The sequence below is a fragment of the Nocardia sp. NPDC060255 genome, assembly GCF_042727395.1.
Lineage (GTDB): Bacteria > Actinomycetota > Actinomycetes > Mycobacteriales > Mycobacteriaceae > Nocardia.
Map to the genome: position 1 here is coordinate 1 of NZ_JBHXAU010000046.1, position 42,517 is coordinate 42,517.

A 42,517-nucleotide genomic window follows, 5' to 3' on the forward strand; every position below is an offset into this window, starting at 1 on the left:
TAGGATCCAGTGTTTCGCTCATCATCGATCCTTCCCGCCAAGCAACGCTCGGCGTGTCAGACCAAGATCAAATCCACCGTTTCCCGGACACTCCCTCGCTGGTGTCGAGTTGGCCGGCCGCTGCGACGGGTGGTTAGGGTGCGGGGGTGGATGGGCAGCTGATCGATACGGTGGCTTGGGTGCGGATCGAGAGTGGGCGGATTCTGTGTGCGCGGCCGCGGGGCAAGGAGGTGTTCTACATTCCTGGCGGGAAGCGTGAGGGTGTGGAGACCGATCTGCAGACCTTGGTCCGGGAGATCGAGGAGGAGCTCACGGTCGCGTTGCTGCCCGAGACGGTCGCTCACGTCGGTACCTACGAGGCGGTGCACACACCTGAGCTGGTGGTGCGGATGAGCTGCTATACCGCCGACTATCGCGGCACGCTAGCCGCGAGCAGCGAGATCGAGGAGATGGCGTGGTTCAGCTACGCCGATCGGGCGCTGGTGCCGCCGGTGGATCAGCTGTTGTTCGACGATCTGGTGGATGCGGGCCGATTGCGTTGAGCCGCAGGCACAACGCGCTACGGTCGGCGGTATGAGTTTGGTCCAGGGGTGGCTGCGTTCGGCGGCCTATGCCCTGTGGGCGCTGCCGCTGGCGGTCGGCCCGGTCCCGCCGCGTCTGCGGGTGCCTCGGCGGTTGCTCGGCGAATCCGTCACTCCGCGTAAATATTCGGCAGTGCGTGCGGTGTGGCATTCGCTGCTCAGTGGCGCGCTCGCGGTGGTGACCTGGTTCTTCGCGTTCCTGGCGGTGCTCGGTGCGGTGCGTGGCGCGCTGTATCCGCTGCTCACGAGCGGGTACGAGAACGCCTGGGGTGGCCCCAGTTTGGCCGGTGCCTGGTCGGTGCACCTGCTGATCGGTGCCGCCCTGGTGCCGGTGTGGCTGCTGCTGCTCGCCGGACTGGGCACGCTACAGGTACGACTCACCCGCGCCGTGCTCGGCCGCGCAGCACCACGCTGGCCGGTTCCGGTGACCGTACTGGCGTGCGCGGCGGGAGTGTCGTTGTTCCTCGCCTGGCTCGATCAAGCGTGAGTTCAGCAGTGCGGAAGCTGTTGCACGCCGGACTGGACGCGCTACAGGTACGACTCGCCCGCGCCGTGCTCAGGCGCGCGGCACCGCGCTGGCTCGTTGCGGCGACGATGCTGGTGTCCGCGGCGGGTGCGCTGTTGTTCCCCGCCTGGCTCGATCAGGTGTGAGTTCAGCAGAGCGGGAATGTCGAGCCCACCAACTGTCCCTTCAGGAAACACACGAGGAAGTACACGAATTCGCGGGCGTAGGTGGCGGCTCCGGAGTCCACGGTCGAGGCCACCGGGGTGGCCTCGGGTTCGGCGACCGCGGGTGCGGCAACCGATAACGCCAGCGCACTCGAAACGAGCACGGCGGCAAGGGTTCGCTCGATACGCATAACCCGACTCCCTTCGAACGGTGAAACAACCGACAGCCCCGAGGTGGCGGGGCTGTCGGTTGTTCAGGTGGTGACGGCCGGACGCTGCACGCGTTCGATGAGGTGTTCCACCAGTGTCGTCAGCACCGTCTTACACGAGTTGCGGTCGCGGGCGTCACACAGCAGCACCGGTGTGTTGGGATCGAGGTCGAGCGCGTCGCGCACCTCGTCGATCGTGTAGACCGGTGCGCCGTCGAAGCAGTTGACTCCGACGATGAACGGCAGTCGCCGCCGTTCGAAGAAGTCGACGGCGGCAAAGGAATTGCCGAGTCGTCGGGTGTCGGCCAGCACGACCGCGCCGAGGGCGCCGCGCGCCAGTTCGTCCCAGAGGAACCAGAAGCGGTCCTGCCCGGGTGTACCGAACAGGTACAGCACCAGGTCCTTGTCGATGGTGAGCCTGCCGAAGTCCAAGGCGACCGTGGTCGTTGTCTTCTGCTCCACGCCGGACAGATCGTCGACGCCGGTGCTGACCTCGGTGATCAGTTCCTCGGTGCGCAGGGGCGCGACCTCGCTGATCGCCGACACCATGGTCGTTTTGCCGACACCGAACCCGCCGGCGACGAGGATCTTGACCGAGGCGGCCAGGTGCGGCGTGCCGCTGGGGTCAAAGTTTTCGGATTCCATCCAGTACCGCTCGCAATATGTTGAGGTCTTCGGGCCCGGCTTCCGTCGGGACGGGAGCACGAAATATGAGTTGCCCGTCGCCGATTAGGTCGCCGACGAGGATCTTCGTCACCGCGAGCGGTAAACGCAACTGTGCCGACACTTCGGCCACCGATTGCGAAACACGGCACAGCCGAAGGATATCGGCGTATTCGGGTTCCATCCGGCGCGAGGTGCCCGCCGATTCGTCGGCGACCACCGAGGTGAGCATGTCCAGTTCGGGACCGCCGCCCGCGGTGCGCCCGCGCGTCACCGCGTACGGGCGGACCAGCGGGCCTGCCGCTTCGTCGAACCAGGGCTCACGCGGGTGGGTCATGGCAGGTTCGATTCACCCTGTCCCACGAGGTCGCGCCGTGGCGTGGTGGACAGGTAGTTGCCGACGCGTTGGACGGTGAGGTTCATCTCGTAGGCCACCATGCCCAGGTTCGCGGACTCGATGGCTTGCAGTGCGAGGCAAGCGTTGTCGCCCGCGGAGGTGACGAACAGCACTGCCCGATCGAGTTCGATGACGGCTTGGCGGACGCCGCCGCCGTCGAATCGGTTGCCCGCGCTGCGGGCGAGTCCGTAGAGCGCCGAGGACATCGCGCCGAAGTGTTCGGCGTCTTCACGGGTCATCGCGCTGGAGCGGCCGAGTAAGAGTCCGTCGGTGGACAGCACCACCGCGTGGCGCACCCCGGCCAGCCGGTCGACGAGATCGTCGAGTAGCCAATTGAGATCACCTGTGGGAGAAGAGGACACCCCTAACCTTCCTGTTCGTCCGGGATGCCGGCGGAGCGTCGGCCCTGCCTGGTCCCGTTCTCGATGGCGGACATCAGATCGCGTGCTTGTTCGGCCGAGCGGGCGGGCGCCGCGGGTGCGGACTGCTCGGGTGCGGGTTCGGCCAGTTGTGGTGCCAGGTTGGTTTGCCTGCTGCGGCGCGGCAGGGCGGGGCGGCCGTCACCGTCGGGTTGTGGCGCGGGCGGGATGTGGGGTCGCGGGCTGTAGGGCGCGGGGGATTCGAGGGCCAGGGTGGCGACCGCGCCGGTGACCGGTTGCGCGGATTCGGCGGGTTCGCTGGTCATCGATGCCGCCAGGCGCCTGCGCCGGCCGGGGTCGGTGAGTTCCGAAGGTGTTGGCGCGGGTATGGATTCGGCGACGATCAGGGCCGAGGGGATGAGCACGATCGCTTTGATGCCGCCGTAGTCGGATTCGGAGAGCCGCACCGTGACCCCGTGGCGCACGGCGAGCTGGGCGACCACGAACAACCCGAGCCGCGAGTCGGCGGAGAGGGCGGCGACACCGAAATCCGGTGGGGTGCGCAACATCTCGTTCAAACGGGCGAGTTCCGAGTCGGACATGCCCATGCCCTGGTCGCTGATCTCGGCGACCACGCCCTTGCCGACCACGTTGCCGCTGACCTCGACTCGCGATTGCGGCGGGGAGAACGCGGTGGCGTTGTCGACGAGTTCGGCGAGCAGGTGGATGAGGTCGGCGACGACGGTGCCGACGACGTGCACCTGCGGCAGTCGCGACACCCGCACCCTCGCATAGTCCAGGGTTTCGCCGACCGAGCTGCGCACCAGATCCATCAACGGAACGGGGTTGCGCCACTGACGTCCCGGCTGGCCGCCGCCGAGGATGGTGAGATTCTCGGCGTTGCGGCGTTCGCGGGTGGCCAGGTGATCGAGCCGGAACAGGGTGTCCAGGAGGACCGGATCTTCTTGGCGCTGTTCGGCTTCGTCGAGGATCTCGAGCTGGCGGTGCACCACGATCTGGCTGCGGTGCGCGATATTGAGGAACACGGCCTTCACGCCTTCGCGGGTGCGGGCCTCGGCGACTGCGGCACCGATGGCCGCGGCGTGCGCGTGCTGGAAAGCCTTGGCCACCTGGCCGATTTCGTCGTGACCGAAGTCCAGGACCGGGGCTTCGGCGGCCGGGTCGATGGTTTCGCCCTCGTTGAGCCTGCGCATGGTCTCGGGTAGTCGTTCGTCGGCCAGGGCGAAGGTCTGTTTGCGTAGTCGCTTGAGCCGCCGGATGATTCGGTTGGCGAGTACGAGGGCGATCAGGAACGCGGCGATGGAGACCAGCAGCACGCCGCCGCCGGCGTAGAGGGAGTTGGCGGCGGAGGTGTTGGCCTTGTCCTCGGCCAGTTCCTGCGAGTGGCGGTTCTGCGAGATCCACACATCGATCAGCGAGCGGTTGACCTCGGCGGCCGCGTTCTGCCAGTCGGTGGTCGAGAGCGGCAGCACCGGTTGCGACTGCTTCGACGACGAACTACTGCTCGCGGAGTTCGACGAGCTGGTGCCGGCGGTGGCCTGCTGGGCGAAATAGCGTTGGGCGAGCGCGGTTTCCATCTGCGAGAGCTGCTGCCAGGCGTTGCTGCCGGTGATCTGCTGGAGCCGGTCGTGCTGTGCGCCGGAAGGGAATTCGGCGGACAGGTTGCCGATCTCGTTGTGGTAGAAGCCGACCTGGCGCAGGAACTCCTCGATCGGGATCGGCGTGGGCCCGTTGGTGGTGGCGAGCATGACGCCCAGGGCGTTGCTGCGCGACATCGCTTCGGCGGCATTGAGGAAACGCATGCCGTCGGCGATGGCGACGCCGATCTCGGTGTCGGGGGCGGACTGTTCGGCGATGTCGGTGCCGACGGAGATGACGTCGAGGATCCGGTTGTAGAACATGTACGCATCGGACGGTTGCAGCTGGGCGGCGTCGGTGGCCATCCGCACCTGGGTCATCTGACTGAGCAGGGTGTTGAAGCCCGCGACGTCGTCACCGATTTTGGAGTCGTCGACCTTGCGCAGGCCGGTGGAGGCCTCGATGAGTCCGCGCATGGCGCCGTCGAGGCGGATGCGCGCGGCGGCCAGCGCCGGGGGCACGGTCTCGTCACCGGCGAGCTGGGCCAGGGTCAGGCGGCGTTCCTGCTGGACCGCCTCCATCAGTTCTCTGGTGTGCGGGATGGCGTTCTGGTTCTGGACCGCCCATTCCTTGGCCGTGGTCCCCTCGGCTACCAGATACCCCGCTGCGCCCACGCCGACTACAAGCAGAGTCAAGCTCGGAATGAGCGCGATTGCCAGAATCCGCGTACGAACCCCGAGCCTCGCTCTGAACATCGGCACAACCTAAACCACAAAACGGACCGCTCGGCCGTTGTGTCCCGGTGAGTGGGACTGGAATTGACTTTGCCGCCGTGACGGCGCTGAGGCCGTTCGGAGGGGCGACAATTCCGGCCGAATATGCGACAAACGCGGCCGAGGAGACGGGTGGCGGCTTCTGGCAAGGCCCGGTCCGGCGTAGATTGTGTGTATCTCGCGGTTACATGAGATCGCATCGACACACACGATCGACACACACGTAGGAGGCAACGATGCCCGCGCCCGAAGCCGCAGTCTTCGACCGTCTGAGCGCGCTGGCCGCGATCGACCGCCCCGAGGATCGCCCGCGCAAGACGATCGCAGAGACGTTCACCGGCACCGCGCTGGGCAGTGTGCCCGTGGGCACCGTCGAGGATGTGGCGGCGGCGTTCGAGAAGGCCCGCGCCGCGCAGGCTCGCTGGGCCGCGCGCCCGGCCGCCGATCGGGCCGCGGTGCTGGAACGGTATCGGGCGTTGATCGTGGAGAACCGCGAGTTCCTGATGGATGTGGTGCAGGCCGAGACCGGCAAGGCACGCTGGGCGGCCCAGGAAGAGATCATGGGGCTGATCTTCGCGGCCCGCTATTTCGCCAAGCACGGCCCGAATCTGCTTGCCCCGCACAGTGTTCCGGGCGCGTTCCCGGTGCTCAACCGGACCTCGGTGCGCACCCAGCCCAAGGGTGTCGTCGGGGTGGTCGCGCCGTGGAACTATCCGATGCTGCTCTCGATCGGTGACTCGATTCCGGCGTTGATCGCCGGTAATGCCGTGGTGGTCAAGCCGGACAGTCAGACGCCGTTCTCCTCGCTGGCCAACGCCGAATTGCTCTACCGCGCAGGGCTGCCGCGCGATCTCCTCGCGGTCGTGCCGGGCCCGGGCACCGTCGTCGGCACCGCGATCGTCGACCAGTGCGACTACCTGATGTTCACCGGTTCCTCCGCGACCGGGCGCACCCTGGCCGAACAGTGCGGGCGGCGGCTGATCGGGTTCTCCGCCGAACTCGGCGGCAAGAATCCGATGATCGTGGCCAAGGGCGCGAATCTGGACAAGGTCGCCAAGGCCGCGGTGCGCGCCTGCTTCTCCAATGCCGGGCAGCTGTGCATCTCGATCGAACGGCTCTATGTCGAGCGGTCGATCGCCGAGGAGTTCACCAGCAAGTTCGTCGCCGCCGTCAAGGCCGCGAAACTCGGTGCCACCTACGACTATTCGGCCGATATCGGTTCGCTGATCTCCGAGGCGCAGCTCGAAACGGTGACCAAGCATGTCGCCGACGCCACCTCCAAGGGCGCCAAGGTCCTCGCCGGTGGCAAGGCGCGCCCGGATCTGGGTCCGCTGTTCTTCGAGCCGACGGTGCTCGCCGACGTGACCGACGAGATGGAATGCGGGCGCAACGAAACCTTCGGCCCGCTGGTCTCGATCTACCCGGTCGACACCGTCGACGAGGCGATCCGGTTGGCCAACGACACCGAGTACGGGCTCAACGCCAGCGTGTGGGCCGCGAGCAAGTCCGAGGGCGAGCGCATCGCCGCGCAACTGCACGCGGGCACGGTGTGTGTCGATGAGGGTTACGCTCCCGCGTGGGGTAGCACGGCCGCGCCGATGGGCGGCATGGGCATTTCCGGGGTCGGGCGCCGGCACGGTCCGGACGGGTTGCTGAAGTTCACCGAACCGCAGACCGTGGTGGTCACCCGGTTCCTGAATCTGGATGCGCCGCCGATGGTTTCGCAGGACAAGTGGCAGCGGTTCCTGATGACGGTCACCCGCACGCTGCGTTTCCTGCCCGGTAGGTGATACCGGTGTCCGTCAGGCGGTCGTGCACCACCTGACGGACACCGCCGCCGGTTTCCCCGACGAGCGCCGGGGTCCTCCGATCCGCACATGGCCGCGGCGGATACGAAGCGACGCCCGTGCCGCGCGATCGTCCGGTTCGACGGCGCGGGCTCGGAGATTCCGAAGGTCTAGGTCATCCGATCGGCACCGGTGCGGGGCGGTGGGAGGGTGGCCACCTCCTCGTCGGTGAGCAGCCGCGATCGGATGAGGAAGCGCACATCGTCGGACGCCTCCAGGGAAAAGCTGCTGCCTCGCCCGTTCACGACATCCACGGTGATGTGGGTGTGCTTCCAGACCTCGTATTGCTCGGCGCTCATCCAGAATTCGGTGTGCCACGGCAGGTAACCGAGCAGCACATCGGCGCCACCGACCCGGAACTCGCGCACCGGGAAACACATCGGGGAACTGCCCTCGCAGACCCCGCCGGACTGATGGAACAGCACCGCGCCGTGGCATTCGATCAACTGCCGCAACACCGTCCGGGCCCGCTCGGTGATGGCGACCCGGTGGGTTCGAGATTGCTGCATCAGAACAACCCCTGTTTCGTCGGTGAATAACTGACCAGCAGGTTCTTGGTCTGCTGATAGTGATCCAGCATCATCTTGTGGCTCTCCCGGCCGATGCCGGATTTCTTGTAGCCGCCGAACGCGGCGTGCGCGGGATAGGTGTGATAGCAGTTGGTCCACACCCGGCCCGCTTTGATGCGGCGACCCAACCGGTAGGCGGTGCTGCCGTCCCTGGTCCATACGCCGGCGCCGAGACCGTAGAGGGTGTCGTTGGCGATGCGCACCGCTTCCTCGACGGTGTCGAACCGGGTCACCGAGACCACCGGTCCGAAGATCTCCTCCTGGAACACCCGCATGGTGTTGCTGCCCTCGAAGATGGTGGGCTGGATGTAGTAGCCGCCGGGTAGTCCGTCGACCTTGCGGGCCTCCCCGCCGGTCAGGACCCGGGCACCCTCCTGTCTGCCGATATCGAAGTAGGACAGGATCTTCTCGTATTGGTCGTTGCTGGATTGAGCGCCGATCATGGTGGTCTCGTCGAGCGGGTCGCCGCCGATGATGGCCTCGGTGCGGGCCACACAGCGGGCCAGGAACTCGTCGTAGATCGAGGAGTGGATCAGCGCGCGGGACGGGCAGGTGTAGACCTCGCCCTGGTTGAGCGCGAACAGCACGAAACCCTCGATCGCCTTGTCCAGGAACGCGTCATCGGCGGCCATGACATCGGGCAGGAAGACGTTGGGGCTCTTGCCGCCGAGCCCGAGGCTGATCGGGACGATGTTCTCGCTGGCGTACTGCATGATCAGCCGTCCGGTGGTGGTCTCCCCGGTGAACGCCAGCTTCGCCACCCGTGGACTGCACGCCAAGGGTTTTCCGGCCTCGCCACCGAATCCGTTGACCACGTTGAGCACTCCGGGCGGCAGCAGGTCCGCGATCAACTCGACGACCAGCAGGATCGAGACCGGTGTCTGCTCAGCGGGTTTGAGCACGATGCAGTTGCCGGCGGCCAGCGCGGGCGCGATCTTCCACGCCGCCATGAGGATCGGGAAGTTCCACGGGACGATCTGGCCGACCACGCCGAGCGGTTCGTGGAAGTGGTAAGCGACAGTGTCGCCGTCGATTTCGGCGACACTGCCCTCCTGGGCGCGGATGGCGGCGGCGAAATAACGGAAGTGGTCCACGGCCAAAGGCAGGTCGGCGGCGAGGGTTTCGCGGATCGGTTTGCCGTTGTCCCAGGTTTCGGCGACGGCCAAGGGTTCGAGGTTGGCCTCGATGCGGTCGGCGATCTGGTTGAGGATCGCGGCGCGCTGGGCGGGGGAGGTGGCGGCCCAGCGTTCGGCGGCGGCGTGCGCGGCCTCCAGGGCCAGGTCGATGTCGGCGGCGCTGGAACGGGCTACCGTGCAGAAGGTTTCGCCGTCCACCGGGGAGGCGTTGTCGAAGTAGCGGCCTTCGATGGGTGCGGCCCAGTCGCCGTCGATGAAGTTGTCGTACCGGGTGGCGTAGCTGACTATGCCGGAGTCGGACCCCGGTCTGGCGTAGATCATGGCTTCGCTCCTCACAGATTTACTCTGAGAGGGCCACTATGGACGGTGAAGGTTGGTGTGAGGTTGGTGAACCGAGGACACCGCGCGGGCACCGCACGACGGAGCCGAGCGCTGGCGAGGAGCGGTCGTGCGGTTCAACCTTCGGACCTGCGGATCCTATGCGCGCAGAGCGGTGTGCAAACGGGCGGCGACCACGGCGCGGCGGACATCGTCGAGGGGCAGCAGGCGCAGGGCGTGTTCGTGGACCTCGATGTCGCCGGGTGCGCGTTCACCGAAGGCGACGGCGTGTTCGGCTCGGTCACTGGCCAGCACCGCATTGCGTACGCCGACATCGAGATACGAGCGCCACTGCACCACGCCGGGGGTGTCCGAGCCGGGCAGCAGCGGGCCGCGGTAGAGCCAGACCGCCGAGGTGGTGTCACCCGCCGCGACGGCGGCCAGCAGGTCCACCGCATCGCAGGAGACCGGGCCGGTCAGCAGGTAGCGGCGGTTGGTGATCTCACCGCCGGTAGCGCGACGCAGGTGCGAGACATCGGCTTTGAGGGTGCTGGTGGACACGGCACGGTCACCGTAGACGGCGGCGTGGAGTTGTTCAGGGGTGAAGCCGTCGGGTTCCAGGGCCAGCAGGGCGAGGATCTCGAGTTGACGTGGCGGCAGCGGGACCGGGCGGCCGTCACGCAACAGCCGTGCGGTGCCCAGACATTCGAGTCGCACGCCCGGGGTCGGTGCGGGGGCGGCGGCGCGCAGCATGGTCTCGACCGCGGTGACGAGTGCGCGCACGGAGGTCATGACGGCGGGGTGAGAGCGGTCCCAGGAGCTGGACAGGTCGAGCACACCGACCTGCCTGCCGTCGGGGGCGTGGATCGGTGCGGAGTAGCAGACCCAGCCGTGCAGGGCGGCGACCAGGTGTTCGGCGGAGAACACCGAGCAGGGGCGGTCGTCGTGCAGGGCCAGCGATAATCCGTTGGTGCCCATGTGGGTTTCGTCCCAGCAGCCGCCCGGGGCGAAGTTCACGTTCTCGGCTTGCCTACGCAGGGTGCGGTCGCCGCACGACCACAGGATGGTGCCCGCGTCGTCGGTGACCACGGCGAGGTAGCCTGCGTCCTCGGTGATGCCGCGCAGGTCGGTGGACAGTTCGGTGATCGGGGTGCGCAGCGGCGATTGCGACCAGGTGTCGCTGATGTCGTCGAGGCCGGGTGCTTCGGTGACGGCCGGGTCGACGGTGTGCAGCGACCGCTGCCAGGATTGCGCGACGTCGGTGCGCAGCAACGTCGTTCGGGCCGGTGGTGTCGCGGTATTCGGAGCTGTAGCCCAGCGCTCCCATTCCTTCGCCAGCTCGGCTCGCTGCTGGGTCAGGGTGCGGAACTGTGCCACTTCGGGGAACCCCATCGTCGTGTGAGCTCACATTCGCTCTCTCATTCTGGCGTACGCACGACAGGCGCGCGAGAGTTTGGCAGCAAACCGAACGGTCCCCATGTGATAGATCCGTGTCGGCTCGGCGTGGCGGGGTGCGTGTTCGGTATGGATCCGCGCGGTCCGTTGTGGACCCGAGTGCGGCACAGCGTAGTGCGCGCATATTGCTGCCCCGGGGTGCGGCACCGCCGAGTGCGCTTTCCGTGGTGCCGCATCTTTGGCGCGTCATTGGCGAGCGGCCCGTCCCTGTTTCGCAGGTTCCACCACGGCGGCGCGAAGGCTCGCAAACTGCCGCGCGATCAACTATCGACCAGCCGCGTTCGTATCGTTGGCGGCGAAGGTCAACGGTTCCCGCCGGTGTATAGCAGTGTGGCGCGGTCGAACACAGCCCTGCTGCCACGTGCGCCCTTGCAGTCGCTGCGTTCTCGCATCTGCCTGTCCACTGGCAACCAAGATCGATGGACGCGATCTCGCCACTGCGGCCCTGGTTGCTGGTTCGACGGTGTGCAGACTGTTCATCGCGCCTCGTTATGGGCTAGCGCGAGACGTATCGGCCACTCACGGCGGCGGCCTACCCTCCGCGGCCTGTGCCGCCGTTATGCTGCTGGGATGGCTACCGGTTCGCGGCGGGCTCGGGTCGGCGATGTGCATGCATTGGCGTTGGGGATGCCGCATGTGACGCGGGTCGACGGGCCTGCCGGTAATCCGGTGTATCAGGTGGGCGGGAAGTCGTTCGTATTCTTTAGGAATGCGCGGCCGGATGCGTTCGACGCCGACACCGGTGAGCGCTACAGCGATGTGATCGTGTTGTGGGTGCCGTCGGAGTCGGATAAGCAGGCGTTGGTGCAGGATCCGGATTCGCCGTTCTTCACGACCGAGCATTTCGACGGTCATCCGTCGGTGTTGGTGCGGGGCAGCCGGATCGGGGAACTCACCCTCGCGGAGTTGTCCGAGGTAGTGCAGGACGCGTGGTTGTCCCGTGCCTCCCGCAAGCGGGCCGCCGACTGGTTGGCGGCGCAGTCGGCCGAGTGACTGACATGCGGCAGATGTGGTGGACGCGTGGCCGGCCGGGTCCGCTGCGGAAACGGACGGCGTGCTCGGTGCCGGGCGTCCTCCATGCGAGATGCGCGGTCGCCGCGGCAATGTGGGGCGGGCCCGCGCTGGGCGAGTTGGTCCGAGGCGGTTCGGGATGCGCGGGTGGCCAGGTTCGCTGCGGCAACCGACGGGGTTGCAGCGCACCTGCCGAGTGAGATGTGCGGTTGCTGCGGCGATGGGGGACGGTCGCGCACCTGCCGTCGGCGACTTGCGAATCAGATTGGCGCGCAGTCGGTCGAATGATGGTGCGGTGACACGTCGCGGATGCGCGTCGCACGTCTGCGGACGACCCACACGCGTATGCGGTGACACGTCGCGGGTATGTCGGACGGTTCACGCGTTCGGCGGAACGAATTGCTGGCAGTCGACGCAATGTTGCATCGACTGCCAGTCGGGGTCACTTGTTGATGAAAATGCCTGCGACGTCGGCGTTCTTGATCGGGGTCTCGGCGTTGCGCTGGCCGCCGCACAGCACGTCGACCGACACCATGGTGGCGTCGACGACGGTGCCTGCGGGTTCGTGGTCGTCGTTGGTCTGCTGCTTGACGAACTTGGTGATCGTCATGCGCTTGTCGTCCTGGTTCTGCTTGACGTACTCGCTGCAGGGGGTGTCACCGCCGCGGTTGAGGGCGCGCTGGACGTCGGTGCACCCGGCGAGCATCAGGGCGACCGCCGCGATCCCGAGGCCGGTCCGTCCGGTCCGTGACAGCGTGGCGTTCATGTGCTCCTCCTGAATGCTTCGTCGCGCGGCGATCCGCGTCGATCGCCGTCCAGCCTAGAGCCCCCCGCGCCCCTGGCGCTCGGCCCGTGTCCGGCGGGTCGCCCTCCACCCGCTCGTCGCCAACAGCCGCACCTTTTATCGGGATCTGCACCGACTCTAGGCGCCCGTACCGAGTGCGGATCCCGAGAGAGAGTGCCGATCCTCCTGAGCGGGGATGCGTCGTGGTGTACATGCGCGTGCCTCGGTGATCGTGGGCGCGCCGCGATCGAGGGCGGCCGACCATGATCAAGGGGAACTGGTGCTGTTGGCCTCGCGCGATGCCAGCACCAATTCCCGGTGATCGTGCGTCCAGTTCTCAGGAACGGAAGGTGCACAGGGGGATGTCGAGTTCGGCGGGGGTGAGGGAGCCGTGGTGGCCGATCATCATCGATTGGACGGGTTCGGCGGCGCTGCGGATGATGCCGTGGGCGTTGCGGGCGGCGACGACGAGGTCGCCGATGCGGTCGGCGATGTGCGGGGCGACGGTGGGGCCGAACCAGCCGCGGGCGATCACCTCGGCGCGAGGCAGCACCGCGAAGTCGGCGCCGAGGATTTCGCGCCAGGCCGCGGTGACGTCGTCGGTGGCGCCGGGTTCGGTATAGACATGGCGCGCACGGGGTTCCCCGCCGAGTTGGCCGACGCCCTCGCGCAGCTGCGGGTGGTGGTCGAAGTCGATCCGTTCGTCGAGTTCGACCATGCCGTGGTCGGCAGTGACGAGCAGCACGGCACCGGGCGGCAACCGTTCGGCGATCTCGGCGGCGAGGCGGTCGACGTGGGCCAGCTCCAGGAGCCAGGCGTCCGAGGACGGTCCGCGTGCGTGTCCGGTGGTGTCGAGGTCGGCGTGGTAGGCGTAGACCAGCGAGCGGTTGCCGGTGCGCAGGGCGCGGCCGATGCCGTCGATGAGGTCGCCGACGGAGAAGCTGTCGCGGAAGTCGCAGCCGCGCAGCGACGCGCGGGTGAGCCCGGAACCGTTCTGGTAGCTCGGCGCGACCTGGGTGACGGTGATGCCGTGGGCCGCGGCGCGCTCGAATACCGTTGCGGTGGGCTGGAATTGCTCGGGAACCACCTCGTTACGCAGATCGACGGAGCGCCCTTCGCCGTGCGCGCTCCAGCGCAGGGTGTTGATGAGGCGGTCCTGTCCGGGGACCCGCAGCAAATAACCGACGATGCCGTGCTCACCGGGCGGGACGCCGACGCCGAGGGAGCTGAGGCTGGTGGCGGTGGTGCTGGGAAATCCGGCGGTCAGCGTCGCCGAGGTCAGGCCTGATAGGAACGGTGCCGCACCGGGATTCGCGGCCAGTGCGTGCGCGCCGAGTCCGTCGACGAGCAGCACACAGACCCGGTCAGCGGTAATCCCGAGTCCGAGCCGATCGGTCTCGCCGGGCACACCGAATCCGGCGAGCACGGAGGGAAATACCTCAGCCAGGGAACCCGTACCGTAGCGGGGCGCGTCGAACACGAGGCTCAGACTCTCAAGATCGGTGCGACACAGGCAACCTCATAAGCTCGACCGGGTGGCAGCGACGCGGCTGGACCCCTCGCCCGGACGATCGACCACCCGGCGACGCAGGGGCCATGACCTCCGCAGGGGAAGCATGTCCAACTCCACGATGCCATGAGTCGACGGGCGCACCGATCGAACTCTTCGACCTGCCCACCCATCCCGGACAGCGTCACGAAGGATCTCGACTGGCGGACGACCGTGAGCTCCGCACGCGCGCAGGTCGACGGGGCCTGACTATGGCGTGCCTCGTTCGGCCGGCACTGAGGCCCCGGTTCAGGCCTGGCCGGTCTCGAAGCGGGCGACTTTGCCGTCGCGCACGGTGAACCGCCAGCTGGTGCGCATCGAACCCCAGCGGGAATTGGTGTAGTCGGCGACGAGTTCGGTGCCGCCGTCGTCGATGGTCTCGACGTTCATGTGCCCGTTGCTGCCGAAGACCTCCGAGTCGGTCCACTGGGCGACATTGCGTTCCACGCCGTCGTCGGACATGGTCGCGTCGTCGGTGAGCGCGGCGAAGAGCCGGTCCTGGTCGTTGGCGTTGAGGGCGTCGACGAATTCCTGCACCACGGGATCTAGCTCAGTCATCTGGTTACCTCTCTCGGATCAGGTGGCGGAGCATCAGCAGTAGTTCAGCAAATCTCTGGCGTCCACTGTAGGGCAGAACGCGGGCCCGCGCCGGGATGGCTGTGCTGTTGCCGCGCGCCGCCTGCTGGTAAACAGGGACTCGTGACCGCGCAGCGTGCATTCCGGTTCGGTGTCAACATGGTGACTCCGGACTCCAGGAGCGACTGGACCCAAAAGTGCCGCAGGGCTGAGGAACTGGGTTTCGACGTGATCGGAGTGGCCGATCACCTGGGCTGCCCGGCACCGTTTCCATCGATGATCCTGGCCGCGGCGGCGACCGAACGGGTGCGGTTGACCACCTTCGTGCTCAACGCGCCGTTCTACAATCCGGTGCTGCTGGCCCGCGATATCGCCGGTGCCGATCAGCTCACCGACGGGCGGGTGGAGATCGGTCTGGGTTCGGGCTACGTGCAGGCCGAATTCGAGGCCGCGGGAATCCCTTTCGAGAGTGGCGCGAAGCGGGTCGCGCATCTGGAACACACGGTCTCCACGTTGCGTACCCTGTTCTCCGATCCGGAGTATCAGCCGCGCCCGGTCCAGCCGTCGGGGCCGCCGCTGTTGATCGCGGGCTGGGGTAACCGCTCGTTGCGCTTGGCCGCCGAACACGCCGACATCATCGCGTTCCCCGGCGCGTCGGCGACCGAGAACGGTGGCCCGCTGCATCTGGCCGGGCTCGGCGAAACCAGCGAAAAGGTCGCCTATGTCCGCGACCTCCTGGGCAGCCGCGCCGACCGCGTCGAGTTCAACATCCTCATCCAGCGGGTGGTACCACCGGAAGAACGCACCGCGGTACTCGAATTATTCGGCCCCGCACTGCCCGACGATGTAGCCGACACCCCAGAGGACCTGCCGACCCTGCTGATCGGCACACCCGAGGAGATCGCCGACCGAGTGCGCGCCCACCGCGACCGCTACGGTTTCAGCTACATCACCGTCCTGGAGCACAGCATGGAGCAATTCGCGCCGGTGATCGAACTGCTGCGCTGAGCTCTACCGATCTTCTCAGCCAACTCGGGGGTGGGTGGTGCGCAATACAAGGGCGGGGAGACGGCGTCACCTTGCCTGCGTACGCTTTTGGGCCGGTAACCGCCATTCCAGGCCGAACACCGAGGAGTTCTGCGGACCCGAAGCCGCCGGAATGCGACTATTCCGCCGCGCGAACGGCATGTTCGCCTCACTCGCCGTCCGCAACTATCGCTACTACTTCGCTGGACAAGTGGTCTCCAATACCGGGACCTGGATGCAGCGCATCGCTCAGGATTGGTTGGTACTCAGCCTCACCGGCAGTTCCTTCGCCGTCGGGGTCACCATCGCCGTGCAGTTCTTGCCGGTCCTGCTGTTCGGCCTCTACGGCGGGGTGATCGCGGACCGTTTGAGTAAGCGACGGTTACTAATGCTCACCCAGAGCTCGATGGGTGCCCTTGCCGCCGCGCTTGCGATCCTGACACTCACCGGGTCGGTGCAGGTTTGGCATGTCTACCTGCTGGCTATGCTGCTCGGGCTGGTCACGGTGGTGGACAGTCCCACTCGGCAGACGTTCGTCGCGGAGATGGTGGGCCAAGAACAGTTGCGCAATGCGGTCAGCCTCAACGCGGTGAACTTCGAGACCGCGTCGATGACCGGTCCGGCGGTGGCCGGTGCGGTCATCGCGGCGGTCGGTACTGGGTGGGCGTTCGCGATCAACGCCGCCTCTTTCGCGGCGGTGGTCGGCGGGTTGCTGTTGATGCGGCCCGCACAGCTGCGGCCGGTGCCGCGGTTGTCGCGCGACAAGGGACAGTTGCGCGAGGGTTTGCGCTATGTCGCCGCTCGTCCGGAGCTGATCGGGCCGCTCGTGCTGGTGGGGTTCGTCTGCACCTTCGGATACAACTTCCCGACCGTGCTGTCGGGTTTCGCATATCAGGTCTTCCATATCGGCGCCGGGCGCTACGGGCTACTCAATACGGCGCTGGCGGTGGGGGCGTTGGTGGGGGCGTTGCTGGCCTCGCGGCGGCCGCGAGTGCGGATGCGTCTGCTGGTCGGTACCGCCTTCGGCTTCGGTGTGCTCGAGGCCGTGACGGCGTTCGCGCCGCAGTACTGGCTGTTCGCGGCGATGCTGACAGTGGTGGGTCTGCTCGGGCTCACCTTCCTCACGTCGAGCAATGCCACGATTCAGTTGGCTACCGAACCGACGATGCGGGGACGGGTGATGTCGCTGCACATGATCGTCTTCATCGGCGGAACTCCGATCGGCGCACCGATCATCGGCTGGGTCACCGAAGAGTGGGGCCCGCGAATCGGGCTGCTGACCTGCGGCGTCGTATCCGCGTGCGCAGCGGTCGTGGTCGGCTGGATCATGGTTCGCGCCCGCCGTTTACGGATGCGCGTGTCTCGCCGCGGCGTGTCTTTCGTGCCAGGTGAGAATCCGGCGGCGTCCGCTGCGACGGTCGATTACCCAACTCGGATCACACACCCGAGGTCGAAGGGGTAGCGCCCGAGGTTGAATAGGTGTGCAAGCGAGCGGTTTCGGTGATGGTTTCAGGTGCTGACGGTGAGCTGGTAGCCGAGCAGGGTGGGGTGGGGTGGATAGTCGAGGGGTTTGGTGCGGCCGTCCGCGTGCCAACCCTGTCGTTCGTAGAATCGGCGGGCGCGGTTGTTGTCCTTCAGGACCCACAACTGCCACTGGTCCGTGTTCGTCTCGGCGTCGATCGCGTTGTCGTGCAGCAACTGTGCGATGCCGGTGCCCCAGTGTGGCGGGCTGACATACAGCGACCGGAGGTGTCCTGGATTTGCCGCCACGACACCGATGATCCGTCCGGCGCTCTCAGCGGTGATGATTCGCGCGTCGGTGCGGGCCTGGTCCCACTCGGCGACCACTGCCTCGAACGGATACGGATACCGGTCCGGCGGGAAGATGTGGGAAAAGGCGGCCAGCTCTGCGTCACGCTGAATTCGGGCGAGCGCCGTCGCGTCGGGTGGGCCCGCTGCTCTGAGAACGACACTCTCTATTGGCCGACTCATCGGGACTACCAGGCCTCCGTTCGTAGGTGGTTCTCGCAGAGCGATCGCGTTCGATGTCGTCTGCGGGAGGTCGAGCGTGTTCGGTGGTGTCGGCGCGGTAATCTGCCGAGCTCGATGTAAACCGTTTCGCCGCAACATAACTCACGCATATGGGTGTGCTGTGCTCGCCGGACCCTCGGGAATCGTCAGGGCAGTGGGTCGATGATCACGCGGGGGTCGAGTTGGCGGAGTTTTTTGGGGCGGGCGGTCAGGCAGGGCCAGTCGCGGGCGATGGCTTCGTGGGTGGCGTGGCCGGCGGGGAGTAGGGCTTCGGCGTTGGCGGTGCCTGCGAGGGCGAGGCCGAGGCGGTCGGCGGCGGCGCGGTCGAAGGGCGGGACGATGGTGTGGGGCAACTCCAATAGTGCGGCGAGAATGTCGAGGCGGTCGGTGGCGATGTGGGCGCGGGCGACGCCGAGGACGGTGGCGGGCACGACGATGGTGTTGCCCGCGTTGACGGTGGCCCAGACCACGGCTTGGGCGTAGTTGGCCTGGTTGGCGAACCCGATGACGGCGGCGGTGTCGAACACGACACCGCCCAGTGCCGCGGTGATCACGCGGCGCCGGCGTGTGGGCCGCCTGCCTCTTCCTCTGATAACGGCGGTAGGCCCTGCACGGCGCGCGCCCGGTTGATCAGGTCCAGCGGTGGGCGGCCGCCGAGGACTTGCTCGAGTTTGGCCAGTGACTGCGCGCGGTTGATCCGCGCCTGCACGGCCTCGGAGACGAACGCCGACACCGATTCGATGTGGCCGCCCGCGCGCCAGGTCTCGAGCATGGCCAGAAGTTCTTCGGGCAGCGTGACGGTGACTTTCCGTGTTTTCTGCTCCCGAGACGACGGCATACCCACGACTGTATCGCGGCGGGGTTTCGCTTGCGAGGGGGTCACTCGGCGGGCTTGTGCCAGAGCAGGGTGTAGCGCAGGAGTGGGCGGCGGCGTAGGTGCGCGCCGGGCAGGATCTCCGCGGCAGCGGTGCGGATCTCGGGGAAGGTGGTCTCGGGATCGCGCAATCGCATGTCGGGGCCGCCGAGCTTGGGCCGGTGCAGGGTGTCGATCGCGATGATCGCCGGGAGCAGCGCCAGGTACGGGTAGTCGGTGCGGGGGTCGAACTTCCACAGGCCGACGACGGCGAGGGTGCCGCCGGGCGCGACGAGTCGGCGTAGCGCGGTGAGGCCGTCGCGCAGCGGGACGTGGTGCAGGGTCGCGACGCTGGTGACGAGGTCGAAAGTTCCTGGGAGGTCGAGGAAGTCGCCGTGTTCGAAGGTGACATTCGGTGTGGGCGTTGCCGTGTCGAGGATGGCGGGGTCGAGGTCGACGCCGCGCACGGTCAAGCCTCGTCGACCGAACTTGGTGGCGAGAAGGCCGTCGCCGCAACCGATGTCGAGGACGGTGCGGGCAGTGCCGGGGATCTGAGCGAGCAGCCAGGGGTGGTACTGGGTGTTGTGGTTCCAGTAGGGATCGTCGCGCACGCCACGAGAGTACGGACGGGTGCGGAACCAGAGCTCGAAGACCGACGAATATCTGTGATCCGCATCACATTTCACCGCACAAAATGTCGGTGGTCGATGGCATGGTGTCGGTATGCCTTTCGCCGAATCCACCGTTTCCGCCGACGTCATCCGAGTCCTCGGTGCCAGTGAGCACAACCTGCGCGACGTCTCGCTGGAGATTCCCAAGAACAAGATCACGGTGTTCACCGGGGTGTCCGGTTCGGGTAAGTCCTCGATCGTGTTCGACACGATCGCGGTGGAGTCGCAGCGTCAGCTGTATGCGACGTTTCCGGCGTTCATCCTGAACTTCCTGCCGCGCTACGAGCGTCCGCATGCCGAGGCGATGGAGAATCTGACCGCGCCGGTGATCATCGATCAGCAGCCGGTGGGTGGCGGGCCGCGCTCGACGGTCGGCACGATGACCGACATCTTCTCGATGGTGCGGGCGATGTTCGCCCGATTCGGTGCGCCCTCGGCCGGTTTCGTCTACAACTACTCGTTCAATGTGCCCCAGGGCATGTGCCCGGACTGCGACGGGCTCGGCATCACGGTGCGCGCCGATCCGGACCGGCTGCTCGATCGGACCAAGTCGCTCAACGAGGGCGCGATCCTGTTGCCCGGCTACGGTGTCGGCGGCGGCGAATGGCAGATGTACGGCAATTCGGGGCGCTTCGATCCGGACAAGAAGCTGAGCGAGTACACGGCCGAGGAGTTCGCGGATCTGCTGTACGGCACCGGCGGCAAGGTGGAGTTGACCTTCGCCAAGGGCACCTGGAAGGCCAGCTACGAGGGCATCGCCGCCAAGTTCACCCGCACCCGGCTGCAGCGCGACACCTCCACGTTGAGCGAGAAGACCCGCGAGCAGATGCGTCAGTTCCTGACCGAGGGGATCTGCCCGACCTGTCATGGCGCCCGGCTCAATGCGGCGGCGCTGGCCACGAAGATCAACGACCGCACGATCGCCGACTGGGCCGGGTTGCAGATCACCGATCTGATGGTGGTGCTCGAGGAGATCACCGATCCGGCCGCGACGGGATTGGCGGGCGCGATCCGCACCTCGCTGCAGCGGGTGGCCGATATCGGGCTGGGATATTTGAGCCTGGATCGTCCCACATCGACGCTGTCCGGTGGTGAGGGACAGCGGTTGAAGATGATCAAGCATTTGTCGAGCACGTTGATCGGGATGACCTACATTTTCGACGAACCGAGCGTCGGGTTGCATCCGCGCGATGTGGGCCGGTTGAACGATCTGCTGAAGGCGTTGCGGGACAAGGGGAATACGGTGCTGGTGGTCGAGCACGATCCCGATGTCATCCAGATCGCCGACCACATCGTCGATGTCGGCCCGCGCGCCGGACTGCACGGCGGGCAGGTGGTGTTCGAGGGCAGCTTCGCCGAGCTGCGGGCCGCCGACACCCCGACCGGCGCCGGGCTGCGTCGTCCGTTCACGGTGAAAGACACCTTCCGCGCGGGCACGGGCGAGTTGCTGATCGAGCATGCCGGCGTGCACAACCTCAAGGACGTGACCGTCGCGATTCCCACCGGCGTCCTCACCTCGATCACCGGGGTCGCCGGGTCGGGCAAGAGCAGCCTGATCCGGGATGTGTTCGTGGTCGAACATCCCGAGGCGATCTTCGTCGACCAGTCCGCCATCGCCGCCTCCTCGCGGTCCACTCCGGCGACCTATCTCGGTCTGATGGATCCGATCCGCAAACTGTTCGCCAAAGCCACTGGCGAGTCGCCGGGTCTGTTCAGCTTCAACTCCGCCGGTGCGTGCAAGCAGTGCGAGGGGCGCGGGGTGATCATCACCGAGATCGCCTACATGGACCCGGTCACCACGCACTGCGACGCCTGCGACGGCCGCCGCTTCTCCGACGACGTGCTCGCACTCACCTTGCGCGACAAGTCGATCGCCGACGTGCTGGAGCTGACCGCCGAGGAGGCGCTGGTGTTCTTCCCGGAGAAAGCACTGAATGCCAAGTTGCGCACCATGAACGAGGTCGGCCTGAACTACCTGAGCCTCGGCCAAGCCATGAGCACCCTGTCCGGCGGTGAACGTCAACGCATCAAACTAGCCACCCAACTCGGCAACACCGGCTCGGTCTACGTCCTCGACGAACCGACCACCGGCCTGCACATGTCCGACGTCGACACCCTGCTCGCCCTGCTCGACGGCCTGGTCGAACGCGGCAACACCGTCATCGTCATCGAACACAACCTCGACGTGGTCGCCCACTCCGACTGGGTCATCGACCTGGGCCCCGACGGCGGCAAAGCAGGCGGCGAAATCGTCTTCACCGGCACCCCCGCCGCCCTGCTCACAGACCCGATCTCACTGACGGGCGAGTACCTGCGTAAGTACAAGGCGGCGTAGCACGATGTTTCGAGTGGCCGCCGCCTCGATAGACGAGTACTTCGAATTCGACCCTGCCCGCGAAGCGGATCTACGCCGAATCGACGAGTCGATCCGCGCGGCGGCCCCGACCTTGTCACGATGGTTCGTCGCCGGCACCGAGGCCGGAAAGCCCGGAATGGCAATGACCCTGATCGGTTATGGCAGCTTCGAATACGCAGTACAACGCTCACCCGCCACCGTGACGTGGCCGATCGCCGGCCTCGCACTCCAGAAGAACTATCTGAGCCTGTATATCTCGGCCGAGCACAACGGCAGGCCCTTTGCTCTGGGTTACGCCGACCGCCTCGGCAAGGTCGATATCAGCTCCACAGGCGCTGTGCGCTTCACCCGGGCAACCGATCTGAACCCAGCCGGTCTGACCACGCTGCTCACCGACCTGGAACACGGAGTGACCACAGCGACCGTCCGCGTGCGCTACGGCCGCAACACCACAACCGTTGCGGTACAAGGCCACCCGTTGCCGCGCTGATCGATTCCGCACTCTCTCTCGGGATCCGCACTGACTCTAGGGCCCTATTTCAAGTGCGTGTCCCGAGAGAGAGTGCGGATTCTGTAGTGGGCGTGGCGGAACGCTTGTCATATCCGGCTGCCCGCAGCCAAATTCGGGTGTCCGCCGCGTCGTGTGGGCCCTGTCGGCGAGCCCCGCGCACTGGAGCGACCGCACCACCGGCTCGCGCGCACGCATTCTCCCGCCGCGCACGAAATCGCCAGCGAATTCGTGCGCGGCCAGACAACAAGTGCGCATGCGCGTCACGCGAGCTGCCCCGCGGAGCCCTCGCGCGCCGATCCAGCCGTCCTCGCCAGAATCCGCACTGTCTCTCGGGATCGGCACTGGCTCTAGGGCCCTATTCGAGTGCGCCTCCCGAGAGAGAGTGCGGATTCTGCTGTGTCGGTGGGCGGTGATCGGGTGGGGAGTGGGTACTTCGGCTGGAGGCTAGGGGTTGCCTCTTGGGTAACTTGGAGTACGCTCAGAAATGAGTCCACTCATTAATTGGAGGTGCCGCGAGGATGACCACAGCAGATGCGGTGCAGGGTGGGCGGCGGATGCGTAACAAGCAGGACAAGCTGTCGCGCATCTTCGAGGCCGCGGCGGCGTTGTTCGCCGAGCGTGGGTTCGGCAGCGTGACCACGCAGGAGATTTCCGAGCGTGCGGATGTGGCGGCCGGGACGTTGTTCCGGTATGCGGCGTCCAAGGGTGAGCTGCTGTTGATGGTGTACAACGCGGAGTTCCGGGCGGCCCTCGAACAGGGCGAGCGGGCGGCGCGATCCGAAACCGATCCGGCGCGAGCGGTCCTGGCGATGACGCGCCCGATTCTCGAAGCCGCCGACCGGCGCGTGGAGAACACGGTGGCGTATCAGCGGGAGTTGTTGTTCGGTGCACCCACCGAGCAGTACCGCGCCGAAGGGCTCGCCGAGGTCGCGCGCCTGGAGACGATGATCGCCGAGCGGCTCACCGCGGCGGTGCCCGGCAGCGGCAAAGAGCTGTTCGCCCGGGCATTGCTGGCGGGCCGCAGTGTGTTCGCTGTGCTGCATCTGATCCTGGCCCGGCCATCGACCGGCGCGCATCCGGGTCGCGACGCGACCGGCGATCTGCGCGACCAGATAGCCCAGATCGTGGCGGGGTTTTTCGCCTCGATCGAGTGAGTGGACCGTCGAGGGGCGAACCTCGCCTCCGGCAGGAAGGAGAACATCATGAGCATCCGTAAGGTGACCGTCCTCGGCACCGGGGTCCTCGGTTCGCAGATCGCATTCCAGACTGCGTTCAGCGGCTTCGAGGTCACGGCCTACGACATCAACGACGACGCACTGAAAGCGGCACACGATCGATTCACCAAACTGGTCTCGATCTACCAGGACGAGGTCGACGGCGCGGGTGACGGCAAAGCCGAAAAGGCCGCCGACACCATCGCATTGACCACCGATCTCGCTGAAGCGGTCAAGGACGCCGACCTCGTCATCGAGGCGGTGCCCGAGGTCTTGAAGATCAAGCAGGACACCTATCAGAAGCTGAGCGAACTGGCCCCGCAGCGCACGATCTTCGCCACCAATTCCTCCACCCTGCTGCCCAGCGATCTCAAGGATTCCACCGGCCGCCCGGACCGTTTCCTCGCACTGCATTTCGCCAACGACGTGTGGCGCTACAACACCGCCGAGGTGATGGGCACCAAGGACACCGACCCCGAGGTGTTCCACGCGGTCGCCGAATTCGCCGCCGCGATCGGCATGGTCCCGATCGAATTGCACAAGGAGAAGGCCGGTTACGTGGTCAACTCGCTGCTGGTGCCGCTGCTGAACGCAGCGATGGGGCTCAGTGCCGGCGGTTATGCCGATCCGGAGGCGGTCGACAAGACCTGGCGGACCGCGACCGGCGCCCCGTTCGGCCCGTTCCAGATGATCGACGTCATCGGCCTCAACACCCCCTACAACATCCTGGTCAACAGCGACGAGAACGGTAAGAAGCTCGCCGCGTGGCTCAAGGACAACTACATCGACCAGGGCAAGCTCGGCGTGTCCAGCGGTGAAGGTTTCTACAAGTACTCGTAATCGCCGGTGCGGCAAGGCATTCCGAACCAGTACCAGGAGAGGAGTCACATGTATTACAGCAGCGGCAACTATGAGGCGTTCGCCCGGCCACGCAAGCCCGACGGTGTCGAGGACAAGACGGCGTGGTTCGTCGGGGCGGGTCTGGCCTCGCTCTCGGGTGCGGCGTTCCTGATCCGCGACGGTCAGATGTCCGGGGACAAGATCACCGTGTTCGAGCGGTTGAAGCTGCCCGGTGGCGCGCTCGACGGCATCAAGGAACCGAAGAAGGGTTTCGTGATCCGGGGCGGGCGCGAGATGGAGAACCATTTCGAATGCCTGTGGGATCTGTTCCGGTCGGTGCCTTCGATGGAGATCGACGGGGCCAGTGTGCTGGACGAGTTCTATTGGCTGAACAAGGACGACCCGAACTCCTCGTTGCAGCGCGCGACCGAGAAACGCGGTCAGGACGCGCACACCGACGGTTTGTTCACGCTGAGCAACAAGGCGCAGAAGGACATGATCAAGGTCTTCCTCGCGACACCGGAGGAGATGGAGAACAAGCGGATCGACGAGGTCTTCGGCGAGGACTTCTTGCAGAGCAACTTCTGGATGTACTGGCGGACGATGTTCGCGTTCGAGGAGTGGCACAGTGCGCTGGAGATGAAGTTGTATCTGCACCGCTTCATTCATCACATCGGCGGGCTGCCGGATTTCTCGGCGTTGAAGTTCACCAAGTACAACCAGTACGAGTCGCTGGTGCTGCCGTTGTATCGGTGGCTGCTCGATCAGGGCGTGAGTTTCCGGTTCGATACCGAGATCACCGATATCGACTTCGACCTGATCGGCGACCGTAAGCAGGCCACGAAGCTGCACTGGGTGGCCGATGGCAGCGAGGGCAGTGTCGATCTGGGTGCGCATGATCTGGTTTTCACCACGATCGGCTCGCTCACCGAGAATTCCGACGACGGCGATCACCACACGCCGGCGAAGTTGCTCGACGGTCCGGCGCCGGCGTGGGACCTGTGGCGGCGGATCGCGGCGAAGGACCCGTCGTTCGGGCATCCGGACGTGTTCGGTGGGCATATCGAGCAGACCAAATGGGAGTCGGCGACGGTCACCACGCTGGACGAGCGGATCCCGGGCTATATCCAGAAGATCTGTAAGCGTGATCCGTTCAGCGGCAAGGTGGTGACCGGCGGCATCGTCACCGTGCGGGACTCGAGCTGGTTGATGAGCTGGACGGTGAATCGGCAGCCGCATTTCAAGCAGCAGCCCGAGGATCAGATCGTGGTGTGGGTGTATTCGCTGTTCGTGGATGTGCCCGGCGACTATGTCAAGAAGCCGATGAGTGCCTGCACCGGCGAGGAGATCACCCAGGAATGGCTGTACCACATGGGTGTGCCGGAGGACGAAATCGCTGAGCTGGCCGCGAATTCGGCCAAATGTGTGCCGGTGATGATGCCGTACGTGACGGCGTTCTTCATGCCACGCCAAGCCGGTGACCGTCCGGATGTGGTGCCGGCCGGGTCGGTGAACTTCGCGTTCATCGGACAGTTCGCCGAAAGCACCCGCGACTGCATCTTCACCACCGAATACTCGGTCCGCACCGCGATGGAGGCGACCTATCAGCTGCTCGGCATCGAACGCGGCGTCCCGGAGGTCTTCAATTCGACCTATGACGTGCGCAAGCTGCTGGCGGCGACGAGCCGACTACGCGACGGCGACGAGGTGCGTATTCCAGGGCCGAATCTGGTGCGCAACAAGTTGATGAGCAAGCTGGAGTCGACCGAGATCGGTGTCATGCTCGAGGAGTACGGGTTGGTGGGAGACAAGAAGTAGCACTGTCGAGCAGGCTCGGTCCCGTTGGGGCCGAGCCTGTTTCGTTGTGGAGCGAGCGGCCGCACGCGTTAGGGTCAACACGTTGTGCCACGCATCGCAGGAGGAATTCAGGCATGAATATTGTCCCGCCGTCGACCGCCACGGAGTGGCACGGATTCCTGCGGAGCTACAGCTCCGAGTTTCCGGACTCAGCGTTCATGCGCGACATGACCGAGGATGGCCGCGCGGACCAATTCCTCAGTGCGGCCCAGCGCAGCGCCGGGTGGCTCGGCTACGAACCGGCGAGTGAGGACGAGATCCTGGCCGCCGAGCAGCGGCTCGGCGTACGACTCCCGCCGACCTACCGGAACTTCCTGCTGACCAGTAACGGCTGGAATACGATCTCCTACGCCGTCGACCTGCTCACCGCGGACGAGATCGGCTGGTTTCCCGCCCTGGAACCCGAACTGATGGCGGCGTGGTCCGGGACGAGCTTCGACAAGCTCTTCCCCCTGCTCGAGCGGTGCCTGCTGGTGTCGAACGACGACGGCGGCAGCGGTCAGTATCTGCTGTTGCACGCCGCCGACGTCGCGGCCGACGGAGAATGGACCGCCTACGAGTGGTGGCCAGGCGACGGAGACGATCCCGAGCGGTACGACAACTTCGCCGTACTGATCGCAAGCCTGTGGAAAAGTGCCGTCGAGCCCGACCAGTAGGTCAGCGTCCGCGGAACTGGACGGGTTGCTGGTCACCGATGTCTCGCCGACGATGTAGCGGTTGCAATGGCTCTCGATCGGACCTGTGGAAGCGTCCGCGGCGCCGGTTTTGGCGACGATGGGCCTTCGGATGACCCAGCCACGCGCTGGAGCGGCGTGATCCGCAGCAGCGTCATCCGATCAGAGCAGTCAGGGCACCGACGCGGCAGACCACTTGCCGACGATCGGCGATGCCTGCCTGTCCTTCAGCGACCCGCCCGTCCGCAACTCAGGTCTGGTCGGTGAATTGCTGGGTGCCGGTGACGCGCAGCAGGTCCAGGGCCGAGGCCGCGGGGGTGTCGGGGGCGGCGGAGTAGAAGACGACGGTTTGGTCGGCGTCGGGGACGAGCAGGGTGTCGCATTCCAGGACGAGGGTGCCGAGTTCGGGATGGGTGATGGTTTTGGTGGCGCTGCGCCATTGGGCGGAGGGGCGTTCGTGCCAGAGTTGTTCGAAATCGGTGCTGTGCGAACGGAGTTCGGCGATGAGTCGATCCAGGTCGGGGTCGGTGGGGTAGCGGGCTTTGGCGCTGCGCAGCGTGCCGACACCGTAGGAGGCGACCATCCGGAACTCCTCGGGAGTGAACCGGACCCGGGCTTCGGCACCGAGGAAGCATTGGCGGATCATGTTGCGCTGGTGCGGTGGCACGGCGGAGAAGTCGCCGAGTAGCGCGGCGGCCATCGGATTCCAGGCCAGCACATCACCTTTCGCGGACATCACCAGTGTCGGCAGGTCCACCATCCGGTCCAGCAGCCGCAACACGCTGGGGCGCACGACCTGCGCGATCCGTCCGGCCTGTGGGGGTGCGGATCCGGCGAGTTGGAACAGCAGGTCGCGGTCGTCGTCGTTCAACCGCAGCGCCCGCGACAGTGCGGCGAGCACGGACGTCGAGGGCCGCGGACCACGCCCCTGTTCCAGCCGCACCACATAGTCGACGCTGAGACCGGCCAGCTGAGCGACTTCCTCGCGCCGCAGCCCGGGCACCTGACGGCGCGGGCCCGCGGGCAGTCCGACGTCGCGCGGCTGTATTCGTGTGCGCGCCTGACGCAGCAGCGCCGCGAGTTCGGAACGGTCCATCCTTCGATCATCCCGCACCCGGACCGGTCCGGGGTGGTACCGCCGATCCCAGGACAAGGCAGTCCTGCCCAGGGGCGGCGTGCGCGCCGAAGCTGACATCATGACGACAACGACAACGGCTCTGGTGACCGGAGCCAACAAGGGACTGGGCTACGAGACGGTCCGCAGGCTCGGCGAGCTCGGCTGGCAGATCTTCCTCGGCGCCCGCGACGCCGAGCGTGGCAAGCGGGCGGCGGTCGAACTGGCCGAACAGGGAGTGAACGTCGAATTCGTGCACCTCGATGTCACCTCGACCGAGTCGATCGCGGCGGCCGTCGAGACGGTGAGCGCGCGGATCACGGCATTGGATGTGCTGATCAACAACGCGGGTATCCCCGGCGCGTTCATCCCGCCGAAAGAAACGCAGGCCGCGGACTTCCGTGCCGTGTTCGAGACCAACGTGTTCGCACCGGTCCAGGTGACCCACGCGTTCTTGCCGCTGCTGCGCGCCGCGACCCAGCCGCGCATCGTGATGGTGTCGAGCGGAATGGGCTCACTGACCATCACCTCCGATCCGGACCGGCTCGAATCCAGCCTGCTGAATCTGCCCTACACCTCGTCCAAGTCGGCCCTGAACATGATCACCTCGCAGTACGCACGCGAACTGCCGGGCATCCAGGTCAACGCCGCCGACCCCGGTTACACCGCAACCGATTTCAACTCCCACGCCGGATACCAAACCCTCACCGAAGGCACCGACGCCATCGTCCACCTGGCCACCCTCGGCCCCGACGGACCCACTGGCGGCTACTTCGACCGGCAGGGCCCGCTCCCGTGGTGAGCTGAGCACAGAACAGTGTCAGTCCACTCGGGGCACGACGCCGCGTCCGCGCTCGATGGGGCAACAACCGGGCAGGCGTGCCGCTGACGGGGTGACGCCGGCAGCGTCTCGACGACCAGCTCGTTCGACAGGCCTGCCGGACCGTCGTTCATCCCGGCTCGTCGTCATGGCCCAAACATGATGCGAGACAAGCCGTTGCACCTTCCGGGTGTTGCGCCGAATCACATGGTTCGTTTCATGATCAACGGGACCTGCTGGGCGGCGTTGTGCGAGAACGGCCGCCGTCGTGTCCCGTGGGTCAGCGGGCGCCGCCGTTGACGTAGAGGGTTTGGCCGCTGACGTAGGAGGATTCGTCGCTGGCGAGGAAGGCGATGACGGCGGCGACTTCCTCGGGTTGGCCGACGCGGCCCAGCGGGGTGCGTTCGGCGACGGACTGTTGCAGTTGTTCGGGGGCCAGGCCGACGCGTTCGGCGGTGGCGTCGGTCATCGCGGTCGCGATGTAGCCGGGGGCGACGGCGTTGACGGTGATGTTGTATTGGCCGAGTTCGATGGCGAGGGTGGCGGTGAAGCCCTGGATGCCTGCCTTGGCGGCGGCGTAGTTGGCCTGGCCGCGGTTGCCGAGGGCCGAGCGGCTCGACAGCGAGACGATCTTTCCGTAGCGCTGGGCGACCATGTACTTCTGCGCGGCCTGCGAGCAGTGGAAGACGCCGGTCAGGTTGACCGACAGCACGGCGTTCCAGTCGTCCTCGGAGAGCCGGAAGAACAGGTCGTCGCGGGTGATGCCGGCGTTGTTCACCAGGATCTGCGGGTCACCGAGGTCGGTGGCGATCTGGTCGAAGACCGACTGCACCGAGTCGCGGTCGGTGACATCGCAGACGTAGCCGCTGGCCTTGCCGCCCGCCCGGCTGATCTGTTCGAGGGTGGCCTCGGGAGTGTTGCGGTCGAGCACGGCGACGCTGGCCCCCTCGATCGCGAGCCGCAGCGCGGTGGCCGCGCCGATGCCCTGCGCCGCACCCGTCACCACGGCGACCTTGTCGGTGAAACGGTCCATGGATTCGTTCTCCTCTCCGAACGCGCTGCGGGCGCGGCCGACTCGTCTGCAGGCTAGCGACCGGGAAACTAGCGGTGCAAGTTTCCGGCGTTGTCACTGAAAGTAGTTCGACCGAGGGCAGATTCGGGGCAAAAATGGGATCGCGTCAGGTATCGATGGCCTGCCGATTCCGGGGTTGCTGCGCGCCAGGCCGGTCCGACGACCTCAGCCCGCGTCGGCGACCGGTCCGAGCTCGTCGGCGAGCCACTGCGGGAATTCGGTGAGGTCGTTGAGGATGACGTCCGCGCCCGCGGCCCGCAGTTCCTCGGCGCCACACGGTCCGGTGGTGACGCCGACCGCGAGCACACCCGCGGTCTGCGCGCCATGCATGTCACCGACATGATCGCCGACGTAAATGCTCGCCCGCTCCTCCTGCAAAACGGTGGCTTTGCCCGCCGACCACAGGTCACCGGCGAGATGGTCTATCCGCCAACCGAGTTCGTCGATGTGCAACTGGGCGAGCGGGCGGTGTTTGCCGGTGACGACGAGCACCCGCCCACCCCGTTCCCCGACCGCGGCCAGCGCCGCCTCCGCGCCCGGCATCGCGGGAATGCTCGACACGATGCTCGGATACAGCTCGCGATACCGGGTGACCAGCGCCGGAACGAGCTCCTCCGGAGCGCCCGCTTCGACGAGCAAAGTCGCCAGCGGCGGGCCCAGCCGATCGGCGAAATCTGCGCCACGCAGCGGCACATCGAACTCCGCGCCGAGCAGGTCGATGGCTCGACTGACACCAGGTCGCGAGTCGATCAGGGTCATATCCAGGTCGAAGCCCACCGTCCACGTCACCGCTCGACCCTATCGGCCGGGTCGATCGTGGCCGCGATCCCCTCTGAGTGGGGATTTGGTGGGACCACGTCGGCTACGGTTCAGCGCCCCGAGAATTCGGCGATGCGATCGGATCGCCTCCAAGATCACGGTTCAGCGTGGCACACGCAGGCCGTGTGTCTCCATGACGCGCCGCTCGGTCCGTAATTCCAGAGCGCGCCTGTCTATTTCGTCTTCTGGCAGACGACGAATGGGCACCGAGATCGCCACCACCGCCGCAGCGCACATCGACTGGGTATGCAACGAGACCGTCGGCTACCGCGACCAAGATCATGAGGAACCAGTGTCGGCATCGCGCGAGAGGCCAACTACACCAGTTCCCCATGATCTTGGTCGCACCGCTCGGCCCGCCGGAGACACGAGGATCAACACCCTCCACACTCGGTATCGGTGCCCAGATGCGATGCGGATCAAGAGAACGAGCGGCTGTTGCCACCACGGCGGCCGACTTCGCCGAATCCGGCGCCGCGGAGCCTGGAGGGGCGTAAATGGCTGGCGGGCAGCAGACTTCATCGTGAGCGAAGATCGCGAGGGTCACCTAGGGTCGGGGAAGGATCGCAGCGACCGGAGGGGCAGTCATGGGGCATGTCGAGCACAGTGCGACGTGTGCGGCGCCGGTGGACTTCGCGTTCACCTACGTCGCCGATTACCGGAACGTACCGAAATGGATGTTCGGGATCCGGCATTTCACGCCGGTGGGGGAGCAGACCTCCGGAGTCGGCGCGGTATTCGACACCGCCCTGCACCTCGGGCCGACCACCCTGCACCTGCGCGCGGACACCACCGAATGGGTCGACGGCGCCCGCGTGACGATGCGTGCGATCAAAGGCATCGAAGGCACGGTCCGCTGGGACTTCGCATCGCTCGGCGAGCAAGTCACGAAGGTCAGCGCCACCGCCGACTACCGAGTGCCCGGCGGCCTGGCCGGGCGGGCACTCGACCGCGTGATCCAGGCCTTCATCGGCCCGGCGATCCGGCACACCGAAAAGCACCTGCGCGAGAAGATCGAGACGAGTTATCAGGAGTCGCTGCGCAAGGACAGCTGAGGTCCGCACTGCTGTCTCCGCTAGCACGGATCTATCCGCGCGACCGTACTCCTTGTCCCGCTGCGCGGCGGTGTTCGCCTGCGGCGGGTCCGGCGTCGAAACCGATGGCACCAAATTTGCTCTGACGAGACCTACCGAAAGCAGGATCCGCCAGCGACGCAACGGCGAACGCACCGCTACTCGCTGACACTGGCCGTTCGCGTTTCTTGCGCGCAGGTCGGCGGCTTGGGCGACCTGAGGTAGCGATGCCGAGCCCGCCGGTCGGTGCCGGACTCGGAGAGCTGCGTCTTCCGGCCTCGCCCGCGCGTGCCGGAATGGGTTTGCGCAGGCGAACTGATTCACGTGGAACCGCTGGTGCAGCGGATGAATTATGAAGTGCGTCAACGTGGTTCGCGCCAGATTCAGGCATTGGATGCAGGTCTGCATCGACCGCAAGACATAGTCGAATGCGGCGTCGACGGCGGGTTTGCCCGACAGGTGCGACCGAGTCGGGTCGGTGATCAACACGAACGGCGACGCGTGCAATGTAGCGTCGCATGCCATTAGCAACTCGTATGTGGAGTGGAGATAACCCCGTCGATCTCGGTGCGCATGGTCGGCACCGAGATCGACCTTGCCTCGGCGGCCCGCCAGTCGTACCCGTCCGTGCCTGGAACGGAGCCACGGCCCACGTGGACGGCCTCCGCCGACCTGGGCAACGAATTCGACAGGACTTACGTGTCGTCCTCGCGACCAAGCATCGCAGCAGAGGGGCGGCTCGGCGATCATCGTCTCCGGCCGCGCGAGCTCGGCGAGCCCTTCGACGCGGCACTGCTCGGGTGCTTCGCGCTGTCCCGCTCGGTGCCGTAGCTCCTCCGTCGTATGGCAGTGACAGCATGGACGCATGCTCATCGTTGTCGGCGGACTTCCCGGGACTGGCAAGACCACAGTGGCGCGGTTGCTGGCCGCACGAATCCGTGCCGTGCATCTGCGGGTCGACACCATTGAGCAGGCCGTTGTCCGGTCCGGCTTGACGCGGCATCCGGTCGGACCCGTCGGTTATGTCGTCGGGTATGCCCTCGCGCGGGAACAGCTTCAGCAGGGGCACTGCGTGGTTGCCGAGTCGGTGAACCCTCTGGCCATCACTCGCGACAGCTGGTTGGGCGCCGCGCGGGATGCGGGTGCTCGCGCGGTCGAGGTGGAGGTGATTTGCTCGGATCCAGTTGAGCATCGAGAGCGTATTGTTTCGCGGTCGGTCGACATCGCCGATCTGCCGCTGCCGGGGTGGCAGGAAGTGCTCGATTACGACTACCAGCCGTGGAACCGAGACCACATTGTCCTCGACACCGCCGGTGAAAACCCCGACCAGTCCCTCCGCCGACTGCTCCGTAGCCCCGAGTTCAGTTCACTGGGATCCGAGTCCGGATAAGGTCGCAGCGCGGGGTTAGCGCATAGTCGACCGTCCACAGCGTCACACCCATCACCAGGCCAGGTGCCGTCGAGTTCGTGAACAACCGTCGCCGGAAACGGCGGACAAAATCAGTGCCGGAACGAGCGTCCTCACACGGTCTCATCACGTTTGCGTAAGCCCCCTGCCGGACCGAGGATTGTCGTGAGGACAGCGGTGATCGGTGACCGTAAAGTTCGGCGCATGGCGTTCCAACTCGAGCTGCGGCCGACTCCACCGCTGCAGTTGACGCCGGAATGCCTGGTGCACACCGGAATCGCGCGACTGTTCGTGACCGGCATGCTTGTCCAGGGCTCCGGCGCTCCGCCCGAACAGTTCGGGTTCTTCCTTCCCACCGCAACACCGCTACCCGCCGCCGCGGCCGAGCCGCAACTGCTGGCCGAGGCCTATCTGATGACGGGTATCGCGACGTCGATCTCGGGCAACTTCCCCTTCGGCGTCGAACACGTCCAAGCCACCTACCTGCCCGACCCGCGCGGGGGCACCGACCGCTGGCTCTACCTCAGCGGAGCCGCACACATCGGCCGCGAGATCCGCATCGGCTATCGAGTGACCGTCGTGACGGGATGACGAGCCGCCTAGATCGGTGGAGTGCGCGGCGGGACGGTGGCGACAATCCGCTCGGTGAAAATCGCACCGCTGGTGAATGATTCGTGCGTCTCATGACAACAGGAAGAGAGACAGACGCCGTGCGAACCATGTACGTCATCGCCCATCCGGAGTCGACCCACCACATCGACGGACTGGTCGGCGGCTGGTACGACGCACCACTCACTGCGACCGGGTTACGCGCCGCGGCCGCGATCGCCGAATCACTGCGGGCCAAGATCCCCGCACACGCCGAGGTGGAGTTGTACTCATCGGATCTGCAACGCGCCGCCCAAGCCGCCGACGTCATCGGCGAACTGCTGCGCGTACCACCGGTCCTCGATCCCCGTCTGCGTGAGAAGTCCTACGGCGAGGCCGAGGGGAAACCGCAGGAATGGCTGCGGGAACGCTTCGTCACCCCACCGGCCGTCGGCGAGCGCATGGGACACCACGACGGCATCCCCGGCTCGGAGACCATGGGCGCGTTCGGCGAACGTGTCTACGCGGCGATGGACGCGATCATGGCGAGCGACTGCGCCCACCAGATCGTCGTAACCCACGGCGGCACCCTCACCTTCGCCGTGGGAGCTTGGACGAAGTTGCCGATCGACGCCCTCGCCTACGCCCGCTTCCACGGCGCGTCCGGAAGCATCACCGAACTGCGCGAAGACGATTACTTCCACAACCGCCAGGTCGTCCGGCTCGGCGACACCAGCCACCTCACGGCAGGGGGCGAAGCTCGTGGATGAACCGGATCAGAAGCGATCGTGCCGGGCGGCCTGGCTCACGAGACATGACCGCGCGTGGCGAGCTGAGTTTCCGTGTCGAGCGCTGAGTCGGTGACGTCAGGATCGGCCATCCGGCAGGCCGCTCACGCGCGCTGCACGTGCTCCTTCGCAGCGGCGTCGACCACCGGGCCGGCGGGCGCGCGCGTGACGGTCACCCAAGTGTTGTTGACCGCGGCGGCACCCGAGAACGTGTCCGTGAGCGACGGGTCGTGCAGCAGATTCACATTGGCACCGGGCAGCGCGGCGGCAACCGACCAGCCGACACCGGGCTCGCGATGCCCCCACCCGTGCGGGATCGCGATAGTACCCGCACGAATATCGTCGCTGACCTCGAGCGGAACCACGATCGAACCCGTCGGTGAGGTCACCGCGACCGGTTCGCCGTGGGTGAGCCCGCGCGCCGCGGCGTCGGCGGAATGCATGAGCGCGGTGCAGCGGTCACGCCCCTTCACCATCGCGGGCACGTTGTGCAGCCAGGAGTTGTTGCTGCGCAAGTGGCGACGACCGATCAGCTTGAGGTCATAACCGTCCGCCGGTGCGGTGATCGCATGACCCGCATGCGCGTCATCGAGCACGGTGCGCGCGGCGGTCAGGAAATCCGCGGGCGCCAACCGCACCTTGTGGTCCTTCGTCCCGATCAGCGCACGCAACCGCGGCTGCAACGGACCCAGATCGATCCCGCCGGCCGCCGCACGCGCCTTCGCGACCGTGAGCCCCTTACGCCCACGCCGCAACACCCCGTATGGACCGGCGGCCACCCCGGCCGTCGCCAACCGCACCGGACTGAACTGCTCGAACAGACCATTGAGCGCTCGCCCCGTGAATCGCCGCACCGGCAACGGCACCAACTCGGTGACCAGCCGCGCCATGATCTGCCAATCCTCGAGCCCGTCGACGGGCGGCTCGAACACGCGCGCGTCATAACGCAGGTTGTTGCGCACACTGAACAGCGGGAACAACAGGTTGACGTCCTCGCGTTCCAGCGGCGAGATCGGCGGCAGGATGATGTCGGCGTGCCGGGTCGTCTCGGTGATGTACATGTCCACGGCCACATAGAAATCCAGCGAATCCAACGCCGCGCCTAGGCGACCGCGCTGCGGGGTGGACAGCACCGGATTGCCCGCGTAGGTGATCATCGCCCGGATCTGCCCGTCGCCCTCGGTCAGGATCTCATCGGCCAATACCGCGACCGGCAGCTCGGTCCGGAACGACTTGTAGGTGCCGGAACGATCCGTCCACGCCCCGTAACCCATCGGCAGATACTTCGCGAACCGGGCCGCGTCGATCGGCGGCGTCGCGAACATCTGCCCACCGGCCCGATCCAGGTTTCCGGTCACCGCGTTGATCGCGTTCACCAGCCAGTGCGTGAGCGTGCCCGTCACCTGCTGGCACACCCCGATCCGCGCGTACAGCACCGCCGACGACGCGGCCGCGTGGTCGCGGGCAAGCTGCCGAATGATGTCGGCGTCGACCCCGGCGTGCGGCGCCATCCGCTCCGGCGTCGCCTCGGCCACCAGCTCGCGCAGCCGCTCCCAGCCGGTGCACTGCGCGCGAATCACCGCTTCGTCACACAGGTTTTCGGCCACCAGCACCTGCAGCATCGCCAGCAGCAGATACACATCACCGCCGGGGCTCACCGCCACGTGCTGATCGGCCAGCCGCGCCGTCTCGGTCCGCCGCGGGTCGATGACCACCACCTGCCCGCCGCGGCCCCGCACATCCTTGATGCGCTGTTTGGCATTGGGCATCGTGGTGATCGACCCGTTCGACACCGCCGGATTCGCGCCGAGGATCACCAGCCGATCGGTGCGATCGATATCGACGACCGGCATCAGCACATTCGACCCGAACATCCGCCACGCCACGAACTCCTGCGGAAACTGATCGATCGACGACGCCGAGAAGAAATTCCGGGTCAGCAACACCGCACGCAGCAGCGCCCCGTAGATCACCGACGAACTGTGCGCCGCCGGATTACCCAGATACATCCCGATCGCACTCGGCCCGTACGTACTGCGCACGGCCCGTAACCGTTGCCCGATCTCCCGGAACGCCGCGTCCCACCCGATCGGCTCGAAACCCGCACCCACCCGCCGCATCGGCGTGCGCAACCGATCCGGATCATGATGCAGCCCACCCATCGCCGTGGCCTTCGGGCAGATGTAGCCCTGCGACAACACGTCGTCCGGATTCCCCTCGATCCGCGTCACCTGCTCGCCCTCGACGGTGACCAGGATTCCGCAATGCGCCTCACACAATGTGCACTGCCGGGCAATAGTGGTAGCACTCATCGGTTTTCACCTTCTGCCGGTTCGCTTGCCACAGGCTACCAAGCAAACCGTAGGTACCACTATGTTCGGCGGCTCCCTCGACAGCCTGTCGGGTGTTCGGTGGACAGACTTCGCATGCGCACAGTGTGAGACTCGGTGCGTTGGTGGCGTACCGGACCAGTGGCTTCGATCCGCCGATGAGCTGTGAGGATGTCCGATGCTGGATCTGGTCTACTATCCGGTCTCCGCGGTGCTCTTGGCCGGCCACCTGCTCTTCAGCACAGTATTCGGAAACGCCAGCGGTCTCAGTTGGCTACTCGCAGTGCTGGTCACGGTGTTCGTATTCAGGTTATGCCTGTTTCCGCTGGCGGTATTACAGACGAGACCGCTGACGAAACATGAAATCGGTACAGCGACAACCGATCCGCCGCAATTCCCATTCGTGTCGTTCACGACGCGGCTTGCCGGACAGATAGTTCTCTTTCTCGCTCTGCTGCAGGTGTGGAAATCGTTCGACCGGACCGGGCACGGGTTCGGGCAGCTGGGAATGACACCAGAGCAGAACGCGTCATCACCCAACTATGTGTTCAGCGCCGATGACGTGCGGGCGATGGTGAGCTCACGACTGTTCGGCGCACCCCTGGTCGCTCGGATCACGACCCCGCGCGCGGAGTTGCGAGCGTTCGACCTCTTCGGAGGAACCGTCTCCACCGCGGCGATCGCCCTCGTCGCGCTGACGGTGACCGTCGCGACCGCAACGCTCACCGTCATCAACGGGTCGACCTCCTCCCTCGGCTATTTCGCCCGGCAGCGGGTGCGCCCCGCACCGCTGCTCAACGCCGTCAACCGGTGGGTTCTGCCGGTGCTCGTTGTGCTCGCCGGACTGGTGTTGCCGATCGGCATGCTGGTCTATCTGCTGGGAAACAGTGCGTGCACCTGGCTCGAGCATCGTCTGCTGAACCGGCGGCTCACCACGGTCGCACCCGCCCGAGACGATCCGAGATCCATCGGGCTCACCGCGGACGGTGAGCCGATCTACCCGGTGATCGGATACACCGCAGCCGGTGCACCGGTCACCGCGAATCAGGCTGCGCCGGGCACGCTAGTCCCAACACATACCAATTCCTTGGCTGTCGTAGCGCTGGTGCTCGGGGTGTGCGCGGGACCGTTGGCGATCCCGTTCGGGCACGTAGCGCGTTCGCAGATCCGGCGAACCCACGAGCAGGGCGACGGTATGGCGTTGGCCGGCTTGATACTGGGCTACCTCTCGCTCGCCACCGTTCTCGCCGTGATCATCGCCGACCTCGTGATCCTGAACGGAGTCACCTGATATGACGTCTCGCCGGACGACGGCAATGCCGGTCCAGCGAGCACGCGGTGCACCGTGTCAGCCGAACGGTCGATAGAGCGGCCCTGACCATGGAGCTAGCGTTGATGTGCAGTCAGATCGGCTGGAAATGTATGGCCGATCCGGCATTCCGGATGCGGCGAATCGCGACCGGTCGCTGAGAGGTATCCAATGAGAATGTGCGTGACCGGAGCCAAGCGCCTACGTCGTTGCGTGGTTGTCGCCGCCATGCTCGCGTCGGCGGTCGTCATGGTGGGGCCGGGCGTCGCGTCGGCAGAAGACAGTTGCCTGTCGACCGTCGTGATCGGTGTTGCGGGCACCGATCAGGGGCCGGCCCACCCACCGCCGCCCGGTGTCGGCAAGAACGAACTGGTAGCCCAGGTGGGGGCGGAGGTCGCTGCCGCTATCGCGCCGATCGCCGACACACTCGGCCCACTGCAGGTCACTCCGATCAACTATCCAGCGACCGGCGTCCAATGGTTCGGCGCGGTCGGCGCGAAACTGACCTACGACATCTCCGCCTACCGAATCAGCAAGGACACCGGCTATTCGCGCGCCTACCAAGAGCTGAAAAAACAAGCGACAGAATGCCATTCGGCGAAGTTCGTGCTGGTCGGCTATTCGCAGGGCGGTCACATCATGGGCGATCTCGCGCAGTCGGTGTTCCACGGCAACGGGCCGGTCGACCGCACTCGCATCGCGGCGGTAGTTCTCATCGCCGACCCCGCGTACAACGGGCCGACGCCGCGAACAACCGAGGCGATCTACAGCCAAGGCAAGCTCACCCAAGATCAAGACCATTGGCCGATCGGCGGCTCGCTCGGGCAACGCGCAGCGTTCGAGACCACCGATCCGGTGGTGTCGATCTGTATATACGGCGACCCGGTGTGCGACGGCAAAGACCTGTTCGGGCAGGACGGTAAGTTCAAGCCGTTGGCCAACCAGGAGATGCACGGCTTCTATCGCGGGCATCCTTTCGAAGGCTCGAAGGACTTCGCGACCTGGGCCGGTACCCAGGCCGCCAAGATCATCCAGCCACCCCCGCCGACCAACTCGCCTGCCCCCGCTCCGCCGCCCCCGGCTCGTGAGCCGGTAACGATCTCGCAGTCCGGCGCCAAGACCGTGACTGTGACCGTCGTCGACGCCGCGGGCGCCGGCCCCCGGGCGGTGCGCTGCTGGAACGCGACCGACGCGACCCACAACTGGAAGTCGAACTTCCTGGGCGAAACCCCAGTCGACATCCCACGCAACGGCACATTCACCGTCACCTGCCCGACCGCACCCAAACCGGGGACATTCTCGTTGGAGTTCTTCAACTGGCGCTGGTCACCGGCGATCCAGTGGCGCTGACCAGCACCTGACCTACCCGCCCAACGCCGCCAACACGCTGCGCGCCTGGTGGTCGGCGCCGAGCTGGTTGGGGTGGAACGGCACCGCCGGGCCGGGCGGGTTGCTCGACCAAGGGATCAGGCCCTCGACCCAGCGGGTGCCGGGCGGCCGGCAGCCGTCGTGGCCGGCGCTGCCGGTGTAGGTGTCGACGAGCTCTACGCCGGTCGCGTGTGCCACCCGGGCGAGCATGGCGTTCAACTCGATCAGTTTGCGGCCCAGCCAATCCGCATCGGCGTCCGAGATCGGGACCGTCGGGAAGCAGCCGCGGCCGGTGGTGACACCTTCGAAGTAGTCCAGCAGCAGGATCCGTGCGTGCGGTGCGCGGTCGCGAATCCCTTCGATCGATGCGGTCACCTTCGGTTCGGCGGCAAGGATGTTGCGCGACATCTGATCCACGCCGCCGACCACTAGGGCGTCCAGGCACGGCGATGCCGCGGCGTCGACGGTCAGGCACTGCTCCACGGTCGCCGCCAATCCCGCGTCGTTGCCGCCGATCTCGAGGGTCACCAGATCCGTGGACGGGCTCAGCCGATCGAACTGCGGGGGATTGACCCCCAGCGGAGTGTGCTGCGGCGCGGTCATATTCGGGGACGACGCCCCACCACAGGTCGCGTCCCGGAACACCGGGACCGCCAGCGCGGCGGCCACCTGCTTGGCATAGCTGCCCTGACTCTGCGCGCACCCCAACGGCACGAAGTCGTCGGTCGCCTGGATCACCGAGGCGTCCGCGGCCCACGAATCACCCAGCGCCACATACTCACCGAACCCGGGCTCCGCCGACGCCACCGGAGCACCACCCAGCAGCACACCCATTGCCACACCCGCGATCACAGCCCGCGACGTCTTCACCCATGCCTCCACACCACCCAGCTGGACGGACGCCCAGTGCTGGTGAACCTAACATCCACTCGTCAGACGCGCGCAGCAATACTCGAGTCACCCCAGCGCTATACGATGCGCCCATGCCACACCGCCGCTCCTGCCTCGTGGCCCTGTGCGGAGCACTACTCATCGCAGTCACCACCACCGGCTGCATCGGCGCCGTCGACCGCGCCGACTTCGAAAAGGACGTCCAAGCCCGCGGCGGCGGACTCGTCTCGGCACTGCCGAGCGCCGCGCTCGACAGCCTCCGGCAACGCCTCGGCGTAACCGACGTCCGGGCCAGCGTCATCATGCTCACCGCACCCGAATCCCGCAGCGCCACCTGGGGAATGCTCGCGCAACCACCACAGGTCACCCGCTTCAGCAACGAGAACCCCGGCCTCTTCACGCAGGACTCGGCGGTACACCTGCGCATCCAGGTGCCCACTCACCCAGAACAACAAGACGACTACATCTACGCGAACCGATCCCTGCACGGCCCCACACCGGTCCACGTGTCGGCCGCCGACCACCCCGACACCGAAATGTTCGACGTCCGAGAGGTTTCCGGCCTGCTCCGGCTCGAGGAAATCCTCGACACCGCCCTCGCTCGAACAGCCGTGTCGAACGGCCACGTCTCGGCGGTGATCATCAACCGCATCGACGACGAGGTGCGCATCACCGTCGACGTCACCTCACCGCGCACCACGATGGTCGCCGAATTCGACCGTGCCGGAACGTTTCTACGAATGGGCCAGGTATGAGCGAGGAGTATCGGGGCGACCGGATCGAGGACCACCCGCCGCGACGGTTCCGCAAGATCATGGCGATGCTGGCCGTGATCCTGTTCAGCACCGCGATCCTCGGAACTGTGCTGCCCGTCGCCATCTGGCCCGGTGAAGCGAAACTGACCGCGCCCTTGTTCTGCGAGGCGCCCTACACCGAGCCGATCGTCGTCTCCGACACCTTCAGTGACTCCGAAGGGTAAAGCACCAACTACTCGATGTACTGCGTCGGTGACCGCGGCCAGTACACCGAGGTGGGCTTCCTGCGGCCGTGGCTCGCGCTGTGGGCACTGCACAGCGCTATCGTGATCGCCTTGGTGATCGCGGTGGGCCTGCGGGGGCGGTATACGCACGCCGCCGAACCGGAGCGACTTACGGAATCTACGGAATTCTAGGTCAACTGCCACGTCCGTATATCGTCACTGTGACGTTTTGTGGCCGGATTCCTACCAGCGGGGGAGTCGGGCACTACCTCGCAGGGCACGCGGGCACAAGATCAACAGGACGCAGCGGTGACGCTACTCGCGAGCCATGCCCGTAGACCTTCCGGCAGGATCCTCACGCGGCGACGACCGCGACCGGTTCGACCGCCGGCTCCTGGAAGCCGGGCAGGTGACGATTCACCAGAGGAATCAACAGCTGAATCAACGGACCGATGCCGAACGCATAGACCAGCGTCCCGATCCCGACACTGCCACCGAGCACCCAGCCGATCGCCAACACCGTCACCTCGATCGACGTCCGCACCACCCACACCGCCACCCCGGTCCGGCGAACCAGTCCAGTCATCAACCCGTCACGCGGACCGGGACCCATCCCGGCACCGATGTACAGCACCGTAGCGATCGCATTGAGCACCACCGCCGCACCCATCGCACCCACCCGCGCCGGAATCATCTCCCACGCGGGCAACAACCACAGCCCGACATCCACCGACACCGCGATCACCACCACATTGCTCACGGTCCCCACACCGGGCCGCTGCCGCAACGGAATCCACGCCAGTAGCACTGCGATCCCGGTCAACGCCGTCACCGCACCGAAGCTGATCGGCACATGCCCCGCGACACCCTGATGGAACACATCCCACGGATCCAGCCCGAGCCCCGCACGCACCATCACGGCCATCGAGAACCCGTACAGCCACAACCCGACATACAACGCCACCAGGCGACGAATCAACACCCGCCCAGCATGACGACGACTGGCATCTGAAAACAGAGCCAGTCGATAACAGCTGGCCTGACAGCTGGCCCCGAAGGTGGACCGGAACCGCCACGAAACCTACCCACCGCAGCGTACCCAGAACCATACCTGCGACCGACCAGACCGATACCTGCGGCCGATGCGGCACGAACCACACCAGAACACACTGGAACACAACATAAGCCGGACAACGACGGCAGGATCATCATGGGCATCTTCCGCAAGAACACCACCAAGACCGACGAACAACCCACCGACACCACCGACCCGAACGCCGAGCCCCCCAAGAAGGACCGCAAGCGCCGCCGCCGCCTCCTGGGTGGCTACTACGGAGGCAACGGCGGCAACTAGCCCGGAACATCTGACCCACAACACATTTCAAGGTCCACTGCCCTACCTTCAAAACGTCACAGTGACGTTTTGAAGG

At 66.2% G+C, this 42,517-nt stretch carries 46 protein-coding genes; 25 read left to right on the forward strand and 21 right to left on the reverse strand.

Annotation, left to right across the window (positions count from 1 at the left end; genetic code table 11):
• Positions 1 to 146: 146 nt before the first annotated feature.
• The 3 genes from ACFWF1_RS42910 to ACFWF1_RS42920 are packed head-to-tail and all read left to right on the forward strand — an operon-like array spanning position 147 to position 1,232.
• Positions 147 to 542, forward strand: coding sequence for an NUDIX domain-containing protein (locus ACFWF1_RS42910; RefSeq protein WP_379292232.1), 396 nt, complete (start codon positions 147 to 149; stop codon positions 540 to 542).
• A gap of 31 nt (positions 543 to 573) precedes the next feature.
• Positions 574 to 1,068 carry a hypothetical protein gene (locus ACFWF1_RS42915; protein ID WP_379292231.1) on the forward strand — a complete coding sequence of 165 codons (495 nt, stop codon included), beginning with the start codon at positions 574 to 576 and terminating at the stop codon, positions 1,066 to 1,068.
• A complete protein-coding gene (locus tag ACFWF1_RS42920) occupies positions 1,065 to 1,232 on the forward strand; it encodes a hypothetical protein (protein WP_379292230.1) in 168 nt (55 codons plus the stop codon). The genes ACFWF1_RS42915 and ACFWF1_RS42920 overlap by 4 nt, the downstream gene beginning before the upstream one ends.
• A 2-nt stretch (positions 1,233 to 1,234) precedes the next feature.
• Here ACFWF1_RS42920 and ACFWF1_RS42925 read toward each other — a convergent pair whose 3' ends face one another.
• From ACFWF1_RS42925 to ACFWF1_RS42945, 5 genes are all read right to left on the reverse strand, one after another.
• Positions 1,235 to 1,441 carry a hypothetical protein gene (locus ACFWF1_RS42925; RefSeq protein ID WP_379292229.1) on the reverse strand — a complete coding sequence of 69 codons (207 nt, stop codon included), beginning with the start codon at positions 1,439 to 1,441 and terminating at the stop codon, positions 1,235 to 1,237.
• A gap of 63 nt (positions 1,442 to 1,504) precedes the next feature.
• On the reverse strand, positions 1,505 to 2,104 hold the full coding sequence (locus ACFWF1_RS42930; protein WP_357388804.1) for an ATP/GTP-binding protein: 600 nt from the start codon (positions 2,102 to 2,104) through the stop codon (positions 1,505 to 1,507).
• A complete protein-coding gene (locus ACFWF1_RS42935) occupies positions 2,085 to 2,459 on the reverse strand; it encodes a DUF742 domain-containing protein (protein ID WP_379322282.1) in 375 nt (124 codons plus the stop codon). The genes ACFWF1_RS42930 and ACFWF1_RS42935 overlap by 20 nt, the downstream gene beginning before the upstream one ends.
• Complete coding sequence (locus tag ACFWF1_RS42940; RefSeq protein WP_379291384.1) at positions 2,456 to 2,881, reverse strand: roadblock/LC7 domain-containing protein; 426 nt, start codon at positions 2,879 to 2,881, stop codon at positions 2,456 to 2,458. The genes ACFWF1_RS42935 and ACFWF1_RS42940 overlap by 4 nt, the downstream gene beginning before the upstream one ends.
• Before the next feature lie 2 nt (positions 2,882 to 2,883).
• Positions 2,884 to 5,232, reverse strand: a complete 2,349-nt coding sequence (locus tag ACFWF1_RS42945; RefSeq protein ID WP_379291383.1) for a nitrate- and nitrite sensing domain-containing protein — start codon at positions 5,230 to 5,232, stop codon at positions 2,884 to 2,886.
• Positions 5,233 to 5,486: 254 nt separating this feature from the next.
• Between ACFWF1_RS42945 and ACFWF1_RS42950 the strand changes: the two genes are divergently transcribed.
• Positions 5,487 to 7,040 carry a succinic semialdehyde dehydrogenase gene (locus ACFWF1_RS42950; protein ID WP_379291381.1) on the forward strand — a complete coding sequence of 518 codons (1,554 nt, stop codon included), beginning with the start codon at positions 5,487 to 5,489 and terminating at the stop codon, positions 7,038 to 7,040.
• A 167-nt stretch (positions 7,041 to 7,207) separates the two neighbouring features.
• On the opposite strand, the gene ACFWF1_RS42955 is transcribed toward ACFWF1_RS42950, so the two are convergent.
• The 3 genes from ACFWF1_RS42955 to ACFWF1_RS42965 all read right to left on the reverse strand — a co-directional run bounded on the left by ACFWF1_RS42955 (position 7,208) and on the right by ACFWF1_RS42965 (position 10,512).
• The gene (locus tag ACFWF1_RS42955; protein ID WP_379291380.1) at positions 7,208 to 7,606 is read right to left on the reverse strand and encodes a DUF779 domain-containing protein; all 399 of its coding nucleotides are present in this window, start codon (positions 7,604 to 7,606) and stop codon (positions 7,208 to 7,210) included.
• Positions 7,606 to 9,123 carry an aldehyde dehydrogenase family protein gene (locus tag ACFWF1_RS42960; RefSeq protein WP_379291379.1) on the reverse strand — a complete coding sequence of 506 codons (1,518 nt, stop codon included), beginning with the start codon at positions 9,121 to 9,123 and terminating at the stop codon, positions 7,606 to 7,608. The genes ACFWF1_RS42955 and ACFWF1_RS42960 overlap by 1 nt, the downstream gene beginning before the upstream one ends.
• 156 nt (positions 9,124 to 9,279) lie before the next feature.
• Positions 9,280 to 10,512, reverse strand: a complete 1,233-nt coding sequence (locus tag ACFWF1_RS42965) for a transcriptional regulator (RefSeq protein WP_379322283.1) — start codon at positions 10,510 to 10,512, stop codon at positions 9,280 to 9,282.
• A gap of 633 nt (positions 10,513 to 11,145) precedes the next feature.
• Between ACFWF1_RS42965 and ACFWF1_RS42970 the strand changes: the two genes are divergently transcribed.
• Positions 11,146 to 11,568 carry an MmcQ/YjbR family DNA-binding protein gene (locus ACFWF1_RS42970; RefSeq protein ID WP_379291377.1) on the forward strand — a complete coding sequence of 141 codons (423 nt, stop codon included), beginning with the start codon at positions 11,146 to 11,148 and terminating at the stop codon, positions 11,566 to 11,568.
• A 460-nt stretch (positions 11,569 to 12,028) separates the two neighbouring features.
• On the opposite strand, the gene ACFWF1_RS42975 is transcribed toward ACFWF1_RS42970, so the two are convergent.
• The 3 genes from ACFWF1_RS42975 to ACFWF1_RS42985 all read right to left on the reverse strand — a co-directional run bounded on the left by ACFWF1_RS42975 (position 12,029) and on the right by ACFWF1_RS42985 (position 14,477).
• Positions 12,029 to 12,352, reverse strand: a complete 324-nt coding sequence (locus ACFWF1_RS42975) for a hypothetical protein (protein WP_379291375.1) — start codon at positions 12,350 to 12,352, stop codon at positions 12,029 to 12,031.
• A 355-nt stretch (positions 12,353 to 12,707) separates the two neighbouring features.
• Positions 12,708 to 13,850 carry an alkaline phosphatase family protein gene (locus ACFWF1_RS42980; protein ID WP_379291373.1) on the reverse strand — a complete coding sequence of 381 codons (1,143 nt, stop codon included), beginning with the start codon at positions 13,848 to 13,850 and terminating at the stop codon, positions 12,708 to 12,710.
• Positions 13,851 to 14,168: 318 nt separating this feature from the next.
• The gene (locus tag ACFWF1_RS42985; RefSeq protein ID WP_379291371.1) at positions 14,169 to 14,477 is read right to left on the reverse strand and encodes a nuclear transport factor 2 family protein; all 309 of its coding nucleotides are present in this window, start codon (positions 14,475 to 14,477) and stop codon (positions 14,169 to 14,171) included.
• Positions 14,478 to 14,618: 141 nt separating this feature from the next.
• Here ACFWF1_RS42985 and ACFWF1_RS42990 point away from each other — a divergent pair, with 141 nt between their 5' ends.
• Both ACFWF1_RS42990 and ACFWF1_RS42995 read left to right on the forward strand, forming a co-directional pair.
• Complete coding sequence (locus ACFWF1_RS42990; RefSeq protein WP_379291370.1) at positions 14,619 to 15,503, forward strand: LLM class F420-dependent oxidoreductase; 885 nt, start codon at positions 14,619 to 14,621, stop codon at positions 15,501 to 15,503.
• A 151-nt stretch (positions 15,504 to 15,654) separates the two neighbouring features.
• Entirely contained in the window at positions 15,655 to 16,983 is a 1,329-nt protein-coding gene (locus ACFWF1_RS42995; protein ID WP_379291368.1) for an MFS transporter, read from the forward strand.
• A gap of 47 nt (positions 16,984 to 17,030) precedes the next feature.
• Here the strand turns inward: ACFWF1_RS42995 and ACFWF1_RS43000 are convergent, their stop codons facing one another.
• The 4 genes from ACFWF1_RS43000 to ACFWF1_RS43015 form a co-directional block, all read right to left on the reverse strand.
• Positions 17,031 to 17,513 (reverse strand): GNAT family N-acetyltransferase, encoded by a 483-nt coding sequence (locus ACFWF1_RS43000; protein ID WP_379291366.1) that lies wholly within the window; start codon positions 17,511 to 17,513, stop codon positions 17,031 to 17,033.
• Between the two features lie 185 nt (positions 17,514 to 17,698).
• Positions 17,699 to 18,106 carry a hypothetical protein gene (locus tag ACFWF1_RS43005; protein WP_379291365.1) on the reverse strand — a complete coding sequence of 136 codons (408 nt, stop codon included), beginning with the start codon at positions 18,104 to 18,106 and terminating at the stop codon, positions 17,699 to 17,701.
• On the reverse strand, positions 18,103 to 18,390 hold the full coding sequence (locus ACFWF1_RS43010) for a ribbon-helix-helix domain-containing protein (protein ID WP_379291363.1): 288 nt from the start codon (positions 18,388 to 18,390) through the stop codon (positions 18,103 to 18,105). The genes ACFWF1_RS43005 and ACFWF1_RS43010 overlap by 4 nt, the downstream gene beginning before the upstream one ends.
• Before the next feature lie 41 nt (positions 18,391 to 18,431).
• On the reverse strand, positions 18,432 to 19,016 hold the full coding sequence (locus tag ACFWF1_RS43015) for a class I SAM-dependent methyltransferase (protein WP_379291361.1): 585 nt from the start codon (positions 19,014 to 19,016) through the stop codon (positions 18,432 to 18,434).
• A 112-nt stretch (positions 19,017 to 19,128) separates the two neighbouring features.
• On the opposite strand from ACFWF1_RS43015, the gene ACFWF1_RS43020 reads away from it, so the two are divergent.
• The 6 genes from ACFWF1_RS43020 (at position 19,129) to ACFWF1_RS43045 (ending at position 26,510) form a co-directional block, all read left to right on the forward strand.
• Positions 19,129 to 21,411, forward strand: coding sequence for an ATP-binding cassette domain-containing protein (locus tag ACFWF1_RS43020; protein WP_379291359.1), 2,283 nt, complete (start codon positions 19,129 to 19,131; stop codon positions 21,409 to 21,411).
• A gap of 4 nt (positions 21,412 to 21,415) precedes the next feature.
• Positions 21,416 to 21,922 (forward strand): hypothetical protein, encoded by a 507-nt coding sequence (locus tag ACFWF1_RS43025; RefSeq protein WP_379291358.1) that lies wholly within the window; start codon positions 21,416 to 21,418, stop codon positions 21,920 to 21,922.
• 539 nt (positions 21,923 to 22,461) lie between these two features.
• A complete protein-coding gene (locus ACFWF1_RS43030) occupies positions 22,462 to 23,097 on the forward strand; it encodes a TetR/AcrR family transcriptional regulator (RefSeq protein ID WP_379291356.1) in 636 nt (211 codons plus the stop codon).
• 48 nt (positions 23,098 to 23,145) lie between these two features.
• The gene (locus tag ACFWF1_RS43035) at positions 23,146 to 23,997 is read left to right on the forward strand and encodes a 3-hydroxyacyl-CoA dehydrogenase (RefSeq protein ID WP_379291354.1); all 852 of its coding nucleotides are present in this window, start codon (positions 23,146 to 23,148) and stop codon (positions 23,995 to 23,997) included.
• Between the two features lie 48 nt (positions 23,998 to 24,045).
• Positions 24,046 to 25,815 carry an oleate hydratase gene (locus tag ACFWF1_RS43040; RefSeq protein WP_379291353.1) on the forward strand — a complete coding sequence of 590 codons (1,770 nt, stop codon included), beginning with the start codon at positions 24,046 to 24,048 and terminating at the stop codon, positions 25,813 to 25,815.
• Positions 25,816 to 25,928: 113 nt separating this feature from the next.
• On the forward strand, positions 25,929 to 26,510 hold the full coding sequence (locus ACFWF1_RS43045) for an SMI1/KNR4 family protein (RefSeq protein ID WP_379291352.1): 582 nt from the start codon (positions 25,929 to 25,931) through the stop codon (positions 26,508 to 26,510).
• A gap of 268 nt (positions 26,511 to 26,778) precedes the next feature.
• Here ACFWF1_RS43045 and ACFWF1_RS43050 read toward each other — a convergent pair whose 3' ends face one another.
• Complete coding sequence (locus ACFWF1_RS43050; RefSeq protein WP_379291350.1) at positions 26,779 to 27,624, reverse strand: helix-turn-helix transcriptional regulator; 846 nt, start codon at positions 27,622 to 27,624, stop codon at positions 26,779 to 26,781.
• A gap of 100 nt (positions 27,625 to 27,724) precedes the next feature.
• On the opposite strand from ACFWF1_RS43050, the gene ACFWF1_RS43055 reads away from it, so the two are divergent.
• Complete coding sequence (locus ACFWF1_RS43055) at positions 27,725 to 28,444, forward strand: SDR family oxidoreductase (protein WP_379291348.1); 720 nt, start codon at positions 27,725 to 27,727, stop codon at positions 28,442 to 28,444.
• A 298-nt stretch (positions 28,445 to 28,742) separates the two neighbouring features.
• On the opposite strand, the gene ACFWF1_RS43060 is transcribed toward ACFWF1_RS43055, so the two are convergent.
• Together ACFWF1_RS43060 and ACFWF1_RS43065 are read right to left on the reverse strand one after the other, a co-directional pair.
• On the reverse strand, positions 28,743 to 29,495 hold the full coding sequence (locus ACFWF1_RS43060) for a beta-ketoacyl-ACP reductase (RefSeq protein WP_379291347.1): 753 nt from the start codon (positions 29,493 to 29,495) through the stop codon (positions 28,743 to 28,745).
• 204 nt (positions 29,496 to 29,699) lie between these two features.
• A complete protein-coding gene (locus ACFWF1_RS43065) occupies positions 29,700 to 30,323 on the reverse strand; it encodes an HAD family hydrolase (RefSeq protein WP_379291346.1) in 624 nt (207 codons plus the stop codon).
• Positions 30,324 to 30,940: 617 nt separating this feature from the next.
• On the opposite strand from ACFWF1_RS43065, the gene ACFWF1_RS43070 reads away from it, so the two are divergent.
• The 5 genes from ACFWF1_RS43070 (at position 30,941) to ACFWF1_RS43090 (ending at position 34,192) form a co-directional block, all read left to right on the forward strand.
• Positions 30,941 to 31,408, forward strand: a complete 468-nt coding sequence (locus ACFWF1_RS43070) for an SRPBCC family protein (protein WP_379291344.1) — start codon at positions 30,941 to 30,943, stop codon at positions 31,406 to 31,408.
• A 561-nt stretch (positions 31,409 to 31,969) separates the two neighbouring features.
• Positions 31,970 to 32,257, forward strand: coding sequence for a hypothetical protein (locus ACFWF1_RS43075; protein ID WP_379291343.1), 288 nt, complete (start codon positions 31,970 to 31,972; stop codon positions 32,255 to 32,257).
• Between the two features lie 34 nt (positions 32,258 to 32,291).
• A complete protein-coding gene (locus tag ACFWF1_RS43080) occupies positions 32,292 to 32,816 on the forward strand; it encodes an AAA family ATPase (protein ID WP_379291341.1) in 525 nt (174 codons plus the stop codon).
• Positions 32,817 to 33,038: 222 nt separating this feature from the next.
• A complete protein-coding gene (locus ACFWF1_RS43085; RefSeq protein ID WP_379291339.1) occupies positions 33,039 to 33,425 on the forward strand; it encodes a hypothetical protein in 387 nt (128 codons plus the stop codon).
• Between the two features lie 128 nt (positions 33,426 to 33,553).
• Positions 33,554 to 34,192 (forward strand): histidine phosphatase family protein, encoded by a 639-nt coding sequence (locus tag ACFWF1_RS43090; RefSeq protein WP_379291386.1) that lies wholly within the window; start codon positions 33,554 to 33,556, stop codon positions 34,190 to 34,192.
• A gap of 122 nt (positions 34,193 to 34,314) precedes the next feature.
• On the opposite strand, the gene ACFWF1_RS43095 is transcribed toward ACFWF1_RS43090, so the two are convergent.
• Positions 34,315 to 36,522 (reverse strand): molybdopterin oxidoreductase family protein, encoded by a 2,208-nt coding sequence (locus ACFWF1_RS43095; protein ID WP_379291337.1) that lies wholly within the window; start codon positions 36,520 to 36,522, stop codon positions 34,315 to 34,317.
• Positions 36,523 to 36,943: 421 nt separating this feature from the next.
• Between ACFWF1_RS43095 and ACFWF1_RS43100 the strand changes: the two genes are divergently transcribed.
• Complete coding sequence (locus tag ACFWF1_RS43100; protein ID WP_379291335.1) at positions 36,944 to 37,831, forward strand: DUF4190 domain-containing protein; 888 nt, start codon at positions 36,944 to 36,946, stop codon at positions 37,829 to 37,831.
• Positions 37,832 to 38,032: 201 nt separating this feature from the next.
• Positions 38,033 to 39,199 (forward strand): cutinase family protein, encoded by a 1,167-nt coding sequence (locus tag ACFWF1_RS43105; protein WP_379291334.1) that lies wholly within the window; start codon positions 38,033 to 38,035, stop codon positions 39,197 to 39,199.
• Between the two features lie 12 nt (positions 39,200 to 39,211).
• Here the strand turns inward: ACFWF1_RS43105 and ACFWF1_RS43110 are convergent, their stop codons facing one another.
• Complete coding sequence (locus ACFWF1_RS43110) at positions 39,212 to 40,087, reverse strand: SGNH/GDSL hydrolase family protein (RefSeq protein ID WP_379291332.1); 876 nt, start codon at positions 40,085 to 40,087, stop codon at positions 39,212 to 39,214.
• A 113-nt stretch (positions 40,088 to 40,200) separates the two neighbouring features.
• On the opposite strand from ACFWF1_RS43110, the gene ACFWF1_RS43115 reads away from it, so the two are divergent.
• From ACFWF1_RS43115 to ACFWF1_RS43125, 3 genes are read left to right on the forward strand one after another with little or no spacing between them, the layout of a single operon-like run.
• A complete protein-coding gene (locus ACFWF1_RS43115; RefSeq protein ID WP_379291330.1) occupies positions 40,201 to 40,863 on the forward strand; it encodes a hypothetical protein in 663 nt (220 codons plus the stop codon).
• A complete protein-coding gene (locus tag ACFWF1_RS43120) occupies positions 40,860 to 41,087 on the forward strand; it encodes a hypothetical protein (protein ID WP_379291329.1) in 228 nt (75 codons plus the stop codon). Before ACFWF1_RS43115 ends, ACFWF1_RS43120 begins: the two co-directional genes overlap by 4 nt.
• A gap of 15 nt (positions 41,088 to 41,102) precedes the next feature.
• On the forward strand, positions 41,103 to 41,279 hold the full coding sequence (locus ACFWF1_RS43125; protein WP_379291327.1) for a hypothetical protein: 177 nt from the start codon (positions 41,103 to 41,105) through the stop codon (positions 41,277 to 41,279).
• Between the two features lie 163 nt (positions 41,280 to 41,442).
• Here the strand turns inward: ACFWF1_RS43125 and ACFWF1_RS43130 are convergent, their stop codons facing one another.
• Positions 41,443 to 42,069, reverse strand: coding sequence for a YitT family protein (locus tag ACFWF1_RS43130; RefSeq protein ID WP_379291325.1), 627 nt, complete (start codon positions 42,067 to 42,069; stop codon positions 41,443 to 41,445).
• Between the two features lie 228 nt (positions 42,070 to 42,297).
• Between ACFWF1_RS43130 and ACFWF1_RS43135 the strand changes: the two genes are divergently transcribed.
• The gene (locus tag ACFWF1_RS43135) at positions 42,298 to 42,441 is read left to right on the forward strand and encodes a hypothetical protein (protein ID WP_379291324.1); all 144 of its coding nucleotides are present in this window, start codon (positions 42,298 to 42,300) and stop codon (positions 42,439 to 42,441) included.
• The last annotated feature ends 76 nt before the right edge of the window (positions 42,442 to 42,517 follow it).

Bases quoted from the DNA above. Each gene is read 5' to 3' on its own strand.
- ACFWF1_RS42915 (WP_379292231.1), top strand. From the start codon at position 574: ATGAGTTTGGTCCAGGGGTGGCTGCGTTCGGCGGCCTATGCCCTGTGG.
- ACFWF1_RS42925 (WP_379292229.1), bottom strand. From the start codon at position 1,441: ATGCGTATCGAGCGAACCCTTGCCGCCGTGCTCGTTTCGAGTGCGCTG.
- ACFWF1_RS42930 (WP_357388804.1), bottom strand. From the start codon at position 2,104: ATGGAATCCGAAAACTTTGACCCCAGCGGCACGCCGCACCTGGCCGCC.
- ACFWF1_RS42935 (WP_379322282.1), bottom strand. From the start codon at position 2,459: ATGACCCACCCGCGTGAGCCCTGGTTCGACGAAGCGGCAGGCCCGCTG.
- ACFWF1_RS42945 (WP_379291383.1), bottom strand. From the start codon at position 5,232: ATGTTCAGAGCGAGGCTCGGGGTTCGTACGCGGATTCTGGCAATCGCG.
- ACFWF1_RS42950 (WP_379291381.1), top strand. From the start codon at position 5,487: ATGCCCGCGCCCGAAGCCGCAGTCTTCGACCGTCTGAGCGCGCTGGCC.
- ACFWF1_RS42955 (WP_379291380.1), bottom strand. From the start codon at position 7,606: ATGCAGCAATCTCGAACCCACCGGGTCGCCATCACCGAGCGGGCCCGG.
- ACFWF1_RS42960 (WP_379291379.1), bottom strand. From the start codon at position 9,123: ATGATCTACGCCAGACCGGGGTCCGACTCCGGCATAGTCAGCTACGCC.
- ACFWF1_RS42965 (WP_379322283.1), bottom strand. From the start codon at position 10,512: ATGGGGTTCCCCGAAGTGGCACAGTTCCGCACCCTGACCCAGCAGCGA.
- ACFWF1_RS42970 (WP_379291377.1), top strand. From the start codon at position 11,146: ATGGCTACCGGTTCGCGGCGGGCTCGGGTCGGCGATGTGCATGCATTG.
- ACFWF1_RS42975 (WP_379291375.1), bottom strand. From the start codon at position 12,352: ATGAACGCCACGCTGTCACGGACCGGACGGACCGGCCTCGGGATCGCG.
- ACFWF1_RS42985 (WP_379291371.1), bottom strand. From the start codon at position 14,477: ATGACTGAGCTAGATCCCGTGGTGCAGGAATTCGTCGACGCCCTCAAC.
- ACFWF1_RS42995 (WP_379291368.1), top strand. From the start codon at position 15,655: ATGCGACTATTCCGCCGCGCGAACGGCATGTTCGCCTCACTCGCCGTC.
- ACFWF1_RS43000 (WP_379291366.1), bottom strand. From the start codon at position 17,513: ATGAGTCGGCCAATAGAGAGTGTCGTTCTCAGAGCAGCGGGCCCACCC.
- ACFWF1_RS43010 (WP_379291363.1), bottom strand. From the start codon at position 18,390: ATGCCGTCGTCTCGGGAGCAGAAAACACGGAAAGTCACCGTCACGCTG.
- ACFWF1_RS43020 (WP_379291359.1), top strand. From the start codon at position 19,129: ATGCCTTTCGCCGAATCCACCGTTTCCGCCGACGTCATCCGAGTCCTC.
- ACFWF1_RS43025 (WP_379291358.1), top strand. From the start codon at position 21,416: ATGTTTCGAGTGGCCGCCGCCTCGATAGACGAGTACTTCGAATTCGAC.
- ACFWF1_RS43030 (WP_379291356.1), top strand. From the start codon at position 22,462: ATGACCACAGCAGATGCGGTGCAGGGTGGGCGGCGGATGCGTAACAAG.
- ACFWF1_RS43035 (WP_379291354.1), top strand. From the start codon at position 23,146: ATGAGCATCCGTAAGGTGACCGTCCTCGGCACCGGGGTCCTCGGTTCG.
- ACFWF1_RS43040 (WP_379291353.1), top strand. From the start codon at position 24,046: ATGTATTACAGCAGCGGCAACTATGAGGCGTTCGCCCGGCCACGCAAG.
- ACFWF1_RS43045 (WP_379291352.1), top strand. From the start codon at position 25,929: ATGAATATTGTCCCGCCGTCGACCGCCACGGAGTGGCACGGATTCCTG.
- ACFWF1_RS43050 (WP_379291350.1), bottom strand. From the start codon at position 27,624: ATGGACCGTTCCGAACTCGCGGCGCTGCTGCGTCAGGCGCGCACACGA.
- ACFWF1_RS43055 (WP_379291348.1), top strand. From the start codon at position 27,725: ATGACGACAACGACAACGGCTCTGGTGACCGGAGCCAACAAGGGACTG.
- ACFWF1_RS43060 (WP_379291347.1), bottom strand. From the start codon at position 29,495: ATGGACCGTTTCACCGACAAGGTCGCCGTGGTGACGGGTGCGGCGCAG.
- ACFWF1_RS43070 (WP_379291344.1), top strand. From the start codon at position 30,941: ATGGGGCATGTCGAGCACAGTGCGACGTGTGCGGCGCCGGTGGACTTC.
- ACFWF1_RS43080 (WP_379291341.1), top strand. From the start codon at position 32,292: ATGCTCATCGTTGTCGGCGGACTTCCCGGGACTGGCAAGACCACAGTG.
- ACFWF1_RS43085 (WP_379291339.1), top strand. From the start codon at position 33,039: ATGGCGTTCCAACTCGAGCTGCGGCCGACTCCACCGCTGCAGTTGACG.
- ACFWF1_RS43090 (WP_379291386.1), top strand. From the start codon at position 33,554: ATGTACGTCATCGCCCATCCGGAGTCGACCCACCACATCGACGGACTG.
- ACFWF1_RS43095 (WP_379291337.1), bottom strand. From the start codon at position 36,522: ATGAGTGCTACCACTATTGCCCGGCAGTGCACATTGTGTGAGGCGCAT.
- ACFWF1_RS43115 (WP_379291330.1), top strand. From the start codon at position 40,201: ATGCCACACCGCCGCTCCTGCCTCGTGGCCCTGTGCGGAGCACTACTC.
- ACFWF1_RS43120 (WP_379291329.1), top strand. From the start codon at position 40,860: ATGAGCGAGGAGTATCGGGGCGACCGGATCGAGGACCACCCGCCGCGA.
- ACFWF1_RS43125 (WP_379291327.1), top strand. From the start codon at position 41,103: ATGTACTGCGTCGGTGACCGCGGCCAGTACACCGAGGTGGGCTTCCTG.
- ACFWF1_RS43135 (WP_379291324.1), top strand. From the start codon at position 42,298: ATGGGCATCTTCCGCAAGAACACCACCAAGACCGACGAACAACCCACC.